Consider the following 56,533-nt stretch of genomic DNA (forward strand, 5'->3'; position numbering starts at 1 on the left):
CCCGGCCTGCGTCGGCCCGGAACTGCTGCAGCTGACCCGCCGGCACGGCGTGGCCACGGTGTTCACCGATTCGCCCGAGTTCCCCTCCTTCGCCGACCTGGGCACCGACTTCGTCTATGCACGGCTGATGCGCAGCCGCGCCGACGTCGCCCATGGCTACCCGCCCAAGGAGCTTCAGGCCTGGGCCGCGCACGCGCAGGCCTGGCGCCGCGGCGAGGACCCGCAGGCGCTGCCGCACGCCGACACGACCGTGGCCAAGACCACGCCGCGCGAAGTCTTCGTCTACTTCATCAGCGCCGCCAAGGAACGCAATCCCGCAGCGGCGATGGCCCTGCTGAAGATCCTCGGGTCCGCCGCACAGGCGTGACGCGCTGTGCCGCACGCACGCGACGTGCGGCACAGCGCAAGCGCGACCGCCGACGCCGCGGTCGCACGACGGCTGAACCGGGCATCGACCGCGCACACCCGGCGACACCTGGCAGTCGCCGCACTGCGGTACAACAGCGCCGGTCCGGTGCCATCGCCGGGCCGCGGCCACCGGTCGCGCCTCCACACGCGGAGCCCATCGATGCGGATCAAGCGCACGCTCGAACGTCTTCCCGGCGGCATGATGCTGGCGCCGCTGCTGCTGGGCGCCCTCTGCCACACCCTGTGGCCGCAGGCCGGCGCCTGGTTCGGCTCGTTCACCCAGGGCCTGATCGGCGGGCTGGTGCCGATCCTGGCGGTGTGGTGCTTCTGCCTGGGCGCCTCGATCCGGCTGCGCAGCGGCGGCCGCGTGCTGCGCGCCTCCGGCGTGCTGGTGCTGACCAAGATCGCGGTGGCGTGGCTGACCGCGGTGATCGCCGCGCGCCTGCTGCCGCCGGGCGGCATCGTCGCCGGCGTGTGGAGCGGCATGTCGGTGCTGGCGCTGGTCGCAGCGATGGACATGACCAATGCCGGCCTGTTCGCCGCGCTCATGCAGCAGTACGGCGGCCGCGGCGAGGCCGGCGCGATGGCGCTGATGTCGCTGGAATCCGGGCCACTGGTGACCATGCTGATCCTCGGCACTGCCGGCGTCGCCAGCTTCGAACCGCGGCTGCTGCTCGGCGCGGTGCTGCCGCTGCTGGCTGGTTTCGTGCTCGGCAATCTGGACCCGGCGCTGCGCGCCCTGTTCGCGCGGGCGGTGCCGGCGCTGATCCCGTTCTTCGCCTTCGCCCTGGGCAATACCCTGGACCTGCGCATGGTCGCCCACGCCGGCGTGGCCGGGGTCGCGCTCGGCCTGCTGGTGATCGTGGCGACCGGGATCCCGCTGCTGCTGGCCGACCGCTGGCTGGCCGGCGGTAACGGCAGCGCCGGCCTCGCCGCCTCCAGCACCGCCGGCGCCGCGGTGGCCACGCCGGCACTGGTGGCGGCAGTAGCGCCGCAGTTCCAGGCCACCGCGCCGGCCGCGACCGCGCTGGTGGCGACCTCGGTGGTGGTGACGGCGCTGCTGGTGCCGCCGCTCACCGCCGCCTATGCGCGCAGGATGGCGCGGACCACGTCGCCGTCCGCAGCGGACGCCTGATCCGCCCCCCGATCTGCGACCGTCGCGCCGTGCTTTGCGCGACAATATGCGGATGCCGATGCACCCCACCACCAAAGCCCAGCTGCAAATCCATTTCTGCGTCCTGCTGTGGGGAATCACCGCGATTCTCGGCAAGCTGATCACCCTGCCCGCGCTGCCGCTGGTGTGGTGGCGGATGCTGATGGTGGTGGCCGCGCTGGCCTTGCTGCCGCGGGTGTGGCGCGGACTGGCCGCACTGACGCCGAAACTGGCGCTGGGCTACGCCGTGGTCGGCGCCCTGGTCGGCCTGCACTGGCTGACCTTCTACGGCGCGATCAAGCTGGCCAACGCCTCGGTGGCGGCGACCTGCATCGCGCTGGCGCCGGTGTTCACCGCGGTGATCGAACCGTGGGTGGCGAAGCGGCCGTTCCGCCCCAGCGAACTGGCCTTCGGCCTGGCGGTGCTGCCGGGCGTGGCCCTGGTGGTCGGCGGCGTGCCGCACGGGATGCGCGCCGGCGTGGCGGTCGGTGCGGTGTCGGCGCTGCTGGTGGCGGCCTTCGGCTCGCTCAACAAGCGCCTGGTCGACCACGCCGATCCGCTGACCGTGACCGCGCTGGAACTGGGCGCCGGCACCCTCACCCTCACCGCGCTGGCGCCGTTGCTGCCGTTCGTGCTGCCGGCCCTGAGCGGGCCCTTGCTGGTGCTGCCCAGTCTGCACGACACAGCCCTGCTGCTGGCGCTGGCGCTGCTCTGTACGCTGCTACCGTTCGCCCTGGCCCTGGTCGCGCTGCGCCGGCTCAGCGCCTACGCGGTGCAACTGGTCACCAACCTGGAACCGGTCTACGCGATCGTGTTCGCGATCGTGCTGCTGGACGAGCAGCGCCAGCTCACCGGGCTGTTCTACCTCGGCGTGGCGGTGATCCTGGGCGCGGTGTTCCTGCATCCACTGCTGACGCGCACGCGCCCGGTGCAGCACCCGGAACTGCTGGCGACCTGCGAGGCGAAGAACGTGGTGGAGTGAGCGCTGGCGCGCTCACTCCGGGATTGGGGATTGGAGATTCGGGATTGGCCCCGTCCTGCACATTTGCGGCATGACCGCAGGCCAACGCGAAGGGCGTGGCATGCTCGACATTCCTAGCCCCTCTCCCCCCGGGAGAGGGGTTGGGGTGAGGGTACGGCGCGAAAGCGTCTGGCGGAATGTAAGTGCGCGAGGCGACGCGCCTACCCTCATCCGCTCCTGCGGGGCATCTTCTTCCAGCAGGAAGGATCCTAAGTATCGTCCCGTCGCGACGAGATAGCGCGCCTACGCCGCCAGCGACACGCAATCGCGGCCGGCGCGCTTGGCCTCGTACAGGGCCTGGTCGGCACGCTTGAGCAGGTCCTCGGCGCTCTCGCGGCCTTGCAACGTCGCCACGCCGATGCTGGCGGTGAGCGGCACGCCGAGCTGCAGCAGGCTGGTGTCCTGGCGCAGGCGCTCGCAGGTGCGCACCGCCTGCGCCGCGTCCAGGCCCGGCAGCAGCAGCGCGAACTCCTCGCCGCCGTAGCGCGCGACCACGCTGTCCGGCGGCATCCGCGTGCGCAGCATGTCGGCCAGCGCCAGCAACACCTCGTCGCCCTTGTCGTGGCCGTGCAGGTCGTTGACGCTCTTGAAGTAATCCAGGTCCAGGATCGCCACGCTGAGCGGCGCGGCGCCCCGTTGCGCCGCTTCGGCATGGGTCATCAGGGCGGTGGCGAAGGCACGACGGTTGAGCAGACCGGTCAGCGGATCGGTGCGCGCCTGCTCCAGCAGTTCGGCGTTGAGCGATTCCAGCGAGTGCTGGTACTGCAGCAACTGCTGCTCGTACCAGGCGCGTTCGCGCAGCTGCAGCGCCAGCGCATGGCTGCTGCGGCGCAGCTCGATCAGTTGCATCACCTGCCGCGACAACGCCTGCAGCGCCGCCAGTTGTTCCGGCTGCAGGGTCCGCGGACGGTTGTCGAGCACGCACACGGTGCCGACCGGCAGGCCGTCACGGGTCAGCAGCGGCGCGCCCGCGTAGAACCGCACGCCGCCCTCGGTGACCAGCGGATTGTGCTGGAAGCGCGCATCGGCGGTGGCGTCGGCGACCACCATCACCTGCTCCGGGGTCAGGATGGTATGGCCGCAGAAGGACTCGTCGCGCGCGGTGCTCAACAGGCGCACGTTGCGCTGCGCCTTCAGCCATTGACGCTCGTCGTCCACCAGCGAGATCAGCGCCGAGGGCGTGTCGCACAGCTTGGCGGCGATGTCGACCAGATCGTCGTAGGACGCTTCCGGTTCGGTATCGAGGATCTGCAACGCATGCAGCGCCTGCAGGCGCGCGGCTTCGTTGTCGGGCTTGCGGGGCTTGATCACAGGGTACCTGGCAGCGGCAATGGTGCGCGTTGCGCAGTATGGCCATATCCGCGGCGGACGCCAGTCCTGGCAGGCGCGCCACCTGTACAATTTGGCCGCGCGGCGGCGGCCAACGGCCGACACTGAGACGCCGTTACCACTCCTGGCGCTGCGGCAGCAGGCCGCGCAGTTCCTGCTCGGTGAGATTGCGCCACTGGCCCGGCTTCAGCGCGCCAATCTTGATGTTGTCGATGCGCACGCGGCGCAACTGGGTGACGCGGTAGTCGAAGGCCGCGGCCATCAACCGGATCTGCCGGTTGAGCCCCTGCTCCAGCACGATGCGGAACCCGAACTTGGCGATCCGCGCGGTGCGGCACGGCAGCGTCATCTGGTCGTGCACGCGCACGCCACGCGCCATGCCGCGCAGGAATTCGTCGGTGACCGGCTTGTTCACCGCCACCAGATATTCCTTCTGATGGCGGTTCTCGGCGCGCAGGATCTCGTTGACGATATCGCCGTTGCTGGTCATCAGGATCAGCCCCTCGGACTCCTTGTCCAGGCGCCCGATCGGGAAGATGCGCTGCTCGTGGCCGACGAAGTCGACGATGTTGCCCTTGACCGCGCTCTCGGTGGTGCAGGTCACCCCGACCGGCTTGTTCAGCGCGATGTAGACGTGGCGGCGCCCGCTCTTGGCCTTGGCGCGCGCACGCAGCGGCTGCCCGTCGACCTTGACCTCATCGCCCTCGCCCACCACCGAACCGACGCCGCCCGGCATGCCGTTGACGGTGACCCGGCGCGCGGCGATCAGCCGATCGGCCTCGCGGCGCGAGCAAAAACCGGTCTCGGCGATGTGCTTGTTGAGGCGGACTGGCATGGGGCGGGGATTCGGGATTGGGAATTAGGGATTCGCTAAAGCGGGCGATCGTGTACGGCGACGCTACGGGGAGCCAGGCAGTGCAAGGCGGCAGGCGGTGGGCGGACGCGACCGGGCTGCGGCGCGCATGCCCACGTCACGGCAGGGACGCGACCTGCCCGACGGCACGGGCGACATCAGGATCAGGGAACGCTACAACGAATCCCCAATCCCGACTCCCCACTCCCGGCCGCTCAACGCTTCGGCGGCCCCTTGCGCGGCGGGCGGTCGGCGGCGAAGCGGCCGGCCGGGCGCGGGCCGGCGGCATTGGGCTTGCCGCCGGGCTTGCCGGTACGGGCGAACTTGGGCTTGAACAGCGCGCTGCCGGCATCGTCGCCCTCGAGCTTGCGCATCTGCAGTTGCTGGCCGGACACCCAGACCTTCTTCAGGTGCGTCAGCAGCTCGCGCGGCATGTCCGCCGGCAGGTCCAGGACCGAATGATCGTCATGGATGTCGATGCGGCCGATGTACTTGCTCTCCAGCCCGGCTTCGTTGGCGATCGCGCCGACGATGTTGGCCGGCTTGACCCCGTGCTGGTGGCCGACCTCAATGCGGTAGGTCTCCATGCCCACTTCCGGCGCGCCGCGCGGCGCTTTCGGCGCCTTGTCGCGGCGCGGCGCCTCGAAGCTGCCGACGTCGCGGTGGTAATCGAAATCCTCGCCGCGCGCGGCCGGGGCCGGACGCGCCGGACGCTCGCCGTCGTCGCGGCGCGGCGCACGCGGCTCGCGCTCGAACTTCGGCTCGAAACGGGGACGTTCCGGGCGCTCGGTGCGCTCGGTGCGCTCGGTGCGTTCGCGGCGCTCGAAGCGTTCGCCTTGCGGGGCACGCGGACGGTCCGGGGCCAGCAGCAGCGGCGTATCGCCCTGCAGCAGGCGCGCCAGCGCTGCCGCCACTTCCACCATCGGCACGTTCTTCTCGGCCTCGAACTTCTGCAGCAGATCGCGGTACATGTCGATGCCACCGCTGGCGATGGTCTCGCTGATCTTCTCCATGAAGCGGGTCACGCGCTGGTCGTTGACCGCGTCGACGCTGGGCAGCTGCATTTCCTCGATCGGCTGCCGGGTGGCACGCTCGATCGCGCGCAACATGCCGCGCTCGCGCGGGCTGACGAACAGGATCGCCTCGCCGCTGCGCCCGGCACGGCCGGTGCGGCCGATGCGGTGCACGTAGCTTTCGGTGTCGTAGGGGATGTCGTAGTTCAGCACGTGGCTGATCCGCTCCACGTCCAGGCCGCGCGCGGCCACGTCGGTGGCGACCAGGACGTCGAGCTTGCCGTCCTTGAGCTGCTGGATCACCCGCTCGCGCTGCGCCTGCTGGATGTCGCCGTTGATCGCCGCCGCGGCCAGGCCGCGCGCCTGCAGCTTCTGCGCCAGTTCGTCGGTGCCGGCCTTGGTGCGCGCGAAGATGATCATCGCGTCGAACGGCTCGACCTCCAGGATCCGGGTCAGCGCGTCGAGCTTGTGCAGCCCGCTCACCGCCCAGTAGCGCTGGCGGATGTTGGCCGACGTGGTGGTCTTGGAGGCGATGATCACCTCGGCCGGGTCGTTCAGATAGGTCTGCGCAATGCGCTTGATCGCCGGCGGCATGGTCGCCGAGAACAGCGCCACCTGGCGCGAGTCGGGCAGCTTCTTCAGCACCGCCTCGACATCGTCGATGAAGCCCATGCGCAGCATCTCGTCGGCTTCGTCCAGCACCAGCGTCCTCAGTTCGGACAGGTCCAGGGTGCCGCGGTCGAGATGGTCGATGACCCGCCCGGGGGTGCCCACCACCACGTGCACGCCGCGCTTGAGCGCCGACAGCTGCTGCACGTAGGGCTGGCCGCCGTACACCGGCAGCACCTGAAAGCCGGGGATCGCCGCGGCATAGCGGTGGAACGCCTCGGCCACCTGGATCGCCAATTCGCGCGTGGGCGCCAGCACCAGCGCCTGCGGCTTGCGCTGGGCGAAATCCAGCCGCGACAGGATCGGCAGCGCGAACGCGGCGGTCTTGCCGGTGCCGGTCTGGGCCTGGCCGAGCAGGTCGCGGCCGGTCAGCAGCGCCGGGATGGTGGCGGCCTGGATCGGCGAAGGCGACTCGTAGCCGACGTCGGCGACCGCCTTCATCACAGCAGGGGAGAGGCCGAGATCTGCGAACAGCAGCGGCGCGGGGGTATCTTGGGACATGGGAGACTCCGGAGGCGCCGCAGAGAACCGGCAGGCGCAAAGAAGCCCTATTGTGCCCCGTGACGGGCCGCATGTCGAAAGCGGGTGAAGGTCGCCGTTCAGCGTGGCCGCACGCGCACTATCCCACGTACCGCTTTCGCGCGCGATTCCAGGACGCGCGGGCCACCCGCGTACGACCGCCATGACACCCAGCCGACCGAAACACTGGGCGTTTTGCCCGCGAATGACCGACAATGGGCGCCGATTTCCGAGCAACCCCCAATGCAGACCATCGATCTCCAGCTAGAAAGCGACTACGTGGAACTCAAGCACCTGTTGAAACTGACCGGCCTGTGCGACAGCGGCGGCGCGGCCAAGGCCGTGATCAGCGAAGGCCAGGTGCGCGTGGATGGCGAGGTCGAACTGCGCAAGGCCTGCAAGGTGCGCGCGGGCCAGGTGGTACAACTGGGCGACGTGCAGGTGCAGGTGCTCGGCAAGGTATGACCGCCATCGGCAAACCCGGCCTGCCATGCGCCGGCCGGCGGCGCCGGACAGCGCGGATCGCCAAACGATGCTGATCACGCTCGGCATCCGCAACATCGCGCCGTCCGCGGAAGATCCGCACCACGACGTGTACATCGTGCAGCTCGACCCCGACGCAGCGCAGCCGTTCCGCCTGGGGCAGTCCATCCGCGGCGGCCACGCGGAGCGCGGCGGTTCCATCTCCCTGGCGCTGGACGAACTGGAGGCCTGGACCGGCGACTGGCGCCAGCACCTGCGCCACGCCGGCTGCGCCTGGGCCATCGCGCCGATCGAAGCGGCGCAGCGCAGCGGCGACCTGCAGAGCGCCCTCGCCCAACTCGCCGCCGGTGCGGCGCAACGACGTTCAACCTGAGGTCGCTGACCCAGGATGCTTGTCTTCCGCCCACTGCAGCAGGCTTTTTGTAATCCCCCGTAGGAGCGGCTTCAGCCGAGACCGGGCTTTCCTGATAAAGCCTGTCGCGGCTGAAGCCGCTCCTACGAGAAAGCGCACAACAGGCTCAGCCGTGACCCGAGGCCCGGCGACAACGCCACGCCGCACGCCACACCGCCTGCGCCGACGCGTCCCTCCTCTCTCGCCGCATGCCTGAACTCAACGCGCCATGGCCGCCACGCGCTGGGTCAGGTGCGCGGCGATCGCGCGCTTGAACGGCGCGACCCGGTCGGCCACGCGCAGCGCGGCGCTGCGCAGGGCACGCGCCGGCAGGCGGTCGTCGGTGTACAGCGCGGCGATCGCGTTGGTCGCCTCGTACAGCGGCCGCGTGGCCAGCCGGTGCCCGCGCTGGTAGCCGGCCAGCAGGTCGGGCGCGGCGATGTCGCCGCCACGCGCCACCGCCGCGTGCAGCGCGCGCGCCAGCCGCGCCTGGCTCTGCAGGCCGAAGTTGAACCCATGCGCGGTCACTGGATGCATGCCCACCGCGGCGTCGCCGATCAAGGCATAGCGCTCGGCCACGAAGCGCTGCGCGTACACCGCCACCAGCGGATAGGCCTGCGGCCGCACCAGCGGCGTCATGTCGCCCAGGCGGTGCTCGAAGCAGGCGCCGATCTCCGCCCCCAGCTCTGCCTCGTCCATCTGCAGCAGGGCCTGCGCGCGCTCTGGCGGCAGGGTCAGCACCGCCGAGGCCTCGTTGCCGTGCAACGGCAACAGCGCCATGGTGCGGCCGTAGCCGAACCACTCCCAGGCGGTCTGATGGTGCGGGCGCTCGTGGCGCACGCGGCACACCAGCATGGTGCGGCCGAAATCGCGCAGCTGCGCGCCGATCCCGCTCATGCGCCGGGTGCTGGAGAAGCGGCTGTCGGCCGCCACCACCAGGCGCGCGGCCACGCTGCACCCGTCGGAAAGCTGCAATTGCGCCTGGCGCGCGTCGCGGCGCAGCGCCTGCACCGAGACCCCGTCGAGCAGGGTCAGGCCGGGCTGGTCCTGCACCGCGGCGAACGCGGCGCGGCGGATCAGGTGATTGGGCACCAGCCAGCCGAGATCGCCATGGCCGCCCTCGCCCGCGGCGAAGGTCAGCGCGAACGGCGAGGAGCCGTTCATCACCCGCGCATCGCGCAGCGGCGCAATCGCCTGCGGGTCGATCCGCGCCCACAGGCCCAACTGTTCCAGCAATGCCCGCGAAGCATGGGTCAGGGCGATTTCGCGGCCATCGAAGGCGGCCTCGGCCAGCGCCGCGCGCGGCTGCGGCTCGATCAGCGCCAGCGACAGGCCGCTGCCGGCCAGCGAGCGGGCGAAGCACAGGCCGGCAGGGCCGGCACCGACGATGGCGATATCCACTTGCATGCGACGACTCCGTGATCGGACCCGACCAGGATACGACCGTCGCGCAGCGCGTCCTTGATCTGGATCAGCGCTGCGACGATCGGTCGCAACCCGCGCCGCTCAGAGCAACGCCCACACCAGTTGCAGGATCGCCCACAGCGACACCACCCACACCAGGCTGCGCACGTACGGCACGCCGGCCGCGTACAGCGGCACGTAGGCCACCCGCGCCCACAGGTAGATCTGCGCCGACAGCGCGGTGTGCGCATCGCCCTTGCCCAGCGCCGCCACCGCCACCGCCGCTGCGGCGAAGAACGGGAAGGTCTCCAGGAAGTTGCGCAGCGCGCGGTCCAGGCGCCCGGCCACGCCGGCCGGCGGCGGTTGCGGCGCATCGCGCGCACTGGCATTCCATTTCACCCCGCGTTGCGCGGTGACGAAGGCGGAGGCAAGCAGCAGTTGCGCGATCCCGAGCAGAATCGCCCAGGCCAGCATGCGGATTTCGATGGGCATCGGAGTCTCGTAGGGAAAGGGAAGACGGCGCGCAGCATGCCGCTCAGTCGGGCATGCCGACGTGATAGCCGACCAGTCGCCAGGTCTTGTCCTCGTCCAGCCGCAACGACACCAGCTCGCGCACCGGCTGCGGCGCGTTGGCGAAGCGGCTGGGGAAGCTGACGTTGACGTAGGTGCCCGGCGGCACCTGCGAGCCGGCGGCGTACTGCACGCGCGCCACGCTGGCGACGCCGCGGCCGATCAGCGCGCCCAGCCGCGCACGCGCAGCGTCGATCTCGCGCACGAACACAGCACGCGTCACCGCCTTCTTCGCTACCGCCGAGGCGCCGTCCCACAGCTCGCCAGCGCGCCCGGCATCGACCAGCTGCGCGGCGCGCAGCCCGGCCTGCGCCATCTGCGCATCCTGCTTGGCCAGCGGCCCGGGGGCAGGCACAGCGGCGCCGGCGTGGCGCGGCGCCGGTTTCGGTGCAGCCGCGGGCGCGGCAGCGGGCGTTGCTGGCGGAGCGGCGGGCGGCACGGGCGCAGCCGACGGCACTGGCGCCGCGGTTTGCGCGAAGGCGGCGCCGGCCATCAGGGCCAGCAGGACGACAGGCAGGCGAAATGCAACGGACGTGGGCAAGGAGATCGCTCGGCAGCGGCGGTGGCGAGGGCCGCAGTCTACGCCGCCATGGCGGCCCCGCGCAGCGGCGCCTATGGCGTCTCCTCGCCAGGCGCCACCGCGGCCGGAACGGCGTAGCGCTGCCGGTGCCAGGCGCGCCAACTGGCCCACAGCGCCCAGGCGGTCGCCGCAAGCAAGCCGAACAGGCTCAGCAGCGAGCCGGTGCGCGCCAGCCAGGGCGCATGCAGGCCATTGGCGACGTGCAGCAGCACTTCGGCGATCAGGAAACCGCCCAGCGCCAGCAAGGCCGGGGGCAGGTACAGCCGCAGCATCAAGCGGGTTCCGGCGGCCATGCGCGTGCTCCGGGTTGGGATGCGGCGACGCTAGCCCCGCGTCCATGCCCGCCACGTGAATGACCGGCACGCACCGCAATCTCCGTTCAGGCGCCGGGCGAGGCCAGCGGCAGCGTCGCCACGTCGATCTCCGACAGCGGGCTTTCGGCCGGACAGGCCTGGTCCGGGAATCCGAAGCGCTGCTTCAGCGCCTGGCCGCAGGCGGTCAGGCTTTCCAGATCCACATCCTTCCTGGTCTTGCACTCCTGGTCGAAGGCGACCAGGAACGCATCCTTGCGCCGCACGAAATCGTCGCCGCACTTGCGCAGTTGCTTGATCCGCTCCAGGTCGTCCTGCACCGCGTTGGTGCCATCGAGCCCGTACTGCTTGAGTTCGTCGCTGGTGAGCAGACGCAGACTGCGGTTGGGCACGGTCATCATCAGATCGGCCACCGCCACCGCCACGCCGTTGCGCTCCAGGTAGTCCTTGACGTTGCCATAGACCTCCTGCAACTCGCGGTTGAGCTCGGCGCGCGAGGTCGCGGTGGAACTGATCCGCATCATCCGGTGGATGCCGACGTTACCCGAGATCAGCCGGTTGTCGCCGGCGGCCAGCACGAACACGCAGGCGCTGTGGCAGACCGAGCCTTCGCGCACCCACACGGTCCAGCCGGATTCGCCGATCGCATCGCCGGCACGAATCGCCGCCTCGACCTGGCCGCCACTGGAATCCAGGTCGAGCACGCGCTTGCCGATGCCGGTCTGTTTGGCCACTTCGGCCAGGCGCCGCACCATTTCGGCGAAGCCGGCATTGATCTTGCCGACATAGCGCACCCGCATCAGCCCGCGCTCGCGGCACGGCGCCAGCGCCGCTTCGACAGCGGGCCGATCCAGCCCGGCCAGCGGCTGGCCGTCGCCGGCCTCGGCGGCATAGTCGGTGTCGCAACTGATGAAGGCCTCGCCGTTCTCCAGGGTGGCCTCGTCCCAGGCCAACGGGTCGCGCTTGGGCGCGACCGCATGCGGCGGCGGTGCCGGCGGCGTGCCGATCGAGACCATGTGCTCGCCGTCGGCGGACGGGCTGTCGGCAACCGTCCGCGGCGTCGACGCCGGCTGCTGCCCGCACGCCAACAGGCCCAGGCAACACAGCGACAACCAGCAGAGTCTGAACGGAACGGCCAAGCGGAGCATCCATGGGGAACACGAAAAACACAGGCGCCAGGCACCCGTGGACCTAGTCTAGTGCCGCCGCACGACACCTCCCCAACTGCGCCTAAACCGCGGGCGCGACGGCCACGCGGCAGCCGCGGCATTGCTGTCCGAAAACGGCCAGTGCACCGCGCCCGAGCCGACTAGACTGGCGCCATGCCTGCCCTCGCCGCCACCGACCACACCCTCTACGACCGCGCCCGCCAGTCGCGCGACGCGCGCTTCGACGGGGTGTTCTTCACCGCCGTGCGCAGCACCGGCATCTACTGCCGGCCGGTGTGCCCGGCGCCGCCGCCCAAGCGCAGCAACGTGCGCTACTACCCCAGCGCCGCGGCCGCGGCGGCGGCCGGCTACCGGCCGTGCCTGCGCTGCCGCCCCGAACTGTCGCCGGAGGCGCAGCAGCACCTGGGCGAAGAGGTCGTGCGACGTGCGCTGGCGCTGATCGCCGAGGGTGCGCTGCAGGACGCCAGCGTCGCCGCGTTGGCGGCCGAACTGGGCATCAGCGCGCGCCAGCTGCAGCGCCTGTTCGTGGCCCAGCTCGGCGCCACCCCGGCGGCGGTGCACGCCACCCGGCGCCTGTTGCTGGCCAAGCAACTGCTCACCGAGACCGCCTTGCCGATCACCCAGGTGGCGCTGGCGGCCGGTTTCAACAGCCTGCGCCGCTTCAATGCCGCCTTCCTGGACGGCTGCGGCATGCCACCCTCGGCGATCCGCAAGCAGCGCGCCGAGAGCCCTGGGGGCGATCTGGTGCTGCGCCTGGGCTATCGGCCGCCGCTGGACTTCCCGGCGATGCTGGCGTTCCTGCGCAAGCGTGCGATCCCCGGCATCGAGCGCATCGGCGAGGCCAGCTACGAGCGCGTGCTGGGCCCGTGCGAGGCTTCCACCCGCATCCGCGTCGAGGCCGATCCGCAGCGCCACGAACTGCGCCTGCACATCGCTGCGGCCGATCCGCGCGCCATTCCCGATATCGTGCGCCGGGTACGCCGCGTGTTCGACCTGGATGCCGACCTGCGCGCGGTACATGCCACGCTCGGCGACGATCCGCTGCTGGCGCGCGCCATCGCCCGGCGTCCCGGGCTGCGCGTGCCGGGCGGCTGGGACGGGTTCGAAGTGGCGGTGCGCGCGGTGCTCGGCCAGCAGGTCAGCGTGGCCGGCGCGGCGACCCTGGCCGCGCGCCTGGTCGAGCGGCACGGCGCCGCGCGGCCCGGCCAGCCGCCGGGGCTGGACCGCGCCTTCCCGACGCCGCAGGCGCTGCGCGACGCGCCGCTGGAAGCGATCGGCCTGCCGCGCTCGCGTGCGGCGACGATCCGCGCGCTGGCGCAGGCGGTGCTGGACGGCCGCCTGTCCTTCCGCGCCGGCCAGCGCCTGGACGATTTCGTCGCCCACGCCGTCACCTTGCCGGGCATCGGCGCCTGGACCGCGCAGTACATCGCGCTGCGCGCGCTCGGCCAGCCCGATGCCTTCCCCGCCGGCGACCTGGTCCTGCAACGCATGCTCGGCGCGGACGGCGCACGCCTGAGCGAACGCGCCACCGAGGCGCGCGCGCAGGCCTGGCGGCCCTGGCGCGCCTACGCGGTGCTGCACCTGTGGCACCTGGCCAACGATCCTCCCGAGGAGACCCGCGCATGACCGCGTCCCCGCTGTACTACGACCGCTTCGACACGCCGATCGGCCTCCTCACCGTCGCCGTCGGCGACGATGGCGTGCGCCACATCCTGTTCCCGGAAAATCGCTACGACGCCCGCGGCCGTGCCGACTGGATCCACGATCCGGCGCCGGTGCGCGAGGCACGCGAGCAATTGCTGGCCTATTTCGCCGGCGAGCGCGAACGCTTCGACCTGCCGCTCGCCCCACACGGCACGGACTTCCAGCGCCGCGTGTGGCTGGCGCTGGCCGAGATCCCGTTCGGCGCGACCTGGAGCTACGCGCAGCTGGCGCAGCATCTCGGCCAGCCGCGTGCGGTGCGCGCGGTCGGCGCCGCCAACGGCCGCAACCCGCTGCCGATCGTGCTGCCCTGCCATCGGGTGATCGGCGCCAACGGCGCGCTCACCGGCTTCGGCGGCGGCCTGCCGACCAAGGCCGCGCTGCTGGCGCTGGAACGGCGCGACGGCAGCGGCACGACGTCCGGCACGATGGCGTCGCTGTTCGGCTGAGCGCAGCGAACGCTGCGGCGTCGCGCGTCGCGCGTCGCGCGTCGCGTGTGGCGCCGATGCCGATGCGCGCGCAGCGCGTCCTGTCTTCGCCACGTCACCGTGCGCGCTTTATGATGCCGCGATGATGTCCTCCGCCCTGCGTTCCACGCTCGTCTGCGCCACCCTATTACTCGGTGCCTGCGCCTCCACCCCTTCCACGCCGTCGCACGCGACCGCCGCGGCCGCCGCACCCAGCGCCGCCGCACCGGCGACGCCGCCAGCGCCGGTGCTGTTGATCTCGATCGACGGCCTGCGCGCGGACATGCTCGATCGCGGCATCACCCCGAACCTGAGCCGCATGGTCCACGACGGCGTGCGCGCGCAGTGGATGACGCCCTCCTATCCGTCGCTGACCTTCCCCAACCACTACACCATCGCCACCGGCCTGCGTCCGGACCACCACGGCATCGTCCACAACAGCATGCAGGACCCGCTGCTGGGCACGTTCCAGATCAGCGATCGCGCCGCGGTCGGCGACGGCCGCTGGTGGGGAGGCGAGCCGATCTGGGTCGGCGTCGAGAAAGCCGGCCTGCACGCCGCGACCTGGGCCTGGCCGGGCAGCGAGGCGGCCATCCAGGGCGTGCGCCCCAGCCGTCGCCAGGCCTTCGACGCCGACATGCCGCCGAACGCACGGGTCGATCAGGTGCTGGGCTGGCTCGACGATACCGGCGCACCGCGTCCGCAGTTGCTGACGCTGTACTTCGAACAGGTGGACGAAGCCGGCCACGACCATGGCCCGGAGTCGCGGGAATACGCGCAGGCCATCGCCAGCATCGATGCGGCGATCGGGCATCTGCTCGACGGCCTGGCGCAGCGCGGCGAGCTGGACCGCATCAACCTGGTGCTGGTGTCCGACCATGGCATGGCCGCGGTGCCGCCCAAGCAGGTGCTGGCGGTCGAGGAGATGGTCCCGCCGCAACAGGTCACGGTGATCAGCTACGGGCAGTCGGTAGGCATCGCCCCGCGCCCGGGCCAGCAGGCGGCAGTGGAAGCGCGGCTGCTCGGCGCGCACCCGCAGTACGACTGCTGGCGCAAGGGCGAACTGCCGGCGCGCTGGCACTACGGCAGCAACCCGCGCATCCCGCCGATCGTGTGCCAGATGCACGAGGGCTGGGATGCGCTGCCGCGTGCGCGCATCGCCGAGAAGCCGCGCAGCCTGCGCGGCTCGCATGGCTACGACCCGGCGCTGCCGTCGATGCGTGCGGTGTTCGTCGCCCGCGGCCCGGCCTTCCGCCAGGGCGTCACCCTGCCGCCGATCGACAACGTCGACGTCTATCCCTTGCTGACCCGCCTGCTCGGCATCCCCGCCGCGCCCAACGACGGCGATCCGCAGGCGCTGCTGCCGGCGCTGCGCTAGGGCGCCCGCACGGGGCGACGCGTGCGACAATGGCCGCATGCACTCGCCCGACTCCGCGCAACCGCCGCGTCTGCGCCAACTGATCTCGCAAGAGAGCTGGAAACAGCGCGCCGTGCTGTGGGGCGGCGCGGTAGCGGTGGCGCTGGTCTCCATCGTCTTCGCCAAGGCCAGCGACGCCGCCTTCCACGTGTTTCAGCGCATCATCGGGCATTCGCCGTGGTGGGCGTTGCTGCTGACCCCGAGCGTCTTCGCCCTGCTCGCCTGGCTCACCAACGGCGCGCTGCGCCCTACCCGCGGCAGCGGCATTCCGCAGGTGATCGCCGCGCTGGAGCGCCCCGACGACGGCTTCCGCCAGGCCAACCTGTCGCTGCGCGTGTCCGTGGGCAAGCTGATGCTGACCACCATGGCCTTGTTCGGCGGCGCTTCGATCGGCCGCGAAGGCCCGACCGTGCACGTCGGCGCCAGCCTGATGTACGTGTTCGGGCGCTGGTTCGGCTTCCGCGATGCGCGCCAGGCCAGCCATTTCCTGCTGGCCGGCGGCGCCGCCGGCATCGCCGCCGCGTTCAACACGCCCCTGGCGGGCGTGGTGTTCGCCATCGAGGAACTGAGCGGGCGCTTCGAGCACCACTTTTCCGGCACCCTGCTGACCGCGGTGATCGTCGGCGGCGTGATCTCGCTGGGCCTGCTCGGCGACTACACCTACTTCGGCCGGGTCGCCACCGCCGGCCTGCCGCTGGGCAAGGCGTGGCTGGCGATCCTGCTGTGCGGCGTGGTCGCCGGCCTGCTCGGCGGCGCTTTCGCGCGCATGGTGCTGCTGACCGTCGCCGGCAAGCCGCGCTGGCTGGGCGAGCTGCGCCGGCGCCAGCCGGTCCTGCTGGCCGCACTGTGCGGCCTGGCGCTGGTGCTGCTGGGCCTGATCTTCGGCACCGGCGCGTTCGGTACCGGCTACGAGCAGGCGCGCAGCCTGGTGCAGGGGCACGCCAGCGTCGGCCACGAATTCGGCCTGATGAAGCTGCTGGCGAACCTGGTGTCCTACGTCGCCGGCATTCCCGGCGGCCTGTTCTCGCCGGCCCTGGCGGTCGGCGCCGGGCTCGGCCACAACCTGGCCGTGCTGATGCCGGGCGTGGACCCGCGCATCTTCGTGCTGCTGGGCATGTGCGCCTATCTCACCGGGGTGACCCAGGCGCCGCTGACCTCGGCGGTGATCTCGCTGGAACTCACCGACAGCAGCGACATGCTGCTGCCGATCCTGGCCACGGTACTGATCGCCCGCGGCGCCTCGGCGCTGGTCTGCCGCACGCCGATCTATCGCGGCCTGGCCGAGCTGTTGCTGGTGGCGCCGCCGCCGGCGCCCGCGCCGCCTGCCGAAGAGGAAGCGCCGATCTCGCTGGCCGCCGATCTGGCCGGCAGCGACCACGACGACCGCGACGACGGCCCCACCGCGCCACGTCCGCACTGAGCGGCGGTTGGTCCTGCGCGGCGGCTCGCCCTGAGCGGCCGCGTGTCCTGAGCGGCAGCGCGATCGGGATGACGTTTCGCTCCGTCCTGCTCCACTGCAAGCCGTCCACCCCCGCATCACGGCACTGCCAGGCATGCACGCCAGGCAAAAAAAACGCGGCGCAAGCGCCGCGTTCTTCGTCAACCGGTGGCTGGCTCAGCCGGCCTTGGCGACCGTCTTCTTGGCCACGGCCTTCTTCACCGCCGGGGCCTTGACCACCGACTTCTTCGCGGCCGGCGCGGCAGCGCCCACGGCCACCTTGCTCACGCTGTGCGAGCGCGAATTGCCGTAGCTGGCGTTGTAGCGCTTGCCCTTGGCGGTCTTGCGGTCACCCTTACCCATGCTCATCGACTCCTGAATGTGTTTGCGAAAACCCCCGCGAGCTGCACGGGGTTTGGCGAGGCCAACGCGGTCAGCGCCCTCGCGCAAGGGCGGCAAGACTACCACGTGCGCTCAGTGGGCGCAGCTTGCGTCGTGCACGTGGCCGTGGTTCAGCCGCAGGTTGAGTAGGTGGGCCAGCCCGACCAGGGTGCCGCCGAAGGTCATGATCGCCGCATGCGGCGCCACCGCGTGGTGCAACGCCGGCACCAGCAACCCGGCCCACAGCGACAACAGGCCCAGCAGCAGCAATCCCAGCGCCTGCCACACGCGATGGCGGCGATAGCCGAGCACCAGGCTGAACAGGCCGAGGCACGTCACGAACAGCACCAGGGTGCGCTCCACGCCGTCGCCCAACCACATCGACAGGCCCAGCGACGGCAGCACCGCCAGCGCCAGCGGCAACACCGCGCAATGCACCGCGCACAGGAGCGAACCGGTGGCGCCGAGGCGGTCGAGCGCGGCGCGCAGATCGAACGGTGAGGACATGACGGTCGGCACGGTTGAAAGTGTTACGGAATAATATAACATTCGGCCGCCGGCGACCAGCGCGTCCCGCGCCCCTTCCTGGACTGTCCGCCGCGATTGCGCGGCGCCGGTCGCGCGCGCGTCGCCACGAACATCCCTCCAAATGGAATGCCCATGCCCTCTTCCCGCCCCGCCCTGCTCCGCCGTTCCGCCCTGTCCCTGGCCCTGCTTGGCCTGTTGAGCCCGTCGCTGGCCCTCGCCGCCGACCCGACCACCACGACGACCGCCGCCGATGCCACGCCGCCGGCCAGCGACAGCCGCCACGGCGCAGGCCACACGCAGGACCGGCACGTGAAGGACATGGACCAGGTGGTGGTCACCGCCAGCCCGCTGCGCGATGCCGCCGGCGCACTGAGCCAGCCGGTGGACGTGCTGGCCGGCGAGCGCCTGGACGAGAACCGCGGCGCCAGCATCGGCGAGACCGTGGCCAGCCTGCCGGGCGTGCAGAGTTCCAACTTCGGCCCCGGCGTGGGCCGGCCGATCATCCGCGGCCTCGACGGCCCGCGCGTGGCGGTGCTCAACGACGGCCTGTCCTCGCAGGACGTGTCCACGGTCAGCCAGGACCATTCGCCGGCGGTGGAACCGTTCCTGGCCGACCAGATCGAGGTGCTGAAGGGCCCGTCGACCCTGCTGTACGGCTCCGGCGCCATCGGCGGCGTGGTCAACGTGGTCGACGGGCGCATCGCCGAGACCCCGGTCGACGGCGTGCACGGCCGTGCCGAGGCGCGCTGGGAAGGCGGCGACAAGAGCGGCAACACCGACATGTTCCGGGTCGACGCCGGCAACGGCAGCGGCCTGTCGATCCATGCCGACGGCGTGTATCGGAATCTGAAGGACTACGACACGCCGCAGGGCCCGCAGCTCAATTCGTTCGTCAAGTCCAAGGTCGGCTCGATCGGCAGTTCGCTGGCCGGCGACTGGGGCTTCGTCGGCGTGTCGGTCTCGCGCTTCCGCGACGACTACGGCAACCCGGGCGAACCCGGCGATCCGGCCGCCGGCGAGCGCGGCGTGTCGCTGCAGCTGCACCAGGACCGCTTCGAGCTCAAGGGCGCGCTGAACGACCCGTGGGGCGACGGCAGCGCGCTGCGCTACAGCTTCGGCCACACCGCCTACACCCACACCGAGTTCGAAGGCGCGGAAGTGGGCACCAAGTTCGACAAGCGCGCCAACGAAGGCCGCGTGGAGGCCTCCTTTGGCCTGGGCGGCGGCTGGCAGACCGCGGTCGGCGTGCAGGGCAGCGATTCGACCTTCCAGGCGGTCGGCGAAGAGGCCTTCGTGCCGAAGACCGACACCCGCGCCATCGGCGTGTTCGCACTCGCGCGCAACAGCTGGGACCGCGTGCAGGCCGAGCTCGGCGCGCGCGTGGACAAGACCAAGTACGAGACCGACACCGGCGTGGACCGCGACTTCACTCCGAAGAGCCTGTCGCTGAGCGGCGGTTTCCGCTTCAACGAACAGTGGCGCCTGACCGCCAACCTCGACCACGCCGAGCGCGCCCCGGCCGAGGAAGAGCTGTTCGCCAACGGCCCGCACATCGCCACCCTCGCCTACGAGATCGGCAACCCCGATCTGAAGACCGAAAAGGCCAACCAGGCCGAGCTGGGCCTGATCTTCAAGAACGACTGGGTCGACGCCAAGGTGGCCGGTTACTACAACCGCTACGACGACTTCATCTACATCGTCGACACCGGCGGCCAGTGGTACCACGAGGAGGACAACGACTTCCTGCCGATCCGCCAGTGGACCCAGGCCGATGCGATCTTCCACGGCTTCGAGGGCGAGGCCACCTTCCACCTGGCCAACAACGACAGCGGCGCCTGGGACCTGCGCGTGTTCGGCGACACCGTGCGTGCGCGGCTGAAGGACGGCGGCAACCTGCCGCGCATCGCGCCGGCGCGCTATGGCGCCCAGCTGCGCTGGGACGCCAGCCACTGGCGCGCCGCGCTGGGCGCCACCCGCTACCAGAAGCAGGACAAGGTGGCGGTCAACGAGACCCCGACCGCCGGCTACACCCTGGTCGATGCGCACCTGGCGTATCACGTCGATACCGGCAGCACCGCCTGGGAAGTGTTCCTGGACGGCAACAACCTGACCAACCAGGACGCGCGCGTGCACACCTCGTTCCTCAAGGACGACGTCATGCTGCCCGGCCGCAGCGCCTCGTTCGGCGTACGCTTGTTCTTCTGATCGGCACGTTCGCCGCAACGTGACGAGGCCGCCTTCGGGCGGCCTCTTTTTTTGGGCTAATGCGGCGCGCTGCGCGAAAACACGTTGATCACCACCACGCCGGCGACGATCAGCGCCATGCCGACGATCGCCGGCGGATCCAGCGCCTGGCCGAACCGCCACCACGCCAGCAGCGAGATCAGCACGATGCCGATGCCCGACCAGAGTGCGTAGGCCACGCCTACCGGCACGCTGCGCAGGGTCAGCGACAGCAGATAGAAAGCGATGCCATAGCCGCACAGCGCCAGCAGCGTCGGCCACAGCCGGGTGAACCCCTCGCTGGCCTTCAAGGCCGAGGTCGCGACCACCTCGGCGAGGATCGCCACCAGCAGGAACAGCCAGTTCTTCATTGCAGGACACTCTTGGAAACCATGCGCGCCACGATAGCAACTGGGGGCGTGGCGGCGATGGCAATGGCGATGGGCGCTATCGCAGATGTACTCGCGCAGCAGCCCGCTTTGTGCCGTTTTTGGGCCATCGGCCGCGACAGGCATCCAGGAACCGCCTCTGTCGCGACTGCGTTCCTCATGCGCAGCCACGCCTGACCAAATGAAACAACGCCGCACTGCGCACCGCATGCCGTACGTTGCAGGGCAATGGCGGCCTGGCTGGGCAACCTGTCACGCAAACGAGGCATGTACCGCGCTGCACAACGGTCCGATCGCCCGGCGGCGTTACAAAGAGCACCGCGCGTTACCCCTGTCTCGCGCCGTACCGGCCGATGCGACGCGGCCGCGCACTGTACGTGCGCGCCGCCTGCCGGTCGACTGTTCCGGATGAAGAAAGGAGAGATTCTTCATGCAACTTGCACCGCTTCGCCATCTGCTGCCCCTGTCCGTCGCCGCCGCCCTGCTCGCACCACCCGCGCAGGCACAGACCGCCGACGCGCCCGCTGCGCCTGCAGCGCAACCCGACGCCACCACCCTGGATACCGTCGTGGTCAGCGGCACCGCGCGCTTCAAGGGCCTGCGCAAGCGCGACGCCAGCTTCTCGATCACCACCGCCACGCCCGAACAGATCCAGCAGGCGGTGCCACAGAGCAGCGCCGACCTGCTGAAGATCGTGCCCGGCGTGTGGGCCGAGCCCAGCGGCGGCGGCACCGGCGCCAACATCTTCGTGCGCGGCATGCCCTCCGAAGGCGATGCGCCGTTCGTCACCTTCCAGCTCGATGGCGCGCCGCTGTTCCCGCCGCCGACCCTGTCGTTCCTGGAGAACTCCACGCTGTTCCGTACCGACGACACCATCGAACGCATGGAGGTGCTGCGCGGCGGTCCCAGCCCGATCTTCTCCAACGGCCAGGCCGGCATCACGGTGAATTTCATCCAGAAAAAGGGCCAGGACGAGCCGGAAGGCAGCGTCCGCGTCACCGGCGGCAGCGACGCCCTGCGCCGCATCGATCTGTTCGACAGCGGACCAATGGGCAACGGCTGGTACTACAGCGTCGGCGGTTTCTTTCGCGAGACCGACGGCGTGCGCGACCCGCAGTTCCCCGCCGACAAGGGCGGCCAGTTCAGCGCCACCCTGAGCAAGCGCTGGGACAGCGGCGAACTGTCGTTCTATGCGCGCCACACCGACGACAACAACGCCTTCTACACCGCGATCCCGTTGCTGTCGCGCAACAACGGCAACGACCTGTCCAGCTTTCCCGGGCTCAACGCGCAGCGCGGCACGCTGCTGAGCAATGACTTCCGCAACGTCACCCTGCCGGTCGGCCCGAACGGTGAGACCATCCAGCGCGATCTGGGCGACGGCCGCGGCGTCAACATCGACGTGTTCGGTGGCGAGCTGAACTGGCAGGTGGGCGACTGGACCGTCGCCGACCGCTTCAACGTGATGGGCGGCACCGCGCCGACCTATGCGTTGTTCACCGGCGACGCGCCGCAGCGGCTGGGCGACTTCATCGCCGGCTACGGCAGCCCCGGCAGCGCGCGCTATACCAATGGCGGCGGCACGGTCGACCAGAACCAGCAGGTGCTGGAAGCCGGCTGGTGGTCGGTGGACAAGCGCCTGAATTCCTTCACCAACGACCTGCGCCTGAGCCGCACGCTGTTCGCCGGCAACACGCTCACCGTGGGCAGCTACTACGCCAGGTACACCTCCAACGACACCTGGCACCTCGGCAACACCATGCTGCTGACCGCGCAGAACCACGCGCGGCGCATCGACGTGACCCTGGACGACGGCCGCCAGCCCACCCGTGACGGTTTCACCAGCACCGCCTTCCTGGCCCTGCGCGCGCACTACCAGGGCGAGAACGCCGCGGTGTTCGTCGCCGACGAATGGGAGCTGGACGAGCGCCTGCGCCTGGACCTGGGCGTGCGCTACGAGCGCCAGCGCGTCACCGGCACCGTGCACGACACCGCCACGGTGGACCTGGACGGCAACCCGGCCACGCTCTACGACAATGCCACCTCGATCTCGCTGCCGAGCGCACGGCGCATCGACCAGGACGACAACGCGCTGTCGTGGACCGCCGGTCTGAACGTCAAGCTCGACGAGCACAACAGCGTCTTCGCGCGGGTCAATTCCGGGGTCAAGTTTCCCGGCTTCGACAACCTGCGCGACGGGCAGACCAAGGTGCAGGACATCAGGCAGTACGAACTGGGATTGAAGTCCGGCGCGACCAACTACGATCTGTACCTGACCGGGTTCTACAACACCTTCAAGAATTCGCCGTTCCAGGCCTTCCTGGCCAACGGCACCAACTTCACCACGGTCGGCGATTCGCGCGCCTATGGCCTGGAGGTGGAAGGCGCGATCCGCCCGTTCGGCGGTTTCGAACTGGCCGGCACCGGGGTGTGGCTGGATGCGAAGTACCGCAACTACCGCGAGTACACCGGCAACCAGGTCATGCGCCAGCCCAAGCGGCAGTTCCGGCTGACCCCGAGCTACTACTGGATGCTGCCGTTCGGCGACCTGCGCGTGTTCGCGACCTATTCCTACATCGGCGAACGCTACGCCGACCTGGCCAACAGCCAGCGTCTGCCGTCCTACGACATGCTCGACGTCGGCGCCAGCCTGCACAGCGGCGAGCACTGGGAGTTCACCGCCAGCGGCAGCAACGTGACCGACACGCTGGGCCTGACCGAGGGCAATGTGCGCGTACCTGGTGCGGCCACCGGGGGCGTGTTCATGGGCCGCCCGATCGCCGGTCGCCAGTATCAGCTGTCGGTGGCTTACCGCTGGTAGCGCCTGCGCGATTGCAGACGCACGCGCTGCAATCGCCAGGGTTTCGTCGCGCATCGGCCGCGACAGGCGCGACCCGTCGTCTGTCGCGGCGGCCGCCGCTGCTGCAGATGCGCCCACGACGCGCACTCGTGCAGTTGCGGCCACGAGGATCCGCCCGAACGCATCAGTGCCTCGACACCCTCCCTTCGCGTTCTCTTCGCAATCCCTTCGCGGGATCGCCGCGATGCTGGCGACCGGGTTCGGATGCGTGCCCGTTCGTCGGCGCCACCATGGCGGTGCCGCTACCCAGGTCGACTCGCTCCATGCTGCGCCTGCGCGCGCACGGCGGCGGTCCCCAGGCAGGAGAGACCGATGCAGCATGACCCCCACCGTTCCGAAGCCGCGTCCGGCGCCGCCGGCAGCGCGCCCGATACCCCGCTGAGCGAGGACGAGGCCGCGCTCGCGCGCCGGCTCGGCATCAACGGCCTCTCGCGCCGCGAATTCATCGCCCTGCTCTCGGCCGCCGGCCTGAGCAGTGCCGGCGGCCAGATCCTCTTCAGCGACGCCGCGTTCGCCGCACCGGTTGCCAAGACCGCACCGCCGCAGAACGCCTTGCCCGTGGTCCTGGAGGTCAACGGTCAGCGCCACGCGCTGCAGTTGGACCCACGGACGACGTTGCTGGACGCGCTGCGCGAACATCTGGCGCTGACCGGCACCAAGAAGGGCTGCGACCACGGCCAGTGCGGTGCCTGCACAGTGATCGTCGACGGCGAACGCCGCCTCTCCTGCCTGACCCTGGCCGCACAAGCCGAAGACACGCAGATCACCACCATCGAGGGCCTGGCCGACGGCGAGCAGTTGCATCCGATGCAGGCCGCGTTCGTGCAGCACGACGGGTTCCAGTGCGGCTACTGCACGCCGGGGCAGATCTGCTCGGCCGTGGCGCTGTTGAACGAGATCAAGCGCGGCGACGCCAGCCATGTCAGTGCCGACGTCAGTCGGCCGGTCACCGAGCTCAGCGACGCCGAGGTGCGCGAGCGCATGAGCGGCAACATCTGCCGCTGCGGCGCCTACCCGAAGATCGTCGCCGCCATCCAGGACGTGCACAGTGGCGGCGCGCCGCGGCCGCTGACATGGCGCTATGTCGACCAGCCCGAACTGACTGCCCTGAAGATGGCGAAGGAGGTGGCCGATGACGCCGTTTAAGTACCAGCGCGCGACCACGCCGGAGGACGCGGTGCGCCGTGTCGCCGCCAACCCGAACGCGCGATTCCTCGGCGGCGGCACCAATCTGCTCGACCTGATGAAGGAAGGGGTGACCGGCGCCGACGAGATCGTCGACCTGACCCGGCTCAAGGGCCTGGCCGAGATCGCCGAAACCGCCGACGGTGGACTGCGCCTGGGCGCGCTCGCCAACAATACGCAGACCGCCAACCATCCCTTGGTGCGCCAACGCTATCCGTTGCTGAGCCAGGCGATCCTGGCCGGGGCCACGATGCAACTGCGCAACATGGCCAGCAATGGCGGCAACCTGCTGCAACGCACGCGTTGCGGCTACTTCTACGACACCGCCCTGCCCTGCAACAAGCGCGAACCCGGCAGCGGTTGCGGCGCGCGCGAGGGACTCAACCGCACCCACGCGATCTTCGGCCACAGCCCACACTGCGTGGCGGTGCATCCGTCGGACATGTGCGTGGCGCTGGCCGCACTGGACGCGACAGTGCACGTACGCACGCCCGCCGGCGCACATCGGGAGATCCCGTTCGCCGAGTTCCACCTGTTGCCCGACGCACGCGCCGACCTGGACAACCAGTTGGCGCACGGCGAACTGATCGAGTCGATCACGCTGCCGGCGCAGAGCTTCGCCGCGCACAGCCACTACCTGAAGGTGCGTGACCGGGCCAGCTACGCGTTCGCGCTGGTGTCGGTGGCCGCGGCGCTGGCGCTGGAACCGGACGGACGCATCCGCAAAGCGCGCATCGCCATGGGCGGGGTAGCGCACAAACCCTGGCGCGCGCGCGCCGCCGAACGTTCGCTGGTCGGGCAGCATGTCGGTGAAGCCGCCTTCGCCGCCGCTGCGCAGGCCGAGATGGCCGCGGCGCGGCCGCTGGCGCACAACGCCTACAAGATCCCGATGGGCACGCACGCGATGATCCGCGCCCTGCACCGCGCCAGCGGCAGTGACGCCGCGTGAGCGGCCAACCGGAGAACCCGCAATGAACTACATCGGCAAGGAAATGCGCCGCGTCGACGGCTACGCCAAGGTCACCGGCAAGGCGCGCTACGCCGCGGAGTTCCAGATCCCGCATCTGGTGCACGGCTACATCCTCACCAGCACCATCGCCAAGGGCCGCATCGTGCGCATCGACACCCGCGCCGCCGAAGCCGCGCCCGGCGTGATCAAGGTGCTGACCCACCTCAATGCGATCAAGCCGGTGTCCGATGCGGTCAAGAAGAAGGGCGAAGACCTGTCGTTCCGCGCCCTGGTCGACGACCGCATCCATTTCAACGCGCAGCCGATCGCGGTGGTGGTGGCCACGACCTTCGAACAGGCACGGCACGCATCGCGGCTGATCCAGGTGGACTACGCCGCCGAGACCGCGCACACCGATTTCGACGCGTTGCTCGACCAGGCGCAGGATCCGACCCCGGAGGAATCGCCGAAGCCGCGCGGCAACCCGGCTGCCGCGTTCGCCGCCGCGCCGGTGAGGCTGGAGGCCGCGTACACGATGCCGGTCGAGCACCACAACCCGATGGAGCCGCACGGCGGCATCGGCTACTGGATCGGCGACACCCTGACCGTGGTCAACAAGAGCCAGAACGTCTACCAGGACCGCGAACAGCTGGCCGGCTACTTCGGCATCCCGGTGGACAAGGTCAACGTGGTGTCGCTGTTCGTCGGCGGCGCGTTCGGCTCGTGCCTGCGCCCGAACTACTACACCTTCCTGCTCGGCGCGGTCTCCAAAGCGGTGGGGCTGCCGGTGAAAATCGTCTACACCCGGCGGCAGATGTTCAGCGGCCATGGCTACCGCCCCTACTACCGCGTGGAACTGGGGCTGGGCGCCGACGCCGCCGGCACGCTGCAGGCGATCCGCTACCGGCACGTGCTCAACACCTCGCGCATCGAGGCGTTCAACGAGGCGATCTTCCGCAATGCGCGCTCACTGTATGCCTGCCCCAACGTGGAGGATCGCTTCGAGGTGGTGGAGACCGACCTGCCGACGCCGCAGGCGATGCGCGCGCCCGGCACCATCAGCCAGATGTTCGGCATCGAGTGCGCCATGGACGAACTGGCCTATGCGCTGAAGATGGACCCCTTGCAACTGCGCTTGGCCAACTATGCCGAGACCGACCCGGAAACCGGCAAACCGTTCTCGAGCAAGGCGCTGCGCGAATGCTACGCGCTCGCTGCCGAGACCTTCGGCTGGAGCAAGCGCACGCCCGAACCGCGCTCGATGCGCGACGGCCGCCTGCTGGTCGGCTGGGGCATGGCCACCGGCACCTGGGCGGCGATGCAGATGCCGGCGCTGGCGCGGGTCGTGCTGAAAGCCGACGGCAGTGCCCGGGTCGGCAGTGCCACGGCCGATATCGGCCCCGGCACCTACACGGTGATGACCTTGATCGCCGCCGAGTATCTGGGCATCGATGCCAAACGCGTGCAGTTCGAACTCGGCGACACGCGTCTACCCAAGGCGCCCGCGCAGGGCGGCTCGTGGACCACCGCCAGCGTCGGCAGCGCGATCCACGGTGCGGCGCGCGAGATCCGCGGCAAGCTGCTGGAACTGGCGCGGCAGGATGGGCAGGCGGCGTTCAGCGGGCTGGACGTGGATGCAGTGGAACTGGTCGATGGCCGGCTGCGGCCGACCGGCAAGCCCGAGGCCGGCCTGGAGGTCGCCAAGCTGATGCGCCAGCACGGCCTGCAGGAACTGGAGGTGGTGCACGAATCCAAGCCCTCGGCCGAGCGCAAAAAATACGCAACCGCCGCGCATGGTGCGCAGTTCATCGAGGTCAAGGTCGATCCGGATACCGGCATGGTGCAGGTGACGCGGGTCATCGAAGCCACCGCCTGCGGCAAGATCATGAATCCGCTGACCTCGCACAGCCAGGAAATCGGCGGCGTGGTGATGGGCATCGGCATGGCGCTGAGCGAAGGCACCGAGATCGACCATCGCTACGGGCGCATGCTCAACGCCTCGCTGGCCGACTATCACGTGCCGGTCAACGCCGACGTGCACGAGATCCAGACCATGTTCGTCGAAGAGGACGACACGATCGTCAACCCGCTCGGGGTCAAGGGCATGGGCGAGCTGGGCATGGTCGGCATTCCCGCGGCCATCGCCAACGCCGTGTTCCACGCCACCGGCAAGCGTATCCGCGATTTGCCGATCACCCCGGACAAGTTGATCGGCTGAGCGTAGTCACCCTTGCTGCGCCGCGCTGCATTAATGCACTTTGCCGCGCGTCCCTCCCCTTGTAGGAGCGGCTTCAGCCGCGACAGGCGTCACCGGTAACACCTGTCGCGGCTGAAGCCGCTCCTACAGCAGGCTTTCGTCGTCATTAGAAAAGCCCTTTCCGTCCTGACGAGCGAGGCAGAACATCATTCCAACGGTTACCGCCGTCCGACGCGAACTTCTGCTCGCTTCAATCCGTCCATTGCGTAGCAAGCTCTGCAGGATTTGCCGCAACGCCCCGCCCCACGGCAACCGCTACGGATCCAGCCATCCCCGCGCCACCGCCGCCTGCACGTCCTCCGGCGTGTCCAGATCCAACGCCAGTGCAGGTGCGACGATGCAGCCGAGGCTGTCCGGGGACAGCGTCGCGAACAGCGCGCGCAAGCCCTGATCGCCGCCCAACGGCAGCGTGCGCCAGCGCTGCTGCGTTACGACAGCCGGCATGCCGCGCACGCCGGCGTAGGCACTGACCGCGCAACCGGACGCCGCCCGCGCGGCCGCCGCCAGCAGGTCCTGCAGATGCGCCGCCGATAGCGCCGGCTGGTCGCAGCCGAGCACCAGGCTATGGGTGATCGATGCATCGTCGCGTACCGCCGCACGCAGGCAGTCGAGGCTGCCGCCCATGCCGGTGGACCAGTCCGGATTGCACACACATTCCACCGGCAATCCCTCCAGCAGCGGACGCAGCGCCTCGGCCTGCGCGCCCAGCACCACCACGCAGCGCGCCGGCGCCGTCGACAACGCCAGTCGCACGACCTTGCGCAGCAGCGGCTCGCCGTCGCTGGTCAGCGTCTGCTTGGGACGGCCAAGGCGGCGGCTGGCGCCTGCGGCCAGGATCAGCGCCGCATGTGCCTGTGTCATCACCCGCCGCCCTCGGCCAACCGTCGCGGTGCCGCCGCCAGCGCATCGCGATGCGATCGCCGCGGCCTGTCGCTCGCCTGCGCGACCGTGCTCAGCCGCGGCGGCGCCGCCCGGCTGGCCTGCAATTGCGCGGCGATGCTGAGCGCGATCGCCTCCGCGCCGCTGACTCCCAGGCGCAGCCCGATCGGCGAATGCAGGCGCGGCGACAGCTGCGCGCGTTGCGTGGGGCTCAGCAAACGGAACAGGTCCTCGCGCCGCCGCACCGGTCCCAGCAGGCCGAGGAACGGGATCGCACTGCCGGCCAGCGCATCCAGCGCTTCGCGATCCAGTTCGAAATTGTGGTGCATCACCAGCGCCGCATCGCTACCGGCACAGTCGGCCAGGGCGCGTGTCGGCGTGCACGCCAGGGCGCAGTCGGCCAGCGCTCCCAACGCAGACCAGCGCGGCCGCTGCTCGACCAGGGTGGTCATCCAGCCCAACTGACGCAGCAAGGGCAGCAACAACGTGGTTTCCGGGCCGGCGCCGAAGATGCTGACTCTCGGCGGTGGCGGCACATGCACTTCGCCGACGCGCGGCGGCGCCGCAGACACCGTGCGCCAGGGCAAGCGCCATTGCAACGCCTGCTCGGCCACGCGGGCGGCGATGCCACCGTCGGCATCCAGCGCCAGGGTCAATCCACCGCGCCCCTTCAGCCAGGCCTGGGCCAGCCCATCGAAACCGGGCAAGGCGAGCAGCGGCAACAAGGCCAGGTGCAGGCGGCCCCGGCAACCGGCGGACGAACCCGACAGCAGGTCTTCGTCCTCGCGCGTATCGATCTCCATCCACACCGGCATGCCGGCGACGGCGGCCTCCGCGGCACACCGCGCGATCTCCGGCTCCAGGCAACCGCCGCTGAGCCAACCCTGCTGCGCACCATCGGGACCGAACAAGGCCATCGCCCCGGCATGCGCGTAGGTGGAGCCTTCGCGGGCCATCGCCACGGCCAGCACGGCAGGCGTGCGGCGGCGGCAGGCGTCGAGGGCTTGATGGAGACAGTGTCGGGCAGCGGACATGCGGCGGCACAGGCGAAAGGGGGAAGCCCGAGCCTAAGCGGCGGCCTGTGGTCGCGAGGTGACCCTGGCTGTCGTTCGGTAGGTGTCGGGTTTGCGGCGACGGCAGCGTAAGGTCGGCGTCAACCGCCGCACCCATGCGATCGGCGATGCGCGGCGCGATGCCACAGCCGGCGCTGCGCTGCGGATACCGGTGCCGCCGACCTTGCGCCGTCCGCACGACGCCCCCGCGGCGATTAGCCGCTAGCGAAGATGGAAGCGTTCGAAGCGCTGCAGCGCCGCGTCGATCGTCGCCTGCAGCGCCGGCCGCCGCGGTTCCAGCCAGGTCCATTGCTGGATCAGCAGGCGACCGGCGCGCCGGTCCATCTTCAGGTCGAGCGCAGCGACGATGCGGTCACCGACCAGCACCGGCAGCGCGAAGTAGCCCAGCACCCGCTGCGGCGCCGGCACGTAGGCCTCGAAACGATGGCTGTAGCCGAAGAACTGCTGCAGCCGCTTGCGCTGGATCACCAGCGGATCGAACGGCGACAGCAAGTGCGCCCGCATCGGATCGGGCGGCGGCGGCGTGCTGTCCAGCACCTCCGGCTCGGCCCACAAGGCGACGCCCTCCTGGCCCTGCAGATGCACCGGGCGCAGGCGCTTGCGCGCCACTTCCGCGGCGATCAACGCACGCACCGCCGGTTTGGCGGCGGTCTCGCCATAGCAGACCGAATCCACGCCGACGATGGCCTGCGCGCGCAGCGCACGCTGCAGCAGGTAACGCGCGTACTGCGCGTCGCTGACCACACGCGGCCGCTGCCGCCAGCCGAAATGCCGCGCGGCCAGTTCGTAGGTCTTGAGCATGCCGCTGCGTTGGCTGATCACCAGGTCGCCGCTGAAGAAACCGTACTGCAACGCGGCCCGCGACGGCTTGCGGCTGCCCCACGGATGGGTCTTCTCGACCAGCACCTCATCGTCGATGTCGCGGATCGACAACGGCCCCTCGCTGCGGATGCGCCGCAGCAAGCGCGCGTAGTCCTGCGCATCCACCGTGCCCCTGGCGTCGGCCTGTGCGCGTCGACGCGCCATCTGCGCCACGTACATGCGGTAGTCGGCGACCGGCACATAGGCCAGGGCATGCGTCCAGTACTCGAACAGCGACTTGTCCTGCGACTGCGCCTGCTCCAGGTCCTGTTCGCGGTACTCGGGAATGCGCGTATACAGCACATGGTGGTGGCTACGCGCAATCACGTGGATGGTGTCGATCTGCACATAGCCCAGGTGCGCAGTGGCCTGCCGCACCGCCTCCGCACCACGCCCGAACGGCGCCGGGGTGGTCAGGCGCTGCGCGTGCAGCCACAGTGCACGCGCCCGGGCGGGCGCGAGCGGGACAGAAGCGATGGGAGTGCGCATCGAACGGCCTTCCTCGTAACGCGACAGCGCCCATGAGGATAGCAACCCGGATTGCGCAACGCGGCGTACAGGGCATCCGTCGCGGCGCGTTTGGTCGGCGTGCGCCGCACTTCATCCGCCATGGCCGCCACCGGTCCGATCGCCCAGGCAAGGCAGCGATGGTCTGTCGACACTGCGTGCCACCGCCACCGCCGCGCACGCCGCCATGACCTCGATCGCCTCCATACCGCCCCGCCCCGCTCCCACTGCGCCCCGCCTGGCGACACCGCCGCGGCCGCACGCCGGGCAAGCCTGGGCGCCGCGACTCCTGCGTGGGGCGGCGGCGCTGTGGATGAGCATCGCCATCGGCGGTCAGCTCGCCTTCGCCGCCTACGTCGCCGGCTTCTACGGACGCACCGCATTGGCCGGCACTCCCGAGCGCTGGAACCAGGTCATGGCACGCGGCCATGTCGCCGGCGACAGCGTGTTCAATGCGGTGCTGGCGCTGCATCTGGGCCTGGCAGTGGCGATCGTGCTCGGGGGCGCTGCGCAACTGCTGCCGGCGTTGCGACGCCGGCGCCCGGCCGTGCACCGCTGGAACGGGCGCGTCTACCTGGTCAGTGCCGTCGCCCTCAGTCTCGGTGGGCTGGCGATGATCTGGATTCGCGGCGGCGTCGCCGGCGATCTGGGACAGCATCTGGGCACCAGCGCCAATGCGGTGCTGATCCTGCTGTGCGTGGCCATGGCCTGGCGCCATGCCCGACGCGGCCAGTGGCCGGCGCATCGACGCTGGGCGCTACGCCTGTTTCTGGCGGTCAGCGGCGTGTGGTTCTTCCGGATCGGGTTGATGGGCTGGCTGGCCGTCAACCAGGCGCCGGTCGGTTTCGATCCGGACCGTTTCGTCGGGCCGACGCTGACCGCGCTGGCGTTCGCGCAGGCATTGCTGCCGCTGGCCGTCCTGGAACTGTATCTGCGTGCGCTCGACAGCCGCCGCAGCGGCCCGCAGTGGCTGGCGGCGGTGGTGCTCGCTGCGATGAGCGCGGCCACCCTGGTCGGCACCCTCGCCGCGGTCGCGGGGATGTGGTGGCCGGTGCTGCGGCAAGCCTGAGCGCGGCCACCGCGCCGAACGCCCGCGCTCCGGTATGCTCGCGGCCATGTCGCCTCCGTCCCCGCTCCCCGCACCACCGCGCGCACCCGCGCTGCTGGCCTGGGCGCGCATCGTGCCGGTGTTCCTGGTCTCCGGCGCGCTCGGTCTGCTGATGAGCCTGAGTTGGGACAGTCCCCTGCCCGTCTTGGTCCGCAGCCTCATGCTGGGCGCGGCCGCACTGGGTGCTTACACGCTGTTCGAGCGCTGGCCGCCACGGCTGCCGCGCTGGCTGGCGCGCTGGGCGCTGCAGGTGTTCGGCGTCGCACTGGCGATCCCGACGACGACCCTGCTGATCTACCTGGGCTCCACTCAAGCCGGTGCGCCGCCGTTCTGGCAGGACTCGGATCGGCTGGCCGGCTTCGCCACGTTGACCATCGTCGGCGTGCTGATCGCGCCATGGATGGCCCTGGCCGCCCTGGTCCGGCAAAAGGATGCCCTGGCCCGGCATCAGGCGCTGGCGTTCGCGCTGGAGCGCAGCGAACTGGAGCGCGAGGCGCTGGACGCGCGCCTGCAGCTGTTGCAGCGCCAGGTCGCCCCGCATTTTCTGTTCAACACCCTGGCCAACGTGCAGGCGCTGATCGATGTCGGTTCGCCGCGGGCCGCGGAGCTGATGCGCAGCCTGATCGCCTACCTGCACGCCGCGGTGCCGCGCCTGCACGACGCCACCAGCACGCTGGGCGACGAACTGGCGCTGGCCCGCGCCTACCTGGAGCTGATGCACATGCGCATGCCCGACCGGCTGCGCTATGCGATCGACGCCGAGGACGCCGTGCAGGAGGTGCGCTGCCCGACCCTCGCCGTGCTGACCCTGGTCGAGAACGCGGTCAAGCATGGCATCGATCCATCCGAGGAAGGCGGCAGCATCGCCATTCGCGCCTGGCGCAGCGGCGAGCGCTGTCATCTGCGGGTGGAGGACAGCGGGGCCGGAGAGGACGACGGCCGCGGCGGGCTGGGCACCGGCCTGCGCACCTTGCGCGACCGCCTCGCGCTTGGCTTCGGCGATACGGCACAACTGCAGTTGCGTCCACGCCTGCCGCACGGCACCTGCGCCGATCTCAGCCTGCCGATGACGGTACCGCCCCGATGATCCCGCCCACCGCGCTGATCGCCGACGACGAACCGCTGCTGCGCGAGGCCTTGCGGCGTCAGCTTGCCCGCCTGTGGCCCGAGTTGCGGATCGTCGCCGAGGCACGCAACGGCCGCGAGGCGGTGCGCCTGTTCGAGGAACACGCGCCGCAGATCTGCCTGCTCGACATCCAGATGCCAGGTCTGTCCGGCGTGCAGGCCGCGCAGCAGATCGGCCGGCGCGCGCACCTGGTGTTCGTCACCGCCTACACCGACTACGCGGTGCAGGCCTTTGCCGAAGGCGCGCTCGACTATCTGGTCAAGCCGGTGCAGGACGCACGCCTGGCCGATACCGTCGGACGGCTGCAACAGCGCCTGCAGGCCGCGCAACCGGCGGCCGACCTCACCGAGCAACTGCTGCGCCTGGCGGAGCGGCTGCGCCCGCCCGAGCGCCCCGCCCCGCTGCGCTGGTTGCAGGCGCAGAGCGGCGGCACCGTGCGCCTGATCGCGGTGGAGGCCATCGACTACCTGCGCTCGGACAGCAAGTACACCAGCGTGGCCTGGCGCGACCCGGACGGACAGGCATGCACCTCGATCGTGGCCACGCCGCTCAAGGACCTGGCGGCACAACTGGATCCGGACGACTTCCAGCAGGTGCACCGCGCGGTGGTGGTCAACCGCCGCGCGATCTTGCATGTAGTGCGTGGCGACAACGAGACCGCGCAGATCCACCTGCGCGGCCGCAAGGAGACGTTGCCGGTCAGCCGCAGCTATCTGCCGTCGTTCCGGGCGATGTAGCGGCGTCTTCGACCAGCCCAGCCCCAGGCCGCAGTTGATGGCGAGCGTGCCTGCATGCCGTTCGCGCAACCGTGGCGGCCCATCCGTTGCCCGGGCCGCGCGGCCGTCGATGCGCTGGAGCAATTCGTAAACGCCTTGCCCACGCCGGCAGCGCATTTCGGCTGAAATCCCGCGCCAACGCGCGGCGATCCGCACAGTACCGGAACACATGCGAACCACGTCATTTTCGCGGCGTGCGTTGCGCTTGCGACGGAAATCCGGATGCGGGTAGTTTGCGCCGCGCTTGGCGATCGACCGCAACCGACCCAATGGCGAACGCCGGCAGGCAACGCCTGGATCGGCACTGCGCAGGCGATGCCTGGCATGCGTGGCAAGCGCCATCGACTGTCCCCACCTCCCCTGGATCCGCCACATGACATCTCCCTGCACACGACCGGTCACTGTCCTGCTGTCGGCCCTCGCGCTCGGCATGGCCGCAGGCAATAGCGCGGCCGCCGCAAGCGCCGCCGACGATCCACTGTTCCGCTATCAGTGGTACCTGCACAACCAGGGCCAGGCGGTCATCGGCGACACGCTTCCCACCGCGGGCGTCGACCTGGATGTGGATGTCCTGCATGAACTCCACATCCGCGGTGCAGGCGCCAAGATCGGCGTGATCGATGGCGGGCTGGACATCCGCCACGAAGACCTTGCCGCCAACATCCTGCCCAACGGCTCGCACAATTTCCTCGACGGTTCGCACGACCCCAAGCCGAGCGACGTCGACGACGCGCACGGCACGGCGGTGGCCGGCATCGCCGCCGCGGTAGGCTGGAACGGCAAAGGCGGACGCGGCGTCGCCCCGCAAGCATCGCTGGCCGGCTTCAACTACCTCCAGTCGGACCAGAGCGACGACAAGCTCCGCTATGCATGGGGCAATGGCGCCGACGCCAGAAATCTGGACATCTTCAACAACAGCTGGGGCATCGTCTCCAATTTTTATCCCAACGTCTCGGTCGAAGATCAATACGCCTGGGAGAAACTCATGCGCGCCGGGCGCAACGGCAAGGGCGCCATCTACGTCAAAGCGGCCGGCAACGACTTCGACAGCTTCATCTACGCGGACGCGCAAGGCGCTCTGGCCGATCATTGCCCGGATCTGCCCAAGCGCTACAACGTCGCCTGCAGCCTGGCCAACGTCGATCCGAAGAACGATCTGATCACCACCATCGTGGTCGGCGCAGTGAATGCGCGAGGCGTGCGCAGCTCGTACTCATCGCCCGGCTCGGCGGTCTGGGTCAGCGGCTTCGGCGGCGAATACGGGCAGCAGAAGCGCTACCAGCAGTCCCGGTCGGCGGCGACCGCCAGCGACCCCCTCTACGACCCGGCGATCGTGACCACCGATCTCAGCGGCTGCGCCGCCGGGTACAACCGCGACGGGGTGCCGGTGGAGAACGCGTTGGACGGCAGCAAGTCCCCGATCGACGCTTCGTGCAACTACACCGGGCTCATGAACGGCACGTCCTCAGCCACGCCGACGGTGTCAGGGGTGACGGCGCTGATGCTCGGCGTGAATCCGCAACTGACCTGGCGCGACGTGAAATACATCCTGGCCACGACCGCGCGGCAGATCGACAGCGGGCAGCCGAAAGCGCTCTACAACGGCAGCGTGATCGATCCCGGCTGGATCACCAACGCCGCCGGCCATCGCTTCAGCAATTGGTACGGCTTCGGGCTGGTGGATGCAGCCGCGGCCGTGGAAGCGGCCACGCACTTCACAACGCTGCCGCCGCTGCAGGACACCGACTACCAGGTCTACAGCGGTGCGGCCAGCACCATCGGCGGTGTCGCATCGCCAGCCAGGCTGACCGTCAACATCAAACAACAGATGAAAGTCGAGGCGGTGCAACTGTACTTCGACGGCACCCACAAGGATCCCAGCCGTCTGCGCGTGGTGCTGGTCTCCCCGCATGGCACGCGCAGCTACGTGATGACCCCGTTCTCGGCCTTGAACAAGGACGTCTACACCCAGGGCATGTCGATCCCGCTGACCGCCAGCAATGCCTTCCTGGACGAGGATGCGGCCGGGCCCTGGACGCTGGAGGTCGCCGATATGCTCGACGCGCATGGCAAGGAACAACTGCAGCACTTCGAACTCCGCGTGGTGGGCCACTGACATGAAGACCAATACGCTCTTTCTTTTCGCCGTGCTCGCACTGACCGTGGCCGCGCCGGCCTCAGCCCAGTACGCCGATGCCCAGGCACTGCACCAGGCAGCAAACGGCGCGCGCTTCCAGATCGGCCGCAGCACCTATCGTCTGCTGCCCGATGCCACGGTGCAGACAGCACCGCAGATGGCAGGCGCCGGCACGCAACGCGCCCAGGTCGCTGCCGCCGATGGCGGCGGCACCGTCGCCGCCCGCATCGGACCGTACGCCATCGTGCTCGGCGGCAACGGCCACGCCGGCACCGCAGCGGCTGCCCAGTCCCGCGCTGCGGACGCGACCGCGCTGCGCGCCGCGATCGACGAACGCAGCGGTCAGCCGGTGGTGGTCACCGGCAAGCTCAAGCTGTTCGGCACCACGCCGGACGTGGCCCGGGCACTGGCGCGCCGCAGCGGCGGCAGCCTGGTGTATGCCTCGGACGTCGATGGCAGCGCCATGATCGACTACGGCTCGGCCGACGCCGCGATGGCGGCGTCCAGGCAACTTCAGGGAGCGCCAGGCATGCGCGAGGTCTCCATGGACATCGTGCAGGGCTTCAACCGCGCATTGTGAAGTACATGCGCGCCGCCCAGCCATGCTGGGCGGTCGCATGCAGAAGACGGTCGCGCCCTGCGCCGCCAGGCCTTGGTTGACCTGCCGGGCGGCAAACACCGCCCACCTTGGCCGGAGAGCGCCGCAGCGTGCGCCTCCCCTGCGGCATGACCGCACACCGCGACGACACGTCACTACGGACAGGACGTACCCGCGTTGCGGTGATAGCAGGCATTGCCGACCGCACCCCATCCCGCTCCGAGCTGGGTCGCATCCTGCGCGCTCATGTTGCAGGTGTACTGGGTCAGCGTGCCCGCCGCACTGCAGAAGGTGCCGCCCGGCCAGGTCCTGACGCTGGGGTCGTACCAGATCGTGGTGCTGATGGTCTTGCCCTGGGTGACATGGCCCATGTACACCGAGGTCAGCGTCCAGTGGCTCGGATCGCGGTCCAGGTCGATGGCATTGCCCTGCTTGTCGCGCACCGGTTTGGTGTGCCCCTTGCCGATGACCTGTAGCAGCCTGGGCAGGAAATCGACGTCGTTGGAGGTCGCCGTGCCGGCGAGATTCCACTGCCCGCCCATGTTGCGGATGTCGTCGTCCAGGCAGAAGTCCAGACTCTGCGTGTCTTCGTACCCGTGCGGGCACCACGGCGTGGACGGATCCAGCGCCGGAGTCGCGCCGGTATGGCCCAGGTCGATCTGATAGAACAGGGTCTGCCCCTGCGTATTGCCGAGGATGAAACTGAAGGCATAGCCGGTGCCACTGGGCGCCGTGCCGCCGCAGCGGGCATCGTCCTCGTAGGTCCTGCTCAACCCGACGCGTACACGGATGGCGCCGAGACTGGACAGCGGCGCGCTGGGCGTGAAGCCCAGCAGGGCGTTACTGCCCCAGAACCTCGGATCGGCAGTCACCAGGAACAAGTCCTTCTCGCCATCGTACGGATTCGGATTGCCCGGATCCGAGCCGGCGCACTTGTTGTCGGCCTGCGCCAGTTCGTAGGCGTTGGCGTGACCGGCGTACACCGGGTAGTACTTCACCCGCGCACGCACACTCTCGGCTTGCCAGCCCTGCGCCGAACCGCCGACGACCGGCTGCAAGGTATCCGAACTGTTGGGATTGGCGCCCCATTGCGCCAGGGCATACGCGGTGGGCTGCTGCGGCCCGGACGTCCCGAGGATCTTGCCGTTGTCGTCGTTGAAGATCAGCGACGCGGGCAGCGGTTGCATGAGTTCGGTGGGGGGATCGGCCAGCGCCGGCGCGCTCGGCACCAGCGTCGATGAGAACAACCAGCACAGCACGCGCACGTTCTTGTCCATGTGCATCCTCCATTGCGCCTGATCCTGCGACAGGAACCCGGCACACCGCCGGACCGCGCGGGACTGCGCCCGCGCCGCGCCATTATGGTCCCGCATCCAACAACCGGCGGCGCCACGCGTAGACAAGCGGCGCTGCGTTCCGCGCCGCTGTCGATCCTACAAGTCCACGCGAGCACGACCGCGCCCGCTGTGCCTTCCCTGGCATCCACACCGTTGCTCCCTGCCGGCAGCACCGCCGCCCTCAGCTGGACACGACCACCCGCCACTGCTGCGGGGCCACCTGCTCCCAGCCGATCTCCACCGGCAGGAACTTCTCGATCAGGCGGGCATTGCTGGACAGGTGCGCGCTGACCGTGTCGGTGGTGAAGGCACCGCCGCCGGCCAACGCCATCGGCAGCAGCAACTGGTCGGCGAGGTGCTCGCCGACGCACGCGCCACTGTCCAGGTAACGGCGCACCTGCGCTGCCAGGCGTTCGCCAACCTGCTCGGCGGAGACGCCGCGCTCGCCGTGACCGGCGAAGACCTCCACGTGCGCCGCATGTCGCACCCGCACCAGCGCGGTATTGCCCGGCCCCATCGCCGGACGCACGCTATGCACGTGACGCGGGTTCGCATCCACGCCGAGATGCTCGGCCAGCACCGCCAGTTCGCGTCGGCCGATCTTGCCGGACAGCCCCGAGACCAGCACCTGCGCCTCGAGCGCCTGCAACGCACCGCGCGCAGCGAAGTCCACGTGGCGCAATTGCGTACAAGGCGCGACGCTGGCATGCAGCGCACCGCCGCCGGCCGGATAGAAGCCATACCGCTCCAGCGTCAGCGCCGCGGTCACGCCCAGGCGCTGCAGTGCCGGCAGCCAGGTCTCGGCGAGGAAGTCGGCGCTGGGTGCCAGCGGATTGTGGGTGCCGCCCTCCAGGGTCAGGCGCGACGGCGCACCGGCACGCCACAGCGCCGGCAGCACCGTCTGCAGCACCAGCGTGGTCGAGCCGGCACTGCCGGTGGTGAACTGATAGTCGCCGGGCACGACCGTTTCCGGCTCGAACCGCAGGGCGGTCGCGCCGATCTGCGCCCCGTGCGTGCGTGCCTGGCCGATCGTGGCCGCCGCGACGACCGCCGTCAGGTGCTGGCGCATCAGGCCCGGGCGCGGGCGCGCACCACGGATGTTGCTGAAGGTGAAGCCGATCCCGGTGCATAGGCTCAGCGTCAGTGCGGTGCGCAGCAGTTGCCCGCCGCCCGCGGCACCGTCGAGTTCGATCATGTCCATTGCGAAACAATCCGTCGTTGAAAACGCCCATGCGGACAAGCCCGCACGGACCATCGGCGCCGGCCGTCGGCACTGCAAGCCGGCCGGCACCTGTGACTAACCCTTGACGCACACCACCTGCCGCAGCGTATGCACGATCTCCACCAGGTCGCGCTGTGCGGCCATCACCGCCTCGATCGGCTTGTAGGCCGCCGGCGACTCGTCCACCACGTCCTGGTCCTTGCGGCACTCCACGTGCGCGGTCGCCTTGGCGTGCTCATCGACGCTGATACGGCGACGCGCCTCGGTGCGGCTCATCACCCGCCCGGCGCCGTGGCTGCAGCTATGAAAGCTGTCCGCGTTGCCGAGCCCGCGCACGATGAAGCTCTTGGCGCCCATGCTGCCGGGAATGATGCCCAGTTCGCCCTTGCGCGCGCTCACCGCCCCCTTGCGGGTCACGAACACGTCCTTGCCGAAGTGGTGCTCGCGGCTGACGTAGTTGTGGTGGCAGTTCACCGCTTCGGCCTGCGCCTCGAACGGCTTGGCGATGACCGTGCGGACCGCCTCGACCACGCTGCGCATCATGATCTCGCGGTTGATGCGCGCATAGCGCTGCGCCCAGTCCACCGCGAACACGTAGTCGCCATAGTACTGACTGCCTTCCGGCAGGTAGGCCAGGTCCTGGTCCGGCAGGTTGATCATCCAGCGCCGCATTTCCTCCTTGGCCAGCTGGATGAAGTGGTTGCCGATCGCATTGCCCACGCCGCGCGAGCCGGAGTGCAGCATGAACCAGACCCGCTGCGCCTCGTCCAGGCACATCTCCACGAAGTGGTTGCCGGTACCGAGGGTCCCGAGATGCTGCAGGTTGTTGGTCTTGCGCAGGCGCGGATGGCGCTCGCAGATCAGGGCGAAATCGCTGGCAAGCTGCGCCCAGCCATCCACCGCCGCGCCTGGCGGCGTCTGCCACGCGCCCTTGTCGCGCGCGCCGGGCGTGCGCCCATGCGGCACCGCGCGCTCGATCGCGCTGCGGATCGGCGCCAGGTTGTCCGGTAGGTCGCTGGCGACCAGCGAGGTACGCGCCGCGATCATCCCGCAGCCGATGTCCACGCCCACCGCAGCAGGCACGATCGCGCCGATGGTCGGCACCACCGAGCCGACGGTGGCCCCCTTGCCGAGGTGCACGTCCGGCATCACCGCGATCCAGCGATGGATGAAGGGCAGCTTGGCGATGTTCTGCAGCTGCTGGCGCGCCTCGTCCTCCAGCGGCACGCCGCGGGTCCACAGCTTGATCGGCGCCGCTCCCGGCTGCGCGATGACGTCGTACTGCTCGGTGTTCATGATGTTGCTCCTTGTGCAACGGATCTTCGAGAAAAAAAGCGCGGTGACGAGGGATGGTGGAACCTTCCGCCTGGCGGCAGTGCCGCCGGGCGGCCGGGGCTCGAACCCGACCCTTGAAGGGCTACCAGATGGAGTTCCACCTGCATTCACCGCAAAACTAACGCATCGCCTCACGCGGCAAGTCCGTGTGCGGAACGATCGCTCTACCCCTGAGCTACCGCCTGACGGCGGGCAGGATTCGAACCCGCGACCGATGGAGTTCCGCCTGCATCCGCCAGGCAACGCGTACAACAGGGCCGACGACGGCCACGACAAGGGGGATGGAACATTCCCGCTCTATCCGACTGAGCTACCACCCATCGAAGGGTGGGCGGGACTCGAACCCGCGACCTGGAGCTTCAAAGGCTGTAGTTCCATCGGCATTCGTGAACGCCGGCGGCGAAACATGGAGGCGGCGAGCACCACCTCCGTCAACTGAACATTTTGCGTCTCTTCCAGCCCGGCGGGCCCCATTGCCCGCCGGGTCCAGCGCTTCCCTGCAACGCACACAGCAGGACCGACGACGGCCGCGACAAGAGTGATGGAACATTCCTGCTCTAACCAACTGAGCTACCACCCCATCGAAGGGTGGGCGGGACTCGAACCCGCGACCTGGAGCTTCAAAGGCTGTAGTTCCATCGGCATTCGTGGACGCCGGCGGCGAAACCGGAAGCGGCGAGTGCCGCACCCTTCAACTGAAAATATGGCTCCTCCTGCAGCCCGGCGGGCCCCATTGCCCGCCGGGTAACACCCTCCCTGCAACCGGCCTCACACCGCGATCGAGGCGATTCGCTCGACCCAGCGCTTGGCGCCAGCCCCTTCTGCCGCGAACGTGGCCAGCAGGTCGAACACCGCGTCACTGAAGCCGCCGACATGCAGGATGTCGTCGCGCTCGACCGTCTGGCTGGTGGCCACCGGCTGCAGGTCGATGCAGACCATGCGCGCCTGCGGACACCGCGCCTTCAACTCCGCCCAGGCCTGCATGGTCGCCGTCGCCCCGTTGCGCGTATCGCGCCAACTCTCGTTGTCCGACACCAGCACCAGCAGATCCACCGGCGCACGTTGCGCATTCAACTGCAGCAGCGGCGCGCTGACGCTGGTCCCGCCACCGCACAAGGCGGCCAGTTGCTGCGCCTGGGCGATCACATCCTGGCGCTGCCGCAACCGCAGCGACCGCACCTGGGTGTCGAACGGCAACACCGTGGCGCGCGGATTGACTCGCTGCACACAGGCGGCGATCAGCGCGGCGACATCCACGCAGCGCACGCTGCTGCTGGCGCCGCGGCGGAAGCCGGTCACCGGCGCGGCCATCGATCCGGACACGTCCACCGCGACCACCACCTTGCCGTCCAAGCGCGGGACCTGCCGCGTCGCGATCTCCATCGCGTCGCGCAGCGCCTCGCCGATCTGCAGCGGCAACTGGCTGGCCGCGGTGCTGGCCACCAGCAACTGGTATGGAAACACCCGGGCGCGCTGGATCTGCGCCGGATCGCGCAAGCGTGCCGCGACTTTCGCCACCATCGCCGGATCCTCGAACACGCCATGCCGCGCGAAGGTGTTGAGGTTCATGCGCAAGGTCTGCCAGGAGGCGTTCCGGGCCAGCGCCGCCCAATGCGCCGCGGTCAGCGGCAAGGCGGTGTAGTACTGGAACGGCAGCTCCGGCAACGCCCCCGACGGGGCGCGCTTGAACGCCTCGTACGCCTGCAGCATCGCCGGCAGCGCTTCCTCGCGGTACGGCTTGCCGACGACCCACGCGTACAGGGCCTCGCGCTCGGCGTCGGCCGGCTTCGGGTGGACCATGCGGATCACGTCGGCCAGCGAGGGCTGCTGGCCGATCGCTGCCTGCACGATGGTCTGCGCCGGGGCCTGCTGCAGCCACTGCCGCACCAGGCGCTTGGGCCGCGACCCCAGCGACTTGCGCCCGAGTTGTCCGCTGCGCACGATCTGCACGAAGTTGCGCAGCAAGCGGCCGTTGTCGATCACCCGCGGGAAGGCCCGCGCGAACAGATCCGGATCGCGGGTGGTCAGCGTGGCCAACAACAATGCCGGCATGTCCTTCATGTGCGCGACCTGGCGTGCGTAGATCGCGGTCTGCGCGACGAAGGCCGGATCGACTTGCGCGCACAGCCCGAGCACTTGCTGCAGCTGCAGCTCTGCGCCGGCATAGAAGGTGCCGTTCAAGCAGCCGGTGGCCGCGTACAGCGCCAGCGCCGCCTGCGGCGAACGCGCATAGGCGGCGCCGCCCGCGTCGTTGCGCACGGTCGCTGGCGGCAACAGCGCGCCACGCGAGGACGAGAACAAACTGATGTTGACCATGTCAGGCTCCTGGCGGGAAAGGCCCGCGTTGGTGATGACCAGGTATCGCAATGGCCGTGCCAACTTTCCAGGAAACCAATTAAACCATTGATTTAAAAGTAGAAATATTGGAACCAGACCCCATGGGGGCTTGTCCGATACCGGATATTTCTATAATTTAGGCGACGTTCTTATAAGGATGGATATGGACAGGCCACAGGTGGTATTCGGCATGCTCGGCACCCAGCTGGATGCGGGCAGCGGCCCCGGACGCTGGGAGAAGTGGCGCCCGACGGTGGCGCTGGGGATGCACGAGGACTTCCTGCTCAGCCGCCTGGAGCTGCTGACCGACCTGCGCCGCTACCAGAAGCTCGCGCAACTGGTGAGCGAGGACCTGGGCCATGTCTCGCCGGACACGCAGGTGCGGCTGCACGACACCTACCTGGCCGACCCCTGGGACTTCGAAGGGGTCTACGCCACCCTGCACGACTTCTTCGCCGGTTATGCCTTCCGCCCGGACGAAGAGGACTACTACCTGCACATCACCACCGGCAGCCACGTCAGCCAGATCTGCGGCTTCCTGCTGACCGAGAGCCGGCACTTCCCCGGGCGCCTGCTGCAGACCTCGCCGCCGCGCAAGCAGGGCAGCGGCGAGGCCGGCGCTTACACCGTGATCGACCTGGACCTGTCGCGCTACGACCGCATCGCACAACGCTTCCAGCAGCAGCAATTGCAGGACCGCGCGCTGCTGAAAAGCGGCATCGCCACGCGCAATGCGGCGTTCAACCGCATGATCGAACAGATCGAGACCGTGGCCACGCGCTCCAAGGCGCCGATGCTGCTGATGGGCCCGACCGGCGCCGGCAAGAGCCAGCTGGCCAAGCGCGTATTCGAGCTGAAGAAGCTCAAGCACCAACTGCCCGGACGCTTCGTCGAGGTCAACTGCGCCACCCTGCGCGGCGACGGCGCGATGAGCGCGCTGTTCGGCCATACCAAGGGCGCCTACACCGGCGCGGTCAGCGACCGTCCGGGGCTGCTGCGCTCGGCCCACCAGGGCCTGCTGTTCCTCGACGAGATCGGCGAGCTCGGCCTGGACGAGCAGGCCATGCTGCTGCGGGCGCTGGAGGAGAAGCGCTTCCTGCCGGTCGGCAGCGACCGCGAGGTGGAGAGCGACTTCCAGCTGATCGCCGGCACCAACCGCGATCTGCAACAGCACGTCGCCCAAGGCCGGTTCCGCGAGGACCTGCTGGCACGCCTGAACCTGTGGACCTACCACCTGCCCGGCCTGGCCGAACGCCGCGAGGACATCGAGCCGAACCTGGAGTTCGAACTGGAGCGCTGGTCGCGCGAACAGCACCAGCGGGTGACCTTCAATCGCGAGGCGCGCAGCCGCTACCTCGCCTTCGCCACCGGCGCGGAGGCGCGCTGGCACGGCAACTTCCGCGACCTCAGCGCCTCGGTGATGCGCCTGGCGACGCTGGCCAATGCCGGGCGCATCCAGCTCGAGCTGGTGGAGGAGGAAATCGAGCGCCTGCGCCGGCAATGGCACGACGGCACCCCGCCCTCGCCGCTGGATGCGCTGCTCGGCGACGCGGCGGCGCAGCTGGACCGCTTCGACCGCGTGCAACTGGAAGACGTGGCGCGGGTCTGCGCCACCGCCAAGTCGCTGTCGCAGGCCGGGCGCGAACTGTTCGCGGTCTCGCGCACGCAACGTGCCAGCACCAACGACGCCGACCGCCTGCGCAAGTACCTGGCGCGGTTCGGCCTGGACTGGGAACAGGTGCGCGAGGGCGGGCGCGCCGCGCCACGGGACTGAGCGAGACAGCGTACCTGGCCCGGCGATCAGGCCACCACGCTGCGACTGCAGGACCGGAACGGCGCCGCTGACGCGGAACGCGGCCGTCCGACACCGCACTGCCCGCGGCGCAGCAGCGACAACGCCGGCCGCAAGCGCGGGCGACGGCCAGCCCCGGGTCGGACGCCCCATACAACCGGTGCACAGCGCACGGGGCGCCGGCCTGACGCAGCCCCCGCACTGGACGCACCCCAATACAACACTTCCAGGCTCTGCACCCATGCGCTGCAAACCCAGCCCCAGGCCGCTTGCCGATCACGCAATCCCTGCAGTGCAGCATTGCAATGCGCGTATGGTCGCCGCGATTTAATTCATTGGTCTGCCGCCGCGATGGCCGCCTATCCTCGCCGCAGCGCCGGCACCGCCCATCACGTGACGGGAACGCCTGCCGCCGACGACACCGCAATCGCGCAGAGGTACCCACAACATGGCAGGACCGATCGGGCCGACGGCCCCGCTCTCATCTTCCGCGCCGCGCGCCGGGCACGCGCCGTCCCATCGCGCCGCACTGTCGCTGCTCGCCTCGCTGTTCTTCATGTGGGGCTTCATCACCGTCATCAACAACACCTTGCTGCCGCATCTGCGCAGCGTGTTCGCGCTGAGCTATACCCAGGCCACGCTGATCGAGTCGGTCTGGTTCATCGCCTACTTCTTCGCCTCGCTGCCGGCGGCGAAGCTGATCGAGCGAATCGGCTACCAACGCGCGCTGGTGACCGGATTGAGCATCATGGCGCTCGGCGCGCTGGGCATGATCGCGGCCGCGCGCCTGGTCTCCTATGGCATCACCCTCGGCTCGCTGTTCGTGATCGCCAGCGGCATCACCCTGCTGCAGGTCGCGGCCAATCCGTACGTCGCGGTGATCGGCAGCCCGGACACCGCCTCGGCGCGGCTCAACCTGGTGCAGGCGTTCAACTCGGTCGGCACCACCCTGGCGCCGCTGTTCGGCGGCTATCTGATTCTGGGCCGCTCCACCTCCGGCACCGCCAAGGGCGATGCGCTGCTGCTGACCCAGGCCGAACGCCTGGCCGACGCGCAGTCGGTGCAACTGCCCTATCTCATCGTCGCCGCCGCACTCGTGGCGCTGGCCGTGGTCATCGCCCGATTCAAGCTACCGGCGCTCGGCCAGGACACCCGGCGCGCCACACGCCAGCAGCGTGCCAGCCATTCGCTTTGGCGGCACCGCAATCTGATGCTCGGCATCCCCGCCATCTTCATCTATCTGATCGCCGAGATCGGCGTCTCCAACCTTTTCATCAATTTCGTGTCGCAACCGCAGATCGGCAACCTCAGCCACGAACAGGCCTCGCACTACCTGTTTCTGCTGTGGGGCGGGATGATGGTCGGGCGCTTCGCCGGCAGCGCGCTGATGCGCCGCGTCGCACCGGAAACCGTGCTGGCGTTGTTCTCGATCGGCGCATTCGCGGTGATGCTGCTGACCGTGTTCAGCACCGGCCACGTCGCAATGTGGTCGCTGATCGCGGTGGGCCTGTTCCATTCGATCATGTTCCCGACCATCTTCACCCTCGGCATCAAGGGCCTGGGGCCGCTCACCGAGGAGGGTTCCGGCCTGCTGATCATGGCCATCGCCGGCGGCGCGCTGGTGGTGGTGCAGGGCTGGCTCGCCGACCACGTCGGCCTGCAGCATGCCTTCCTGCTCACCGCGGCCTGCGAGCTGTACGTGCTGTTCTATGCGCTGTGGGGCGCGAAGGCGCCGGCGCCGCGCGCGCCATGAGGTGTTGAGGACGTCGTCGCCGGCTCGACGGATGTCCGAAAACGGCCGTTGGTCGGTTTCAGTCGGCCGGCATCGCTGCTCCACGTGCTCGCCGGACCCTCACCCCAACCCCTCTCCCAGTGGGAGAGGGGCTTTTGAATTCCTTCTCCCTTCGGGAGAAGGTGCCCCCGAAGGGGGCGGATGAGGGTACGGGCGAAGCCCGACAACACCTCGATCACAGCACAGAGCGATCAAGCGAGGCGCAAAACCTCAGGTCGCGCGCGCCGCGCGAGGGGCGTCGCCCGCAACCGCGCACTTCGCGCAGAGGCCGTGCACTTCCAGGGTCTGCGCCTGCGGCTGGAAGCCCAGCGCCTTGGCGCGCTGCTCCAGTTGGCTGACCACGTCACGATCTTCCAACTCCACCGCGCTATGGCAGCGGTCGCAGATCAGGAACGGCACCGAGTGCTGGGCGCTGCTCGGGTGGTGGCAGGCGACGAAGGCGTTGACCGACTCGAGCTTGTGCACGAAGCCATTGGCCATCAGGAAGTCCAGCGCGCGATACACGGTGGGCGGGGCGTCGGCGCCCACACCCTTGCCTTCGCGCACCCATTCCAGCAGGTCGTAGGCCTTGACCGGGCGCCCGGCCTCGGCGATCAGCCGCAGCACGTTGGCGCGGATCGGGGTCAGGCGCAGACCGCGCTCGCGGCTCACCCGCTCCACCACCTTGACGAAGTCGGCGGCGTCGTGGACGTGGTGGTGCGGCTCGGTGCAGGCGGTCTTCTTGCTGGACATGACGGTCTCCCGGGAATCAGCTTCCCGCTGGGATCTTGATGAGCGCGGCGTCGATGCGTTTCAAGGCCTCGTCGCGACCGGCCAGGTAGACGGTCTGCGAGATGTCCGGGCTGACCTGGGTACCGGTGATGGCCACGCGCAGCGGCTGCGCCACCTTGCCCATGCCGATCTCCAGGGCGGCGGCGGTGTCGTGCAGGGCGGCGGCGACGCCGTCCAGGCTCCACTGCGGCAGCGCGGCCAGCAGTTCCCGGGCCTTGCCCAGCGCCAGCTCGGCGCCCGGCTTGAAATGCTTGGCCACCGCCGCCTCGTCGTAGCGGGTCAGCGGGCGATACCAGACCTCGGCCTTCTCGGCCATTTCCTTCAGGGTCTGCACGCGCTCGCGCAGCGCCACCACCACCTCGGCCGCGGCTGGGCCGGCGGCCGGGTCGATGCCGAGCTTGCGCAACTGGAATTCCAGCTGCGGCGCGATCGTCGCCGGGTCGTCGCTCTTGAGATAGTGCTGGTTGACCCAGCCGAGCTTGGCCATGTCCAGGCGCGCGGCCTTGGAGTTGACGTCCTTGACGTCGAACAGGTCGATCAGCTCCTGGCGCCCGAACAGCTCCTGGTCGCCGTGCGACCAACCCAGCCGCGCCAGGTAGTTGATCAGCGCATGCGGCAGGTAGCCGGCGTCCTTGTACTGCATCACGTCGGCCGCGCCGGTGCGCTTGGACAGCTTGGCGCCCTGCTCGTCGAGGATCATCGGCATGTGCGCGAACTTCGGCACCGGCGCGCCCAGCGCCTGGTAGATGTTGATCTGCCGCGGGGTGTTGTTGATGTGGTCGTCGCCGCGGATCACCTCGGTGATGCCCATGTCCCAGTCGTCCACCACCACCGCGAAGTTGTAGGTGGGATAGCCGTCGGGACGGAAGATCACCATGTCGTCCAGTTCGCTGTTGGCGATCTCGATGCGGCCCTTGATCAGGTCGTCGAACACCACAACGCCCTCGGTCGGGTTCTTGAAGCGGATCACCCGGTTCGGATCGTCGCGGTGCGGCAGGTTCAGTTCGCGCGCGGCGCCGTTGTAGCGCGGCTTTTCCTGCCGCGCCATCGCCGCCTCGCGCATGGCGTCCAGTTCCTCGCGGGTCTCGTAGGCGTAGTAGGCCTGGCCCTGCGCCAGCAACTGCTCGGCCACCTCGCGATAGCGGTCCAGGCGCCGGGTCTGGTAGATCGGGCCTTCGTCGTAATCCAGGCCCAGCCACTCCATCGCCTCCAGGATCGCGTCGATCGCCGCCTGGGTGCTGCGCTCGCGGTCGGTGTCCTCGATCCGCAGCACGAATTCGCCACCGCGGTGGCGCGCCTCCAGCCAGCAGTACAGCGCAGTGCGCGCGCCGCCGATGTGCAGGTAACCGGTGGGACTGGGGGCGAAACGGGTACGGCAGGCCATGGAACGCTCGAAACGACGGGAATCGGGCGATTTTACCTTGCTGGGGCGGCGCCTGCCTGGCGCCGCGGGATTGGGGATTGGGGATTCGGGATTGGTGCAAGCAGCATTACTGCCCAGGGACAGGGCCTGGCGTGCCTGAGTGGACTGCCGACGACAAAAGATCTTTCCCTACGCGAAGCGGCTCAATTCCGCTCGCACCACCGCCGGAGACAGCTGGCCGCGCCAGTCGCGGTCGTTGGCCACCTGGGCGTGGGCGCGGCTGGCTTCGAAGGCGGCGAAATCCAGCTCGGCGATCGCCCAGACCTGCTCGCCGCGGGTCTGCGCGACGATGCCGTCGGCGGGGAAGCCGGCGTCCATCGGCGCATACAGCGTCGCCTCGCCGGTGTTCACGTCCAGCGCCGGGCTCCACTCGGCGACGCCGGCGGTCACCGACTGGGCAACGAAGATGCGGTTCTCCAGCGCCCGCGCCAGGCAGCCCACGCGCACGCGGGTGGCGCCGGCTTCGGTGTCGGTGCAACTGGGCACCACCAGCAGGCGGGCGCCGGCCTCGTACTGGGCGCGGACCGGCAGCGGGAACTCGCTGTCGTAGCAGACCGCCACGCCGGCGCGCACGCCGTCGGCCTCGAACACCTTCAGCGCATCGCCGCCGTCGATCAACCCCGTAGCCTTTTCGAAGCCGGTCAGCTGCAGCTTGTCCTGCCAGCCATGGCCACCATCGGGGGTGAACCAGTACGCGCGATTGCGATAGCGCCCCTGACCGACATCGAGCAGGAAGCTGCCGGCGACCACGTGCAGGCGATGGCGCCGCGCCAGGTCGGCGAACAACGCCAGGTACGGCGCATGCAGCGCCTGGATCGCGGCGAGCGAGGCCGGCAGCCGCGCGGACACGGCCGGGCCGAAGGTCGCGGCCAGTTCCAGCGACAGGTACTCGGGCAGCACCGCCAGTTGCGCGCCGGCCTGTGCGGCCTCGCCGAGCAACGCCGCCTGCTTGTCGGCGAAGGCGGCGAAATCGGCGGGCGCGCCGATCGGATACTTGGCGACGGCGACTTTCATGCGGCAGGCTCCAGCGCGCGGGTCCAGAAACCCAGGGTATGCGGCGTTTGGCCGCGGTCGACCTCGTTCCACGGCAGGTGCATGCGCAGCGCCGGCTGCGGCTGGTAGCCGCGCTTGCGCCAGAACGCGTCGTTGCCGTGGTAGTCCGGCGGCCGTCGCGGGTCGTCGGGCGCGCGCTCCACCGAACAGAACGCGGTCAGGTGGAAGCGACCGAGCGCGCGCGCATGCGCCTCGCGCTGGTCGAAGAAGGCATGGCCGATCCCGCGGCCGCGGTACTGCGGCAACAACACCGACTCGCCGAAATAGAACACCTCGGCCGGGGCGATGCCGCTGCCGGCGAAGGCCACGGCGAATGCCTCGGTGTCGTCGACCAGCGGCAGCCCGGTGGACGCGCCGACTACCTGCTCGCCGTCGCGCGCCAGTACGAACACGCTGTCTGGCGAGGCGGCATAGGCGGCCAGGTAGTCGCGTTCGTAGTCCAGGTCGCCGTCGTAGAGGTACGGCCAATCGCGGAACACCGCGATGCGCAGCTGCGCGACCGCGTCCAGGAACGGCACGATCCCGGCGCCGCGCAGGCGCTGAATGGAGAGCGGAGAGTGCATCCGTGCACTCTACCGCAAGCGTTTCCCTGGCGCTGCCTGCCTGGCGATGCCCTTGCACATGCGTCCTTGCCGCTTCCCTGCATGGGCGTCCTGCCCGTCCCGTGATGCAAGCGCTTGCTTGCGCTGCCTGCCTGGGCGATAGCCCTTGCGTGCGTCCTTGCCGCTTCCCTGCGTGGGCGTCCTGCCCGTCCTGTGAACGGTGGCGACGTCCTGCCACCACCTGTGTTGCTTTCGGCGATGATCGATGGCCATCCGACCCCGACGTCGCGGCCATCGACGTGGGTGCCCTACCTCAGCGCCACCACCGGCACAGCAGTGCGGCCTGCGCAGGCAGCAGCAGCAAGCGCGCGCGGCCCTGCGCTTCCCAGGTCACGAAGGCCGACGCGGACGCACGGGTGACGTCTTCCGCGTTCGCGGCACAGGCCGGATCGCGGCGTACCGCGCGCCACGGGCAGTAGCACCACGGCGCAGCGTCGCCAGGCAAGGCCGCACGCGCCTGCAATGCGCTGGCCAGGAACGTCGCCGCGTCGCCGGCCAGGGCGGCGCGGCTGCGTTCGCTCAGGCGCAACCACAGGGCGCCGCCACGGTCGGCAGCGGTGACCAGTGCGGCCTGCGCGCTGCGCGCCAGGCTCGCCGGCAGGTTGCCGTGATGCAGGCCATGGGTCTCCAGCGCTGCAGGCAACAGCGCCTGCAGGCGACGATGCAGATGACGGTGCGCGACCATGTCGGTTCTCCTTCCGACGGCTCAGCGCAGCGACGCGCCGAGTTCGTACCAGTCGATCCGGCGGGTGATCCACATGATCGCGCCGAGGATGCCGAACAGCAGCAGCGAGCCCATCAGCAAGGCGTTGTCCTCCGAGGCCAGCAGGCCGTACAGCGCGCCGTACAACACGGTAAGCATGGTGGCGAAGCCGGCCGCGCGCAGGCGGCTGCGCAACACCCCGGACAGGTAGAAGAACTGCAGCCCGATACAGGCCACCGCCGACACCAGATACGCCTGCCAGAACGGAATGTGCTCGGACAGGCTGAGCAGCAGCAGGAAGAAGATCGCCAGCGCCAGGCCGACCAGCAGGTACTGCAGCGGGTGGATCGGCAGGCGCTTGATCAGCTCGAACAGGCCGAAGGCCACGAAGGTCAGCACCACGAACAGCAGGCCGTATTTGCTGGCGCGCTCGGCCTGGGTGTACACGTCCACCGGGTCGACCAGGTCCACGCGCAACGCATCGAGGTCCTGTCCGCCGGAGGCCAGCTGCGCCTGCGCGCCGGTGGCCAGCGACGACAGCGCCCAGTTCGCCTGGAAGCCCTGCGCGCCGATGCGGCGTTCGTTGGGCAGGAAGCGGCCGCCGAACAACGGATGCGGCCACGGCGAGTTCAACGCGATCTGATTGTCGTCGCCGACCGGCACGATCGACAGCGCCTGGGTGCCGTCGAGCACGAACTCCATCTGCACGTCGTGCAGATTGGTGAGCCGCCCCTGCTGCGGATCGGCCAGCGCGGGAAGCACCGCGTGCACGCCCTTGGAGATATTGGCCAGCCCCTCCGAGCCCGGCTGCAGCGACAGTGCGCGGCCGTCGGCGCGCAGGTTCGGCGTGCCGACCAGGCCGCGCACGTCCTGCAGGCCGATCGCCAGATACGGCGTGCCATAGCGGCGGCGGTCGGCGGCGGCGTAATCGAGATCGTCGAACTCGGCCTTGAGCCGCGCATGCCAGCTGTAGACCTGCACCTTGAACAGGCCGATGTGGCGCTGCGAGGGCTTCAGCTCGCCTTCGACCAGCAGCCGCCGTGGCGCCTGCAGCACGTAGCCGGTCTCGGTCTGGCGCTGGCTCACGCGTTTGCCGTCGGCATCGAGGACCATCACGTCGCGTTCCTGGGTCCACGGGATCACCCGCAGCGGGCCGAGCAGGCGCTGTTCGCCGGCCTTGCTCTGCGACACCCGCTCCACCGCTTCGTCGCGGTAGTGCTGGCGATCTTGCACGGTGCCGCGAATCATCAGCAGCGGGATCAGCAACAACAGGATCAATCCACCGATGGTGGCGAATCGCAGGAGCAGTTTCACGGATTTCATGGCGGCCTCTCGATTGGGAGGGCGCCAGGATGCTGCCGCTGCGTGGGCAGGGTTTGAGGCGAATTTGAAGTGAGTGTGAAGTGGGGGGATTGGGGATTGGGGATTGGGGATTGGGTATTGGGGAATCGGGAATCGGGAATCGGCAACCGGCAACCGGCATGCTGTCGACGCGGCTTGCCCTACTGTAGGAGCGGCTTCAGCCGCGAAGGGCTCTACCGGGAACGCCCCGTCGCGGCTGAAGCCGCTCCTACACGAGCGCTCTCCGGCTCAGGCCAGCGGCAGCGCCAGGCAGGCCACCGCGCCGCCGCCGTCGCGGTTGCGCAGGCTGGCGTCACCGCCGTGCAAGCGCGCCACCTCACGCACGAACGGCAGGCCCAGACCGGAGCTGCGCTGGCCGGTGGCCGGGCGCGCCAGCGAATAGAAGCGCTCGAACACACGCTCCAGCGCATAGTCCGGAACACCCGGGCCGTGATCCTCCACCGTCAGCAGCACGCGCGCATCGGCGCCGCGCTCGGCACGCAACACGATGGCCGCGCCCTCCGGCGAGAAGGCGATGGCGTTGTCGAGCAGGTTGTGCAGCGCCTGGCGCAGCAGGTAGGGATCGCCCGACACCACCAGGGCCGGGTCCAGCGCCTGCACCTCCAACCGCAGCCCGCGCGCCTGCAGCTGCGGCGCCAATGCTTCGGCCAGTTCGGCGCACAGCGGCACCAGCGCCACCGGCTCGCGCCGCTGCAGCCAGCCGTGCTGCTCCACCTCGGCCAACGCCAGCAGCTTGTCGATGGTCTCGGTGAGGCGCTGCTGCTGATCGGCGATGTTGCGCACGAAACGCTGCCGTTCCGGTTCCGGCAGCGGCTCCTGCAGCAGTTCCGCAGCGCCGCGGATCGCCGCCAGCGGGCTTTTCATCTCGTGGGTCAGCGACTGCACGTACTGCTCGACGTACTGCTTGCCCTCCAGCTTGCGACGCATGGTCTCCAGCGCCCGGCCGAGATCGCCGATCTCGTCGCGGCGCGGCGGCGGCGGCGGTACCGGGGCACCGGCGCTGACCGCCTGCGCGTAGCGGTTGAGCCGGCCGATCCCGCGCAGCAGGCCCCAGGTCATCAGGATCCCGATCAGCGCGGAGATGCCGATCAGCCAGGCGCCGCGCAACAGGATGCTGCGCTGGCTGGCGACGATGAACGGCTCGATGCTGCGATTGGCCTGGGACAGGGTCAGCACGCCGATCAGCCGCCGCGGATCGGCCGGATCGTAGACCGGCGCGGCCACGTGCATCACCGTGTGGTTGGGGTCGCCGTCGGCCTCGGGACTGGAGCGGGCGCCGTACTCGCCGCGTAGGGTGCGGTACACGTCGTTCCAGCGCGAGTTGTCGCGGCCGATGTCCTGCCCGCGCGAATCGAACACCACGATGCCCGCCGCATCGGTGAGGGTGACGCGGTAGTCGATGCTGTGCTTGGGGAAGCGCCAGACCATCGCCCGCGGATCGCGCCGTTGCGCAGCGGCCAGATCGCGGGCGAAACGGCCGCTGGCGATCCGCCTGTCCTTCAGATCCTGCGCGGCCATCTGCGCCAGCACGTTGGCCGCGTCCACCAGGGTCGATTCCATCGCCTGGCGCACGCCTGGCTTGACCTCGTTGACGAACACCCGCATCACGAAGAACGCGGCCACGCCGACGATCAGGAAGAAGCCCAGGAACAGCTTCAGCCCCAGCCGCACCTCAGGCCTCCAGCGCGTAGCCGAGGCCGCGGTGGGTGCGGATCGGGTCGTGGCTGGCGCCGGCTGCGCGCAGCTTGGCGCGCAAGGTCTTGATGTGGGTGTCGACGGTGCGGTCGGCGCTGTCGGCGCTGCTGTCCCAGCCGCGGTCCATCAGTTGCGCGCGGCTGAGAATGGCGCCGGGCCGCTGCAGCAGCGCCGCCAGCAGCGCGTACTCGTAGCGGGTCAGGTCCAGCACCGCGCCGCGCCAGCGGATGCGGCGGCCGTCGCGGTCGATGGCGAAATCGCCGTGCTGCTGCCAGCCCGCGTCGGTATCGCCGACCGCCACCGCCGGACGCCGCAGCCGCGCCCGCACCCGCGCGACCAGCTCGCGCGGCGAGAACGGCTTGGCCATGTAGTCGTCGGCGCCCAGTTCCAGGCCGAGCACGCGGTCGATCTCCTCGTTGCGCGCGGTCAGGAACAGCACCGGCACCTGGCTGAAGCCGCGCAGCGTGCGGCACACCTCGAACCCGCTCAGGTCCGGCAGGCCGACGTCCAGCACCACCACGTCGATCCCGCCCTCGCGGAGCTGCACCAGCGCCTCGCGCCCGAGTTGGCAGTGGCGCACCTGGTAGCCCTCGCTGCGCAACGCGTACAGCACGGTGTCGGCGATGGCGGATTCATCCTCGACCACGAGGACACAGGCGGCGGGCGTGGCAGCGGCAGGCGTGGACATGCCGCGCAGCATAGCCGCAGCCGGGCGCGCCGCGCAGCGGGCACGGCACGCCGGCCGCGCCGGATCAGCGCAGGAAGCGCACTTCGTCGACGTCGACCTCGATGGAACGCAGGTCCTTGTCAACCTCGCCCAGCAGTTCGACCTCGGCCTTGTCGTCGAACGGGCGCCCGGCCGGCAGCCGATGCGCGTCGATCTCCACCTTCATGCTGCCGCTGGCGTCGCGGAAGGTGTAGCGGTCGCCGCCGTCATGGGAAACGATGCGCCCGCGCAGCACCACATGCTGGTCGTCCTTGCCGTGGTCGAGCAGTTGCTTCACCGTGGTCGCCTGCACGCTGCTGGGACCGGTGTACTGGGCCGCGGCCTGGCCACTGGCCAGCGTTGCGAGGGCGAGGACGGCGAGCGTGGGAAGAAGGGGCTTGCGCATGGGGGATGCTCCGTGTGATGCGCGATACGCAGTGGGACCGTCGCCACGCCTTGCACTGGCAATGCTCGTCCAACGCCCCCGGCTGGCCCGCCCCGCGCGCACCGCCGATCGCCCTGCCTCGGTCCCAGCGGATCGCACCGCCGCGGCAATGCCAGGACGTGGCCGGCTGGCGTGGCGCCCCGTACACTGCGCGGATGAATTACCGCCACGCCTTCCATGCCGGCAACCATGCCGATGTCCTCAAGCACGTCGTGCTGCTGGCGCTGCTCGATGCGTTCAAGCGCAAGGACACCCCGTTCTTCGTGCTCGATACCCACGCCGGGCGCGGCCGCTATCTGTTCACCGCCAACGAAGCGCGCAAGACCGGCGAGGCGGTGGCCGGCGTGCTGCGGCTGATGGGCCAGCCGACCCTGCCCGAGGTGGTGGAGCGCTATCTGCGCGCGGTGCAGGCCGACAATCCGGTCGGCGCCCTGGTCGCCTACCCCGGCTCGCCGCTGCTGGTGGCGCAGGCGCTGCGTGTGCAGGACCGCTTGGCCGCCTGCGAACTGCAGCCCGAGGAAGCCGTCGAACTCAAGGCGCTGTTCGCCCACGACCGCCGCGTGCAGGTGCATGCCGGCGACGGCTATGCGGCGATCAAGGCGTTCCTGCCGCCGAAGTCCGGGGCCGCCAGGATCGGGCGCGGGCTGGTGCTGATCGACCCGCCCTACGAGGCGCAGGACGCCGAGTACCCGCTGATCGTGGCCGCGCTGCGCGAGACCCTGAGCCGCTGGCCGCAGGCGGTGTGCGCGGTGTGGTACCCGATCAAGCAGCGCCGCAGCCTGCAGCCGTTCTTCCGCAAGGCCGCGGCCTTGCCGGTGGCGTCGGCACTGGTCGCCGAACTGCAGGTGCGCCCGGACGATTCGCCGCTGCGGCTCAACGGCAGCGGCATGTTGCTGCTCAATCCGCCCTGGCAGTTCGAGCAGGCGCTGGCGCAGGCGCTGCCGCCGCTGAAGGCGCATCTGGGCGAAGCCGGCGCCAGCACGCGCCTGGAGTGGCTCAAGCGCGAGACGTGAAGTGCCGGGACACGGCGACGGCGCGCAGTACCTCTCGCGCATGGCGCACGTGCGCGCTCAAAAGCAATCCCAGTGATAAGCCACACGGCTGAAATCGCCGCGCCGCAAGTCGTCCGGATCGATGAAGAAATTGGCGACGCCGGTGTCGCCCCACATCATCTCCTCGTCGCTGTCCAACTGCAGCAGCAGGACCTGCCGGTCCTGCCGCGTGC

51 protein-coding genes (2 of these 51 only partly in view) are annotated in these 56,533 nt (G+C 69.7%); 23 read left to right on the top strand and 28 right to left on the bottom strand.

What is annotated here, in order from left to right:
* The 3 genes from QN245_RS13035 to QN245_RS13045 all read left to right on the top strand — a co-directional run.
* A protein-coding gene (locus tag QN245_RS13035; RefSeq protein WP_317843366.1) for a DUF72 domain-containing protein crosses the window boundary here: on the top strand, positions 1-367 show its 3' end. The gene continues 473 nt to the left of window position 1, outside the view; 367 of the gene's 840 nt are visible here — the last part of the coding sequence; its start codon lies beyond the left edge, outside the window; its stop codon occupies positions 365-367.
* 201 nt (positions 368-568) lie between these two features.
* Positions 569-1,543 (top strand): 2-keto-3-deoxygluconate permease, encoded by a 975-nt coding sequence (locus QN245_RS13040; protein WP_317843367.1) that lies wholly within the window; start codon positions 569-571, stop codon positions 1,541-1,543.
* 52 nt (positions 1,544-1,595) lie between these two features.
* Complete coding sequence (locus tag QN245_RS13045) at positions 1,596-2,543, top strand: DMT family transporter (protein ID WP_017916225.1); 948 nt, start codon at positions 1,596-1,598, stop codon at positions 2,541-2,543.
* A 282-nt stretch (positions 2,544-2,825) separates the two neighbouring features.
* Here QN245_RS13045 and QN245_RS13050 read toward each other — a convergent pair whose 3' ends face one another.
* The 3 genes from QN245_RS13050 to QN245_RS13060 form a co-directional block, all read right to left on the bottom strand.
* On the bottom strand, positions 2,826-3,893 hold the full coding sequence (locus QN245_RS13050) for a GGDEF domain-containing protein (RefSeq protein ID WP_184448624.1): 1,068 nt from the start codon (positions 3,891-3,893) through the stop codon (positions 2,826-2,828).
* Between the two features lie 133 nt (positions 3,894-4,026).
* Positions 4,027-4,746 (bottom strand): pseudouridine synthase, encoded by a 720-nt coding sequence (locus tag QN245_RS13055; protein WP_184448625.1) that lies wholly within the window; start codon positions 4,744-4,746, stop codon positions 4,027-4,029.
* Between the two features lie 233 nt (positions 4,747-4,979).
* Positions 4,980-6,947, bottom strand: a complete 1,968-nt coding sequence (locus tag QN245_RS13060; RefSeq protein WP_317843368.1) for a DEAD/DEAH box helicase — start codon at positions 6,945-6,947, stop codon at positions 4,980-4,982.
* Between the two features lie 261 nt (positions 6,948-7,208).
* Here QN245_RS13060 and QN245_RS13065 point away from each other — a divergent pair, with 261 nt between their 5' ends.
* Positions 7,209-7,430 (top strand): RNA-binding S4 domain-containing protein, encoded by a 222-nt coding sequence (locus tag QN245_RS13065; protein WP_160961478.1) that lies wholly within the window; start codon positions 7,209-7,211, stop codon positions 7,428-7,430.
* Between the two features lie 67 nt (positions 7,431-7,497).
* Positions 7,498-7,821, top strand: a complete 324-nt coding sequence (locus QN245_RS13070; RefSeq protein WP_160969679.1) for a hypothetical protein — start codon at positions 7,498-7,500, stop codon at positions 7,819-7,821.
* A gap of 237 nt (positions 7,822-8,058) precedes the next feature.
* Here the strand turns inward: QN245_RS13070 and ubiM are convergent, their stop codons facing one another.
* The 5 genes from ubiM to QN245_RS13095 form a co-directional block, all read right to left on the bottom strand.
* Positions 8,059-9,246: a 5-demethoxyubiquinol-8 5-hydroxylase UbiM gene (ubiM, locus tag QN245_RS13075; RefSeq protein WP_317843369.1), complete on the bottom strand. Its 1,188-nt coding sequence runs from the start codon at positions 9,244-9,246 to the stop codon at positions 8,059-8,061.
* A gap of 99 nt (positions 9,247-9,345) precedes the next feature.
* Positions 9,346-9,735 carry an MAPEG family protein gene (locus QN245_RS13080; RefSeq protein WP_317843370.1) on the bottom strand — a complete coding sequence of 130 codons (390 nt, stop codon included), beginning with the start codon at positions 9,733-9,735 and terminating at the stop codon, positions 9,346-9,348.
* Positions 9,736-9,778: 43 nt separating this feature from the next.
* Complete coding sequence (locus tag QN245_RS13085) at positions 9,779-10,306, bottom strand: DUF4019 domain-containing protein (protein WP_317845364.1); 528 nt, start codon at positions 10,304-10,306, stop codon at positions 9,779-9,781.
* Between the two features lie 119 nt (positions 10,307-10,425).
* Positions 10,426-10,686, bottom strand: a complete 261-nt coding sequence (locus tag QN245_RS13090; protein ID WP_317843371.1) for a hypothetical protein — start codon at positions 10,684-10,686, stop codon at positions 10,426-10,428.
* Positions 10,687-10,772: 86 nt separating this feature from the next.
* Entirely contained in the window at positions 10,773-11,816 is a 1,044-nt protein-coding gene (locus QN245_RS13095) for a COG3904 family protein (protein ID WP_184448756.1), read from the bottom strand.
* Between the two features lie 210 nt (positions 11,817-12,026).
* On the opposite strand from QN245_RS13095, the gene QN245_RS13100 reads away from it, so the two are divergent.
* The 4 genes from QN245_RS13100 to QN245_RS13115 all read left to right on the top strand — a co-directional run bounded on the left by QN245_RS13100 (position 12,027) and on the right by QN245_RS13115 (position 16,878).
* Positions 12,027-13,499: a DNA-3-methyladenine glycosylase 2 family protein gene (locus QN245_RS13100; protein WP_317843372.1), complete on the top strand. Its 1,473-nt coding sequence runs from the start codon at positions 12,027-12,029 to the stop codon at positions 13,497-13,499.
* On the top strand, positions 13,496-14,023 hold the full coding sequence (locus QN245_RS13105) for a methylated-DNA--[protein]-cysteine S-methyltransferase (protein ID WP_317843373.1): 528 nt from the start codon (positions 13,496-13,498) through the stop codon (positions 14,021-14,023). The genes QN245_RS13100 and QN245_RS13105 overlap by 4 nt, the downstream gene beginning before the upstream one ends.
* Positions 14,024-14,144: 121 nt before the next feature.
* Positions 14,145-15,419, top strand: coding sequence for an alkaline phosphatase family protein (locus tag QN245_RS13110; RefSeq protein ID WP_317843374.1), 1,275 nt, complete (start codon positions 14,145-14,147; stop codon positions 15,417-15,419).
* 37 nt (positions 15,420-15,456) lie between these two features.
* Positions 15,457-16,878 carry a chloride channel protein gene (locus QN245_RS13115; RefSeq protein ID WP_184643457.1) on the top strand — a complete coding sequence of 474 codons (1,422 nt, stop codon included), beginning with the start codon at positions 15,457-15,459 and terminating at the stop codon, positions 16,876-16,878.
* Positions 16,879-17,073: 195 nt separating this feature from the next.
* On the opposite strand, the gene QN245_RS13120 is transcribed toward QN245_RS13115, so the two are convergent.
* Both QN245_RS13120 and QN245_RS13125 read right to left on the bottom strand, forming a co-directional pair.
* The gene (locus QN245_RS13120; RefSeq protein WP_010343492.1) at positions 17,074-17,259 is read right to left on the bottom strand and encodes a 30S ribosomal protein THX; all 186 of its coding nucleotides are present in this window, start codon (positions 17,257-17,259) and stop codon (positions 17,074-17,076) included.
* 111 nt (positions 17,260-17,370) lie between these two features.
* Positions 17,371-17,784: a MerC domain-containing protein gene (locus tag QN245_RS13125; RefSeq protein ID WP_160969663.1), complete on the bottom strand. Its 414-nt coding sequence runs from the start codon at positions 17,782-17,784 to the stop codon at positions 17,371-17,373.
* Positions 17,785-17,937: 153 nt separating this feature from the next.
* Here QN245_RS13125 and QN245_RS13130 point away from each other — a divergent pair, with 153 nt between their 5' ends.
* Positions 17,938-20,010 carry a TonB-dependent receptor gene (locus QN245_RS13130; protein ID WP_317843375.1) on the top strand — a complete coding sequence of 691 codons (2,073 nt, stop codon included), beginning with the start codon at positions 17,938-17,940 and terminating at the stop codon, positions 20,008-20,010.
* A gap of 56 nt (positions 20,011-20,066) precedes the next feature.
* On the opposite strand, the gene QN245_RS13135 is transcribed toward QN245_RS13130, so the two are convergent.
* On the bottom strand, positions 20,067-20,399 hold the full coding sequence (locus QN245_RS13135; protein WP_010343489.1) for a DMT family transporter: 333 nt from the start codon (positions 20,397-20,399) through the stop codon (positions 20,067-20,069).
* Between the two features lie 448 nt (positions 20,400-20,847).
* Between QN245_RS13135 and QN245_RS13140 the strand changes: the two genes are divergently transcribed.
* The 4 genes from QN245_RS13140 (at position 20,848) to QN245_RS13155 (ending at position 27,629) form a co-directional block, all read left to right on the top strand.
* Positions 20,848-23,238 (top strand): TonB-dependent receptor, encoded by a 2,391-nt coding sequence (locus QN245_RS13140; RefSeq protein WP_317843376.1) that lies wholly within the window; start codon positions 20,848-20,850, stop codon positions 23,236-23,238.
* A gap of 351 nt (positions 23,239-23,589) precedes the next feature.
* The gene (locus tag QN245_RS13145) at positions 23,590-24,423 is read left to right on the top strand and encodes a 2Fe-2S iron-sulfur cluster-binding protein (RefSeq protein WP_317843377.1); all 834 of its coding nucleotides are present in this window, start codon (positions 23,590-23,592) and stop codon (positions 24,421-24,423) included.
* A complete protein-coding gene (locus QN245_RS13150; protein WP_317843378.1) occupies positions 24,410-25,411 on the top strand; it encodes an FAD binding domain-containing protein in 1,002 nt (333 codons plus the stop codon). The genes QN245_RS13145 and QN245_RS13150 overlap by 14 nt, the downstream gene beginning before the upstream one ends.
* Positions 25,412-25,433: 22 nt before the next feature.
* A complete protein-coding gene (locus tag QN245_RS13155; protein WP_317843379.1) occupies positions 25,434-27,629 on the top strand; it encodes a xanthine dehydrogenase family protein molybdopterin-binding subunit in 2,196 nt (731 codons plus the stop codon).
* Positions 27,630-27,923: 294 nt separating this feature from the next.
* On the opposite strand, the gene QN245_RS13160 is transcribed toward QN245_RS13155, so the two are convergent.
* The 3 genes from QN245_RS13160 to QN245_RS13170 all read right to left on the bottom strand — a co-directional run bounded on the left by QN245_RS13160 (position 27,924) and on the right by QN245_RS13170 (position 30,970).
* Entirely contained in the window at positions 27,924-28,529 is a 606-nt protein-coding gene (locus tag QN245_RS13160; protein ID WP_317843380.1) for a nucleotidyltransferase family protein, read from the bottom strand.
* Positions 28,529-29,581, bottom strand: a complete 1,053-nt coding sequence (locus QN245_RS13165; protein WP_317843381.1) for an XdhC family protein — start codon at positions 29,579-29,581, stop codon at positions 28,529-28,531. Before QN245_RS13165 ends, QN245_RS13160 begins: the two co-directional genes overlap by 1 nt.
* Positions 29,582-29,821: 240 nt before the next feature.
* The gene (locus QN245_RS13170) at positions 29,822-30,970 is read right to left on the bottom strand and encodes a winged helix-turn-helix domain-containing protein (protein ID WP_317843382.1); all 1,149 of its coding nucleotides are present in this window, start codon (positions 30,968-30,970) and stop codon (positions 29,822-29,824) included.
* A gap of 331 nt (positions 30,971-31,301) precedes the next feature.
* Here QN245_RS13170 and QN245_RS13175 point away from each other — a divergent pair, with 331 nt between their 5' ends.
* From QN245_RS13175 to QN245_RS13195, 5 genes are all read left to right on the top strand, one after another.
* Positions 31,302-32,057, top strand: coding sequence for a DUF2306 domain-containing protein (locus QN245_RS13175; protein ID WP_317843383.1), 756 nt, complete (start codon positions 31,302-31,304; stop codon positions 32,055-32,057).
* A 46-nt stretch (positions 32,058-32,103) separates the two neighbouring features.
* Positions 32,104-33,183: a sensor histidine kinase gene (locus tag QN245_RS13180; RefSeq protein ID WP_184643482.1), complete on the top strand. Its 1,080-nt coding sequence runs from the start codon at positions 32,104-32,106 to the stop codon at positions 33,181-33,183.
* Positions 33,180-33,959, top strand: coding sequence for a LytR/AlgR family response regulator transcription factor (locus tag QN245_RS13185; protein WP_317843384.1), 780 nt, complete (start codon positions 33,180-33,182; stop codon positions 33,957-33,959). The genes QN245_RS13180 and QN245_RS13185 overlap by 4 nt, the downstream gene beginning before the upstream one ends.
* Positions 33,960-34,371: 412 nt before the next feature.
* Positions 34,372-36,114, top strand: coding sequence for a S8 family serine peptidase (locus QN245_RS13190; RefSeq protein WP_317843385.1), 1,743 nt, complete (start codon positions 34,372-34,374; stop codon positions 36,112-36,114).
* A gap of 1 nt (position 36,115) precedes the next feature.
* Positions 36,116-36,715 (top strand): hypothetical protein, encoded by a 600-nt coding sequence (locus tag QN245_RS13195; RefSeq protein WP_160969648.1) that lies wholly within the window; start codon positions 36,116-36,118, stop codon positions 36,713-36,715.
* A 173-nt stretch (positions 36,716-36,888) separates the two neighbouring features.
* Here QN245_RS13195 and QN245_RS13200 read toward each other — a convergent pair whose 3' ends face one another.
* The 3 genes from QN245_RS13200 to QN245_RS13210 all read right to left on the bottom strand — a co-directional run bounded on the left by QN245_RS13200 (position 36,889) and on the right by QN245_RS13210 (position 40,588).
* A complete protein-coding gene (locus QN245_RS13200) occupies positions 36,889-38,010 on the bottom strand; it encodes a hypothetical protein (protein WP_317843386.1) in 1,122 nt (373 codons plus the stop codon).
* A gap of 241 nt (positions 38,011-38,251) precedes the next feature.
* Positions 38,252-39,271 carry an RNA 3'-terminal phosphate cyclase gene (gene rtcA, locus QN245_RS13205; RefSeq protein WP_317843387.1) on the bottom strand — a complete coding sequence of 340 codons (1,020 nt, stop codon included), beginning with the start codon at positions 39,269-39,271 and terminating at the stop codon, positions 38,252-38,254.
* Between the two features lie 96 nt (positions 39,272-39,367).
* Positions 39,368-40,588: an RtcB family protein gene (locus QN245_RS13210; RefSeq protein WP_184448649.1), complete on the bottom strand. Its 1,221-nt coding sequence runs from the start codon at positions 40,586-40,588 to the stop codon at positions 39,368-39,370.
* Here QN245_RS13210 and QN245_RS13215 point away from each other — a divergent pair.
* Positions 40,587-41,066, top strand: coding sequence for a hypothetical protein (locus QN245_RS13215; protein ID WP_317843388.1), 480 nt, complete (start codon positions 40,587-40,589; stop codon positions 41,064-41,066). The two genes, QN245_RS13210 and QN245_RS13215, sit on opposite strands and share 2 nt — an antisense overlap.
* A gap of 329 nt (positions 41,067-41,395) precedes the next feature.
* On the opposite strand, the gene QN245_RS13220 is transcribed toward QN245_RS13215, so the two are convergent.
* Positions 41,396-42,943 (bottom strand): VWA domain-containing protein, encoded by a 1,548-nt coding sequence (locus tag QN245_RS13220; protein ID WP_317843389.1) that lies wholly within the window; start codon positions 42,941-42,943, stop codon positions 41,396-41,398.
* Positions 42,944-43,127: 184 nt separating this feature from the next.
* Between QN245_RS13220 and rtcR the strand changes: the two genes are divergently transcribed.
* On the top strand, positions 43,128-44,738 hold the full coding sequence (gene rtcR / locus QN245_RS13225) for an RNA repair transcriptional activator RtcR (RefSeq protein WP_317843390.1): 1,611 nt from the start codon (positions 43,128-43,130) through the stop codon (positions 44,736-44,738).
* 466 nt (positions 44,739-45,204) lie between these two features.
* Positions 45,205-46,509, top strand: coding sequence for a sugar MFS transporter (locus tag QN245_RS13230; protein ID WP_184448652.1), 1,305 nt, complete (start codon positions 45,205-45,207; stop codon positions 46,507-46,509).
* 249 nt (positions 46,510-46,758) lie between these two features.
* Here QN245_RS13230 and QN245_RS13235 read toward each other — a convergent pair whose 3' ends face one another.
* The 9 genes from QN245_RS13235 to QN245_RS13275 form a co-directional block, all read right to left on the bottom strand.
* The gene (locus QN245_RS13235) at positions 46,759-47,280 is read right to left on the bottom strand and encodes a transcriptional repressor (protein ID WP_160969642.1); all 522 of its coding nucleotides are present in this window, start codon (positions 47,278-47,280) and stop codon (positions 46,759-46,761) included.
* Positions 47,281-47,296: 16 nt separating this feature from the next.
* A complete protein-coding gene (gene gltX / locus QN245_RS13240) occupies positions 47,297-48,703 on the bottom strand; it encodes a glutamate--tRNA ligase (RefSeq protein ID WP_317843391.1) in 1,407 nt (468 codons plus the stop codon).
* A 168-nt stretch (positions 48,704-48,871) separates the two neighbouring features.
* Complete coding sequence (locus QN245_RS13245) at positions 48,872-49,756, bottom strand: carbon-nitrogen hydrolase family protein (RefSeq protein WP_317843392.1); 885 nt, start codon at positions 49,754-49,756, stop codon at positions 48,872-48,874.
* Positions 49,753-50,358 carry a GNAT family N-acetyltransferase gene (locus QN245_RS13250; RefSeq protein ID WP_317843393.1) on the bottom strand — a complete coding sequence of 202 codons (606 nt, stop codon included), beginning with the start codon at positions 50,356-50,358 and terminating at the stop codon, positions 49,753-49,755. The genes QN245_RS13245 and QN245_RS13250 overlap by 4 nt, the downstream gene beginning before the upstream one ends.
* Before the next feature lie 292 nt (positions 50,359-50,650).
* Positions 50,651-51,082 carry a hypothetical protein gene (locus tag QN245_RS13255; RefSeq protein WP_317843394.1) on the bottom strand — a complete coding sequence of 144 codons (432 nt, stop codon included), beginning with the start codon at positions 51,080-51,082 and terminating at the stop codon, positions 50,651-50,653.
* 21 nt (positions 51,083-51,103) lie between these two features.
* Positions 51,104-52,423, bottom strand: coding sequence for a cell envelope integrity protein CreD (gene creD, locus QN245_RS13260; RefSeq protein WP_317843395.1), 1,320 nt, complete (start codon positions 52,421-52,423; stop codon positions 51,104-51,106).
* A gap of 267 nt (positions 52,424-52,690) precedes the next feature.
* Complete coding sequence (gene creC, locus QN245_RS13265) at positions 52,691-54,133, bottom strand: two-component system sensor histidine kinase CreC (RefSeq protein WP_317843396.1); 1,443 nt, start codon at positions 54,131-54,133, stop codon at positions 52,691-52,693.
* Between the two features lies 1 nt (position 54,134).
* The gene (gene creB / locus QN245_RS13270; RefSeq protein ID WP_317843397.1) at positions 54,135-54,857 is read right to left on the bottom strand and encodes a two-component system response regulator CreB; all 723 of its coding nucleotides are present in this window, start codon (positions 54,855-54,857) and stop codon (positions 54,135-54,137) included.
* A gap of 52 nt (positions 54,858-54,909) precedes the next feature.
* Complete coding sequence (locus tag QN245_RS13275; protein WP_160970091.1) at positions 54,910-55,269, bottom strand: YgiW/YdeI family stress tolerance OB fold protein; 360 nt, start codon at positions 55,267-55,269, stop codon at positions 54,910-54,912.
* A gap of 194 nt (positions 55,270-55,463) precedes the next feature.
* Here QN245_RS13275 and QN245_RS13280 point away from each other — a divergent pair, with 194 nt between their 5' ends.
* On the top strand, positions 55,464-56,321 hold the full coding sequence (locus tag QN245_RS13280) for a 23S rRNA (adenine(2030)-N(6))-methyltransferase RlmJ (protein ID WP_317843398.1): 858 nt from the start codon (positions 55,464-55,466) through the stop codon (positions 56,319-56,321).
* Positions 56,322-56,378: 57 nt separating this feature from the next.
* Here the strand turns inward: QN245_RS13280 and QN245_RS13285 are convergent, their stop codons facing one another.
* Positions 56,379-56,533: the final stretch of a YwqG family protein gene (locus QN245_RS13285; RefSeq protein WP_317843399.1), read on the bottom strand. It continues 814 nt past the right edge of the window; the window shows 155 of its 969 coding nt (coding positions 815-969); its start codon lies beyond the right edge, outside the window; it ends in the stop codon at positions 56,379-56,381.

It is taken from the genome of Xanthomonas rydalmerensis (assembly GCF_033170385.1).
Taxonomy (GTDB): Bacteria; Pseudomonadota; Gammaproteobacteria; order Xanthomonadales; family Xanthomonadaceae; genus Xanthomonas_A; species Xanthomonas_A rydalmerensis.

Excerpts from the sequence above, each read along its gene's own strand:
- QN245_RS13040 (WP_317843367.1), top strand. The coding sequence starts at position 569 with ATGCGGATCAAGCGCACGCTCGAACGTCTTCCCGGCGGCATGATGCTG.
- QN245_RS13045 (WP_017916225.1), top strand. The coding sequence starts at position 1,596 with ATGCCGATGCACCCCACCACCAAAGCCCAGCTGCAAATCCATTTCTGC.
- QN245_RS13055 (WP_184448625.1), bottom strand. The coding sequence starts at position 4,746 with ATGCCAGTCCGCCTCAACAAGCACATCGCCGAGACCGGTTTTTGCTCG.
- QN245_RS13060 (WP_317843368.1), bottom strand. The coding sequence starts at position 6,947 with ATGTCCCAAGATACCCCCGCGCCGCTGCTGTTCGCAGATCTCGGCCTC.
- QN245_RS13065 (WP_160961478.1), top strand. The coding sequence starts at position 7,209 with ATGCAGACCATCGATCTCCAGCTAGAAAGCGACTACGTGGAACTCAAG.
- QN245_RS13070 (WP_160969679.1), top strand. The coding sequence starts at position 7,498 with ATGCTGATCACGCTCGGCATCCGCAACATCGCGCCGTCCGCGGAAGAT.
- ubiM (WP_317843369.1), bottom strand. The coding sequence starts at position 9,246 with ATGCAAGTGGATATCGCCATCGTCGGTGCCGGCCCTGCCGGCCTGTGC.
- QN245_RS13080 (WP_317843370.1), bottom strand. The coding sequence starts at position 9,735 with ATGCCCATCGAAATCCGCATGCTGGCCTGGGCGATTCTGCTCGGGATC.
- QN245_RS13085 (WP_317845364.1), bottom strand. The coding sequence starts at position 10,306 with ATGGCCGGCGCCGCCTTCGCGCAAACCGCGGCGCCAGTGCCGTCGGCT.
- QN245_RS13090 (WP_317843371.1), bottom strand. The coding sequence starts at position 10,686 with ATGGCCGCCGGAACCCGCTTGATGCTGCGGCTGTACCTGCCCCCGGCC.
- QN245_RS13100 (WP_317843372.1), top strand. The coding sequence starts at position 12,027 with ATGCCTGCCCTCGCCGCCACCGACCACACCCTCTACGACCGCGCCCGC.
- QN245_RS13105 (WP_317843373.1), top strand. The coding sequence starts at position 13,496 with ATGACCGCGTCCCCGCTGTACTACGACCGCTTCGACACGCCGATCGGC.
- QN245_RS13110 (WP_317843374.1), top strand. The coding sequence starts at position 14,145 with ATGATGTCCTCCGCCCTGCGTTCCACGCTCGTCTGCGCCACCCTATTA.
- QN245_RS13115 (WP_184643457.1), top strand. The coding sequence starts at position 15,457 with ATGCACTCGCCCGACTCCGCGCAACCGCCGCGTCTGCGCCAACTGATC.
- QN245_RS13120 (WP_010343492.1), bottom strand. The coding sequence starts at position 17,259 with ATGGGTAAGGGTGACCGCAAGACCGCCAAGGGCAAGCGCTACAACGCC.
- QN245_RS13125 (WP_160969663.1), bottom strand. The coding sequence starts at position 17,784 with ATGTCCTCACCGTTCGATCTGCGCGCCGCGCTCGACCGCCTCGGCGCC.
- QN245_RS13130 (WP_317843375.1), top strand. The coding sequence starts at position 17,938 with ATGCCCTCTTCCCGCCCCGCCCTGCTCCGCCGTTCCGCCCTGTCCCTG.
- QN245_RS13135 (WP_010343489.1), bottom strand. The coding sequence starts at position 20,399 with ATGAAGAACTGGCTGTTCCTGCTGGTGGCGATCCTCGCCGAGGTGGTC.
- QN245_RS13140 (WP_317843376.1), top strand. The coding sequence starts at position 20,848 with ATGCAACTTGCACCGCTTCGCCATCTGCTGCCCCTGTCCGTCGCCGCC.
- QN245_RS13145 (WP_317843377.1), top strand. The coding sequence starts at position 23,590 with ATGCAGCATGACCCCCACCGTTCCGAAGCCGCGTCCGGCGCCGCCGGC.
- QN245_RS13150 (WP_317843378.1), top strand. The coding sequence starts at position 24,410 with ATGACGCCGTTTAAGTACCAGCGCGCGACCACGCCGGAGGACGCGGTG.
- QN245_RS13155 (WP_317843379.1), top strand. The coding sequence starts at position 25,434 with ATGAACTACATCGGCAAGGAAATGCGCCGCGTCGACGGCTACGCCAAG.
- QN245_RS13160 (WP_317843380.1), bottom strand. The coding sequence starts at position 28,529 with ATGACACAGGCACATGCGGCGCTGATCCTGGCCGCAGGCGCCAGCCGC.
- QN245_RS13165 (WP_317843381.1), bottom strand. The coding sequence starts at position 29,581 with ATGTCCGCTGCCCGACACTGTCTCCATCAAGCCCTCGACGCCTGCCGC.
- QN245_RS13170 (WP_317843382.1), bottom strand. The coding sequence starts at position 30,970 with ATGCGCACTCCCATCGCTTCTGTCCCGCTCGCGCCCGCCCGGGCGCGT.
- QN245_RS13175 (WP_317843383.1), top strand. The coding sequence starts at position 31,302 with ATGAGCATCGCCATCGGCGGTCAGCTCGCCTTCGCCGCCTACGTCGCC.
- QN245_RS13180 (WP_184643482.1), top strand. The coding sequence starts at position 32,104 with ATGTCGCCTCCGTCCCCGCTCCCCGCACCACCGCGCGCACCCGCGCTG.
- QN245_RS13185 (WP_317843384.1), top strand. The coding sequence starts at position 33,180 with ATGATCCCGCCCACCGCGCTGATCGCCGACGACGAACCGCTGCTGCGC.
- QN245_RS13190 (WP_317843385.1), top strand. The coding sequence starts at position 34,372 with ATGACATCTCCCTGCACACGACCGGTCACTGTCCTGCTGTCGGCCCTC.
- QN245_RS13195 (WP_160969648.1), top strand. The coding sequence starts at position 36,116 with ATGAAGACCAATACGCTCTTTCTTTTCGCCGTGCTCGCACTGACCGTG.
- QN245_RS13200 (WP_317843386.1), bottom strand. The coding sequence starts at position 38,010 with ATGGACAAGAACGTGCGCGTGCTGTGCTGGTTGTTCTCATCGACGCTG.
- rtcA (WP_317843387.1), bottom strand. The coding sequence starts at position 39,271 with ATGGACATGATCGAACTCGACGGTGCCGCGGGCGGCGGGCAACTGCTG.
- QN245_RS13215 (WP_317843388.1), top strand. The coding sequence starts at position 40,587 with ATGATGTTGCTCCTTGTGCAACGGATCTTCGAGAAAAAAAGCGCGGTG.
- QN245_RS13210 (WP_184448649.1), bottom strand. The coding sequence starts at position 40,588 with ATGAACACCGAGCAGTACGACGTCATCGCGCAGCCGGGAGCGGCGCCG.
- QN245_RS13220 (WP_317843389.1), bottom strand. The coding sequence starts at position 42,943 with ATGGTCAACATCAGTTTGTTCTCGTCCTCGCGTGGCGCGCTGTTGCCG.
- rtcR (WP_317843390.1), top strand. The coding sequence starts at position 43,128 with ATGGACAGGCCACAGGTGGTATTCGGCATGCTCGGCACCCAGCTGGAT.
- QN245_RS13230 (WP_184448652.1), top strand. The coding sequence starts at position 45,205 with ATGGCAGGACCGATCGGGCCGACGGCCCCGCTCTCATCTTCCGCGCCG.
- QN245_RS13235 (WP_160969642.1), bottom strand. The coding sequence starts at position 47,280 with ATGTCCAGCAAGAAGACCGCCTGCACCGAGCCGCACCACCACGTCCAC.
- gltX (WP_317843391.1), bottom strand. The coding sequence starts at position 48,703 with ATGGCCTGCCGTACCCGTTTCGCCCCCAGTCCCACCGGTTACCTGCAC.
- QN245_RS13245 (WP_317843392.1), bottom strand. The coding sequence starts at position 49,756 with ATGAAAGTCGCCGTCGCCAAGTATCCGATCGGCGCGCCCGCCGATTTC.
- QN245_RS13250 (WP_317843393.1), bottom strand. The coding sequence starts at position 50,358 with ATGCACTCTCCGCTCTCCATTCAGCGCCTGCGCGGCGCCGGGATCGTG.
- QN245_RS13255 (WP_317843394.1), bottom strand. The coding sequence starts at position 51,082 with ATGGTCGCGCACCGTCATCTGCATCGTCGCCTGCAGGCGCTGTTGCCT.
- creD (WP_317843395.1), bottom strand. The coding sequence starts at position 52,423 with ATGAAATCCGTGAAACTGCTCCTGCGATTCGCCACCATCGGTGGATTG.
- creB (WP_317843397.1), bottom strand. The coding sequence starts at position 54,857 with ATGCTGCGCGGCATGTCCACGCCTGCCGCTGCCACGCCCGCCGCCTGT.
- QN245_RS13275 (WP_160970091.1), bottom strand. The coding sequence starts at position 55,269 with ATGCGCAAGCCCCTTCTTCCCACGCTCGCCGTCCTCGCCCTCGCAACG.
- QN245_RS13280 (WP_317843398.1), top strand. The coding sequence starts at position 55,464 with ATGAATTACCGCCACGCCTTCCATGCCGGCAACCATGCCGATGTCCTC.